At 58.9% G+C, this 55,934-nt stretch carries 59 protein-coding genes (2 of these 59 only partly in view); 27 read left to right on the top strand and 32 right to left on the bottom strand.

Going from position 1 to position 55,934, the window contains the following annotated elements:
- The 4 genes from ACR0NA_RS15945 to ACR0NA_RS15930 form a co-directional block, all read right to left on the bottom strand.
- Positions 1-115, bottom strand: the 5' end (the start) of a protein-coding gene (locus ACR0NA_RS15945; protein ID WP_170655834.1) for an alanine/glycine:cation symporter family protein. Its footprint begins 1,292 nt before the window's first position; only the first 115 of its 1,407 coding nucleotides appear in the window; the start codon lies at positions 113-115; the stop codon falls past the left edge of the window.
- A 25-nt stretch (positions 116-140) separates the two neighbouring features.
- Positions 141-1,085 carry a lipoyl synthase gene (gene lipA, locus ACR0NA_RS15940; RefSeq protein WP_480452438.1) on the bottom strand — a complete coding sequence of 315 codons (945 nt, stop codon included), beginning with the start codon at positions 1,083-1,085 and terminating at the stop codon, positions 141-143.
- Positions 1,086-1,100: 15 nt separating this feature from the next.
- Positions 1,101-2,483, bottom strand: a complete 1,383-nt coding sequence (gene lpdA, locus ACR0NA_RS15935) for a dihydrolipoyl dehydrogenase (RefSeq protein WP_480730511.1) — start codon at positions 2,481-2,483, stop codon at positions 1,101-1,103.
- 448 nt (positions 2,484-2,931) lie between these two features.
- Positions 2,932-4,116 carry a Zn-dependent hydrolase gene (locus ACR0NA_RS15930; protein ID WP_480730509.1) on the bottom strand — a complete coding sequence of 395 codons (1,185 nt, stop codon included), beginning with the start codon at positions 4,114-4,116 and terminating at the stop codon, positions 2,932-2,934.
- A gap of 158 nt (positions 4,117-4,274) precedes the next feature.
- On the opposite strand from ACR0NA_RS15930, the gene ACR0NA_RS15925 reads away from it, so the two are divergent.
- From ACR0NA_RS15925 to ACR0NA_RS15910, 4 genes are read left to right on the top strand one after another with little or no spacing between them, the layout of a single operon-like run.
- On the top strand, positions 4,275-4,925 hold the full coding sequence (locus ACR0NA_RS15925; protein ID WP_480452433.1) for a histidine phosphatase family protein: 651 nt from the start codon (positions 4,275-4,277) through the stop codon (positions 4,923-4,925).
- 11 nt (positions 4,926-4,936) lie between these two features.
- Positions 4,937-5,551 carry a glutathione S-transferase family protein gene (locus ACR0NA_RS15920; protein WP_480730507.1) on the top strand — a complete coding sequence of 205 codons (615 nt, stop codon included), beginning with the start codon at positions 4,937-4,939 and terminating at the stop codon, positions 5,549-5,551.
- A 14-nt stretch (positions 5,552-5,565) separates the two neighbouring features.
- Positions 5,566-6,627: a saccharopine dehydrogenase gene (locus ACR0NA_RS15915; RefSeq protein ID WP_480730505.1), complete on the top strand. Its 1,062-nt coding sequence runs from the start codon at positions 5,566-5,568 to the stop codon at positions 6,625-6,627.
- Positions 6,624-7,766 (top strand): saccharopine dehydrogenase family protein, encoded by a 1,143-nt coding sequence (locus ACR0NA_RS15910; protein ID WP_480730503.1) that lies wholly within the window; start codon positions 6,624-6,626, stop codon positions 7,764-7,766. Before ACR0NA_RS15915 ends, ACR0NA_RS15910 begins: the two co-directional genes overlap by 4 nt.
- Before the next feature lie 165 nt (positions 7,767-7,931).
- Here the strand turns inward: ACR0NA_RS15910 and ACR0NA_RS15905 are convergent, their stop codons facing one another.
- The 7 genes from ACR0NA_RS15905 to ACR0NA_RS15875 form a co-directional block, all read right to left on the bottom strand.
- A complete protein-coding gene (locus ACR0NA_RS15905) occupies positions 7,932-8,132 on the bottom strand; it encodes a DUF1127 domain-containing protein (protein ID WP_480730501.1) in 201 nt (66 codons plus the stop codon).
- Between the two features lie 30 nt (positions 8,133-8,162).
- Positions 8,163-8,402 carry a DUF1127 domain-containing protein gene (locus tag ACR0NA_RS15900; protein ID WP_480730499.1) on the bottom strand — a complete coding sequence of 80 codons (240 nt, stop codon included), beginning with the start codon at positions 8,400-8,402 and terminating at the stop codon, positions 8,163-8,165.
- A gap of 102 nt (positions 8,403-8,504) precedes the next feature.
- Positions 8,505-8,657, bottom strand: coding sequence for a hypothetical protein (locus ACR0NA_RS15895; RefSeq protein WP_480730497.1), 153 nt, complete (start codon positions 8,655-8,657; stop codon positions 8,505-8,507).
- A gap of 53 nt (positions 8,658-8,710) precedes the next feature.
- Positions 8,711-9,805 carry a tetratricopeptide repeat protein gene (locus tag ACR0NA_RS15890; RefSeq protein ID WP_480730495.1) on the bottom strand — a complete coding sequence of 365 codons (1,095 nt, stop codon included), beginning with the start codon at positions 9,803-9,805 and terminating at the stop codon, positions 8,711-8,713.
- A 94-nt stretch (positions 9,806-9,899) separates the two neighbouring features.
- Complete coding sequence (locus tag ACR0NA_RS15885; RefSeq protein WP_170655855.1) at positions 9,900-10,217, bottom strand: DUF3775 domain-containing protein; 318 nt, start codon at positions 10,215-10,217, stop codon at positions 9,900-9,902.
- Positions 10,218-10,351: 134 nt separating this feature from the next.
- On the bottom strand, positions 10,352-11,110 hold the full coding sequence (locus ACR0NA_RS15880) for a DUF1365 domain-containing protein (protein WP_480730492.1): 759 nt from the start codon (positions 11,108-11,110) through the stop codon (positions 10,352-10,354).
- Positions 11,107-12,405, bottom strand: a complete 1,299-nt coding sequence (locus ACR0NA_RS15875) for an NAD(P)/FAD-dependent oxidoreductase (RefSeq protein WP_480730490.1) — start codon at positions 12,403-12,405, stop codon at positions 11,107-11,109. Before ACR0NA_RS15875 ends, ACR0NA_RS15880 begins: the two co-directional genes overlap by 4 nt.
- A 108-nt stretch (positions 12,406-12,513) precedes the next feature.
- On the opposite strand from ACR0NA_RS15875, the gene ACR0NA_RS15870 reads away from it, so the two are divergent.
- Positions 12,514-13,173, top strand: coding sequence for a sigma-70 family RNA polymerase sigma factor (locus ACR0NA_RS15870; protein WP_480730547.1), 660 nt, complete (start codon positions 12,514-12,516; stop codon positions 13,171-13,173).
- A 10-nt stretch (positions 13,174-13,183) separates the two neighbouring features.
- The gene (locus ACR0NA_RS15865; RefSeq protein WP_480730545.1) at positions 13,184-13,834 is read left to right on the top strand and encodes a ChrR family anti-sigma-E factor; all 651 of its coding nucleotides are present in this window, start codon (positions 13,184-13,186) and stop codon (positions 13,832-13,834) included.
- A gap of 8 nt (positions 13,835-13,842) precedes the next feature.
- On the opposite strand, the gene ACR0NA_RS15860 is transcribed toward ACR0NA_RS15865, so the two are convergent.
- The 6 genes from ACR0NA_RS15860 to ACR0NA_RS15835 form a co-directional block, all read right to left on the bottom strand.
- Complete coding sequence (locus ACR0NA_RS15860) at positions 13,843-15,075, bottom strand: DNA recombination protein RmuC (protein ID WP_480730488.1); 1,233 nt, start codon at positions 15,073-15,075, stop codon at positions 13,843-13,845.
- Between the two features lie 57 nt (positions 15,076-15,132).
- Positions 15,133-16,998, bottom strand: a complete 1,866-nt coding sequence (mutL, locus tag ACR0NA_RS15855) for a DNA mismatch repair endonuclease MutL (RefSeq protein ID WP_480730486.1) — start codon at positions 16,996-16,998, stop codon at positions 15,133-15,135.
- Between the two features lie 295 nt (positions 16,999-17,293).
- On the bottom strand, positions 17,294-18,223 hold the full coding sequence (locus ACR0NA_RS15850; protein ID WP_170655868.1) for a metal ABC transporter permease: 930 nt from the start codon (positions 18,221-18,223) through the stop codon (positions 17,294-17,296).
- Positions 18,220-19,425 (bottom strand): metal ABC transporter permease, encoded by a 1,206-nt coding sequence (locus tag ACR0NA_RS15845; RefSeq protein ID WP_480730483.1) that lies wholly within the window; start codon positions 19,423-19,425, stop codon positions 18,220-18,222. The genes ACR0NA_RS15850 and ACR0NA_RS15845 overlap by 4 nt, the downstream gene beginning before the upstream one ends.
- 3 nt (positions 19,426-19,428) lie before the next feature.
- Positions 19,429-20,232: a metal ABC transporter ATP-binding protein gene (locus ACR0NA_RS15840; RefSeq protein ID WP_480730479.1), complete on the bottom strand. Its 804-nt coding sequence runs from the start codon at positions 20,230-20,232 to the stop codon at positions 19,429-19,431.
- Between the two features lie 3 nt (positions 20,233-20,235).
- Positions 20,236-21,189: a metal ABC transporter solute-binding protein, Zn/Mn family gene (locus ACR0NA_RS15835; RefSeq protein ID WP_480730475.1), complete on the bottom strand. Its 954-nt coding sequence runs from the start codon at positions 21,187-21,189 to the stop codon at positions 20,236-20,238.
- 197 nt (positions 21,190-21,386) lie between these two features.
- Here ACR0NA_RS15835 and deoC point away from each other — a divergent pair, with 197 nt between their 5' ends.
- From deoC to ACR0NA_RS15820, 3 genes are read left to right on the top strand one after another with little or no spacing between them, the layout of a single operon-like run.
- Complete coding sequence (gene deoC, locus ACR0NA_RS15830; RefSeq protein ID WP_170655876.1) at positions 21,387-22,376, top strand: deoxyribose-phosphate aldolase; 990 nt, start codon at positions 21,387-21,389, stop codon at positions 22,374-22,376.
- An 11-nt stretch (positions 22,377-22,387) separates the two neighbouring features.
- Positions 22,388-24,721 carry an aldehyde dehydrogenase family protein gene (locus ACR0NA_RS15825; RefSeq protein WP_480730472.1) on the top strand — a complete coding sequence of 778 codons (2,334 nt, stop codon included), beginning with the start codon at positions 22,388-22,390 and terminating at the stop codon, positions 24,719-24,721.
- 24 nt (positions 24,722-24,745) lie between these two features.
- Positions 24,746-25,573, top strand: a complete 828-nt coding sequence (locus ACR0NA_RS15820) for an SDR family oxidoreductase (RefSeq protein WP_480730470.1) — start codon at positions 24,746-24,748, stop codon at positions 25,571-25,573.
- Between the two features lie 21 nt (positions 25,574-25,594).
- Here the strand turns inward: ACR0NA_RS15820 and ACR0NA_RS15815 are convergent, their stop codons facing one another.
- The 7 genes from ACR0NA_RS15815 to ACR0NA_RS15785 all read right to left on the bottom strand — a co-directional run bounded on the left by ACR0NA_RS15815 (position 25,595) and on the right by ACR0NA_RS15785 (position 34,066).
- Complete coding sequence (locus ACR0NA_RS15815) at positions 25,595-26,905, bottom strand: M16 family metallopeptidase (RefSeq protein ID WP_480730467.1); 1,311 nt, start codon at positions 26,903-26,905, stop codon at positions 25,595-25,597.
- Entirely contained in the window at positions 26,902-28,242 is a 1,341-nt protein-coding gene (locus tag ACR0NA_RS15810; protein WP_480730464.1) for a M16 family metallopeptidase, read from the bottom strand. The genes ACR0NA_RS15815 and ACR0NA_RS15810 overlap by 4 nt, the downstream gene beginning before the upstream one ends.
- An 80-nt stretch (positions 28,243-28,322) precedes the next feature.
- On the bottom strand, positions 28,323-28,841 hold the full coding sequence (locus ACR0NA_RS15805) for a DUF3035 domain-containing protein (protein ID WP_480730461.1): 519 nt from the start codon (positions 28,839-28,841) through the stop codon (positions 28,323-28,325).
- 50 nt (positions 28,842-28,891) lie between these two features.
- Positions 28,892-29,368, bottom strand: a complete 477-nt coding sequence (gene lspA / locus ACR0NA_RS15800; RefSeq protein WP_480730459.1) for a signal peptidase II — start codon at positions 29,366-29,368, stop codon at positions 28,892-28,894.
- Positions 29,368-30,957: a bifunctional phosphoribosylaminoimidazolecarboxamide formyltransferase/IMP cyclohydrolase gene (purH, locus tag ACR0NA_RS15795; protein ID WP_480730457.1), complete on the bottom strand. Its 1,590-nt coding sequence runs from the start codon at positions 30,955-30,957 to the stop codon at positions 29,368-29,370. Before purH ends, lspA begins: the two co-directional genes overlap by 1 nt.
- Positions 30,958-30,979: 22 nt before the next feature.
- The gene (locus ACR0NA_RS15790; protein ID WP_480730454.1) at positions 30,980-32,719 is read right to left on the bottom strand and encodes a heparinase II/III family protein; all 1,740 of its coding nucleotides are present in this window, start codon (positions 32,717-32,719) and stop codon (positions 30,980-30,982) included.
- A gap of 87 nt (positions 32,720-32,806) precedes the next feature.
- Positions 32,807-34,066, bottom strand: coding sequence for an RsmB/NOP family class I SAM-dependent RNA methyltransferase (locus tag ACR0NA_RS15785; RefSeq protein ID WP_480730451.1), 1,260 nt, complete (start codon positions 34,064-34,066; stop codon positions 32,807-32,809).
- 92 nt (positions 34,067-34,158) lie between these two features.
- Between ACR0NA_RS15785 and ACR0NA_RS15780 the strand changes: the two genes are divergently transcribed.
- Positions 34,159-34,341, top strand: coding sequence for a DUF1674 domain-containing protein (locus ACR0NA_RS15780; RefSeq protein ID WP_170655896.1), 183 nt, complete (start codon positions 34,159-34,161; stop codon positions 34,339-34,341).
- Positions 34,342-34,357: 16 nt separating this feature from the next.
- On the opposite strand, the gene ACR0NA_RS15775 is transcribed toward ACR0NA_RS15780, so the two are convergent.
- Complete coding sequence (locus tag ACR0NA_RS15775) at positions 34,358-35,218, bottom strand: LysR family transcriptional regulator (protein ID WP_480730446.1); 861 nt, start codon at positions 35,216-35,218, stop codon at positions 34,358-34,360.
- Between the two features lie 99 nt (positions 35,219-35,317).
- Here ACR0NA_RS15775 and tmpA point away from each other — a divergent pair, with 99 nt between their 5' ends.
- The 3 genes from tmpA to ACR0NA_RS15760 are packed head-to-tail and all read left to right on the top strand — an operon-like array spanning position 35,318 to position 37,706.
- Positions 35,318-36,454: a 2-trimethylaminoethylphosphonate dioxygenase gene (tmpA, locus tag ACR0NA_RS15770; RefSeq protein ID WP_480730444.1), complete on the top strand. Its 1,137-nt coding sequence runs from the start codon at positions 35,318-35,320 to the stop codon at positions 36,452-36,454.
- Positions 36,451-37,041: a (R)-1-hydroxy-2-trimethylaminoethylphosphonate oxygenase gene (gene tmpB / locus ACR0NA_RS15765; RefSeq protein ID WP_480730442.1), complete on the top strand. Its 591-nt coding sequence runs from the start codon at positions 36,451-36,453 to the stop codon at positions 37,039-37,041. The genes tmpA and tmpB overlap by 4 nt, the downstream gene beginning before the upstream one ends.
- Positions 37,038-37,706: an ureidoglycolate lyase gene (locus ACR0NA_RS15760; RefSeq protein ID WP_480730440.1), complete on the top strand. Its 669-nt coding sequence runs from the start codon at positions 37,038-37,040 to the stop codon at positions 37,704-37,706. Before tmpB ends, ACR0NA_RS15760 begins: the two co-directional genes overlap by 4 nt.
- Here the strand turns inward: ACR0NA_RS15760 and ACR0NA_RS15755 are convergent.
- Both ACR0NA_RS15755 and dapB read right to left on the bottom strand, forming a co-directional pair.
- Positions 37,693-38,355, bottom strand: coding sequence for a DUF2306 domain-containing protein (locus ACR0NA_RS15755; protein ID WP_480730438.1), 663 nt, complete (start codon positions 38,353-38,355; stop codon positions 37,693-37,695). The genes ACR0NA_RS15760 and ACR0NA_RS15755 overlap by 14 nt on opposite strands.
- A 59-nt stretch (positions 38,356-38,414) precedes the next feature.
- On the bottom strand, positions 38,415-39,224 hold the full coding sequence (dapB, locus tag ACR0NA_RS15750; RefSeq protein WP_480730436.1) for a 4-hydroxy-tetrahydrodipicolinate reductase: 810 nt from the start codon (positions 39,222-39,224) through the stop codon (positions 38,415-38,417).
- 92 nt (positions 39,225-39,316) lie between these two features.
- Between dapB and rbfA the strand changes: the two genes are divergently transcribed.
- The 13 genes from rbfA (at position 39,317) to ACR0NA_RS15685 (ending at position 50,517) form a co-directional block, all read left to right on the top strand.
- The gene (gene rbfA, locus ACR0NA_RS15745) at positions 39,317-39,712 is read left to right on the top strand and encodes a 30S ribosome-binding factor RbfA (RefSeq protein ID WP_170655910.1); all 396 of its coding nucleotides are present in this window, start codon (positions 39,317-39,319) and stop codon (positions 39,710-39,712) included.
- A complete protein-coding gene (locus ACR0NA_RS15740; protein ID WP_480730433.1) occupies positions 39,709-40,449 on the top strand; it encodes a phosphodiester glycosidase family protein in 741 nt (246 codons plus the stop codon). Before rbfA ends, ACR0NA_RS15740 begins: the two co-directional genes overlap by 4 nt.
- A 91-nt stretch (positions 40,450-40,540) precedes the next feature.
- Positions 40,541-41,452 carry a tRNA pseudouridine(55) synthase TruB gene (gene truB, locus ACR0NA_RS15735; protein WP_480730431.1) on the top strand — a complete coding sequence of 304 codons (912 nt, stop codon included), beginning with the start codon at positions 40,541-40,543 and terminating at the stop codon, positions 41,450-41,452.
- Positions 41,453-41,574: 122 nt separating this feature from the next.
- On the top strand, positions 41,575-42,141 hold the full coding sequence (locus ACR0NA_RS15730; RefSeq protein WP_480730430.1) for a hypothetical protein: 567 nt from the start codon (positions 41,575-41,577) through the stop codon (positions 42,139-42,141).
- 109 nt (positions 42,142-42,250) lie between these two features.
- Positions 42,251-42,757, top strand: a complete 507-nt coding sequence (locus tag ACR0NA_RS15725) for a DUF1643 domain-containing protein (protein WP_480452387.1) — start codon at positions 42,251-42,253, stop codon at positions 42,755-42,757.
- A gap of 96 nt (positions 42,758-42,853) precedes the next feature.
- Positions 42,854-43,882, top strand: coding sequence for a calcium-binding protein (locus ACR0NA_RS15720; RefSeq protein WP_480730427.1), 1,029 nt, complete (start codon positions 42,854-42,856; stop codon positions 43,880-43,882).
- 143 nt (positions 43,883-44,025) lie between these two features.
- A complete protein-coding gene (gene rpsO / locus ACR0NA_RS15715) occupies positions 44,026-44,295 on the top strand; it encodes a 30S ribosomal protein S15 (protein WP_170655922.1) in 270 nt (89 codons plus the stop codon).
- A 303-nt stretch (positions 44,296-44,598) separates the two neighbouring features.
- Positions 44,599-45,453 carry a hypothetical protein gene (locus ACR0NA_RS15710; protein WP_480730424.1) on the top strand — a complete coding sequence of 285 codons (855 nt, stop codon included), beginning with the start codon at positions 44,599-44,601 and terminating at the stop codon, positions 45,451-45,453.
- A 226-nt stretch (positions 45,454-45,679) separates the two neighbouring features.
- Positions 45,680-47,830 carry a polyribonucleotide nucleotidyltransferase gene (gene pnp / locus ACR0NA_RS15705; RefSeq protein WP_480452381.1) on the top strand — a complete coding sequence of 717 codons (2,151 nt, stop codon included), beginning with the start codon at positions 45,680-45,682 and terminating at the stop codon, positions 47,828-47,830.
- 108 nt (positions 47,831-47,938) lie between these two features.
- The gene (locus ACR0NA_RS15700; protein ID WP_480730422.1) at positions 47,939-48,442 is read left to right on the top strand and encodes a hypothetical protein; all 504 of its coding nucleotides are present in this window, start codon (positions 47,939-47,941) and stop codon (positions 48,440-48,442) included.
- A gap of 12 nt (positions 48,443-48,454) precedes the next feature.
- Positions 48,455-48,814 (top strand): hypothetical protein, encoded by a 360-nt coding sequence (locus tag ACR0NA_RS15695; protein ID WP_480730421.1) that lies wholly within the window; start codon positions 48,455-48,457, stop codon positions 48,812-48,814.
- A gap of 211 nt (positions 48,815-49,025) precedes the next feature.
- The gene (locus ACR0NA_RS15690; protein ID WP_480730420.1) at positions 49,026-49,715 is read left to right on the top strand and encodes an outer membrane protein; all 690 of its coding nucleotides are present in this window, start codon (positions 49,026-49,028) and stop codon (positions 49,713-49,715) included.
- 70 nt (positions 49,716-49,785) lie between these two features.
- A complete protein-coding gene (locus ACR0NA_RS15685) occupies positions 49,786-50,517 on the top strand; it encodes a glycosyltransferase family 25 protein (RefSeq protein WP_480730418.1) in 732 nt (243 codons plus the stop codon).
- Positions 50,518-50,586: 69 nt separating this feature from the next.
- Here the strand turns inward: ACR0NA_RS15685 and ACR0NA_RS15680 are convergent, their stop codons facing one another.
- Positions 50,587-51,237 (bottom strand): peroxiredoxin, encoded by a 651-nt coding sequence (locus ACR0NA_RS15680; protein ID WP_170655935.1) that lies wholly within the window; start codon positions 51,235-51,237, stop codon positions 50,587-50,589.
- A gap of 253 nt (positions 51,238-51,490) precedes the next feature.
- Here ACR0NA_RS15680 and ACR0NA_RS15675 point away from each other — a divergent pair, with 253 nt between their 5' ends.
- A complete protein-coding gene (locus ACR0NA_RS15675) occupies positions 51,491-52,930 on the top strand; it encodes an aldehyde dehydrogenase family protein (protein WP_480730415.1) in 1,440 nt (479 codons plus the stop codon).
- Positions 52,931-53,058: 128 nt separating this feature from the next.
- On the opposite strand, the gene ACR0NA_RS15670 is transcribed toward ACR0NA_RS15675, so the two are convergent.
- The 4 genes in view from ACR0NA_RS15670 to ACR0NA_RS15655 are tightly spaced (at most 23 nt apart) and all read right to left on the bottom strand, a layout consistent with a single transcriptional unit that may run on beyond the window.
- Positions 53,059-53,847, bottom strand: a complete 789-nt coding sequence (locus ACR0NA_RS15670; protein WP_480730412.1) for a heme ABC transporter ATP-binding protein — start codon at positions 53,845-53,847, stop codon at positions 53,059-53,061.
- Between the two features lie 3 nt (positions 53,848-53,850).
- Complete coding sequence (locus ACR0NA_RS15665) at positions 53,851-54,900, bottom strand: FecCD family ABC transporter permease (RefSeq protein ID WP_480730543.1); 1,050 nt, start codon at positions 54,898-54,900, stop codon at positions 53,851-53,853.
- A gap of 23 nt (positions 54,901-54,923) precedes the next feature.
- On the bottom strand, positions 54,924-55,802 hold the full coding sequence (locus tag ACR0NA_RS15660; protein WP_480730410.1) for a heme/hemin ABC transporter substrate-binding protein: 879 nt from the start codon (positions 55,800-55,802) through the stop codon (positions 54,924-54,926).
- Positions 55,802-55,934: the final stretch of a hemin-degrading factor gene (locus tag ACR0NA_RS15655; protein WP_480730407.1), read on the bottom strand. The gene runs 923 nt beyond the window's last position; 133 of the gene's 1,056 nt are visible here — the last part of the coding sequence; its start codon lies off the right edge, out of view — the gene reads right to left on this strand; it ends in the stop codon at positions 55,802-55,804. Before ACR0NA_RS15655 ends, ACR0NA_RS15660 begins: the two co-directional genes overlap by 1 nt.

Genomic DNA, 55,934 nt, shown 5'->3' with positions numbered 1-55,934 from the left:
GCATGAATTTCAGGCCGACCTGCAGGAAGAAGCCGGCGCCAAGGATGAGCACCAGCATTGGCACCCCCCAGACGACGCCATTTATGGCCCCTACGATTGAATTTAACGCTTCCATGGTTTCCCTCCCATATGCGTCAGGTTTATGCCCCGTTGGCGACGACCCGCTGGCGGGCCTGCTTGAGGGCGGCAAAATCTTCGTCCGCGTGGAACGATGACCGGGTCAGCGGTGTCGCCGACACGTGTAGAAAGCCCTTGGACCGGGCGATCTGTTCCAGTTGCTCAAACTCTTCGGGCGACCAAAAGCGGTCGATCGGATGGTGTTTCGGTGTGGGCTGCAAATATTGGCCCACGGTCAGGAAATCGACATTGGCCGCACGCAGGTCGTCCATGACCTGTCGTACATCATTCAAACTTTCCCCTAACCCTACCATAAGTCCGGATTTTGTGAAAATTCCGGGGTTTGCGCGCTTTGCATCGTCCAGCAAACGCAGCGATGTGTAATAGCGCGCGCCGGGCCGGACAGTCGGATATAGGTGTGGAACCGTTTCCAGATTGTGGTTGAAAACATCCGGTGCGGCCTCGAAAACAGCACTCGACGCAGCACCCTTGCCCAGAAAGTCCGGCGTCAGCACCTCGACCGTGGTTTCAGGGTTCTGATGGCGCACAGCGCGGATTGTCTGCGCGATATGCTCAGCCCCGCCATCAGCCAGATCATCCCGGTCAACGGACGTGATGACCACGTGGCGCAGCCCAAGTTTTTTCACTGCAGCGGCAACCCGGCCTGGCTCGAACACATCCAGCGCGTCTGGCCGCCCGGTGGACACATTGCAGAAGGAGCAGCCACGGGTACAGACTTCACCCATGATCATCATGGTTGCGTGCCGTTTGGACCAGCATTCACCAATGTTCGGGCAAGCCGCCTCTTCGCATACGGTCGCCAGATCATGATCGCGCATCAAGCGGCGGGTTTCGTAATACTCGCTGCTTTCGATTTTTTTCTTGCGAATCCACTTTGGCTTGCGCGGGATCACGCTGTCGGCCTTTTTGGCCTTTTCCGGATGGCGCGGGCGGAGCTGGATGGTCATCTGGCAGGCCTCAGTTCATGCGTGAATTGCTCGGCCCATGGCGTCAAGGCAGGCCTCTTTGACCGCCTCACCCATCGCCGGATGCGCGTGGCAAGTGGCCGCAACCTCGGACACGGTCGCGCCTTTGGTCATCGCCAGAACCAGTTCGGCTATCAGGTCACCACCATGCGCGCCGCAGATATGTGCGCCCAGAATTTTCCCGTTGGCATCGGCCAGCACCTTGACCGCACCGTCGGTTTCACCTGTCGAGCGGGCGCGCGAATTGGCCATGAAAGCAAACTTGCCAACTGTATATTCGATGCCTGCCTCTTTAAGCGCCTCTTCGGTCTGACCGACGGACGCCACTTCGGGATCGGTGTAAACTACGCCGGGAACCGTGTTGTAATCGACGTGCCCCGCCTGCCCTGCCAGCATTTCCACACAGGCAACGCCGTCTTCTTCGGCCTTGTGGGCCAACATCGGGCCGGGAATGCAGTCGCCAATGGCATAGATGCCGGGAACCGAAGTCTGGAACGCGCCGTCCACCTCGATGACCCCGCGTGCGTTTACGGCGACACCCAGTTCTTCCAGCCCCAGACCGCGAGTCACAGGACGACGGCCAACGGCGATCAGAACCTTATCGGCTTCGATCACTTCTTCCTTGTCCTTACCAACACGATCCACGGTCAACGTCAGAACTTCGCCGGCTTTGTCTACCGCCTTCAGTGCGCGGCCAAGTTGGAATTTCAATCCGCGTTTGGACAGCGCTCGCTGCGCCAGTTTGGCAATCTCGCCGTCAATACCCGGCAGGATGCGGTCAAGGTATTCAACCACGGTCACCTTGGCGCCGAGACGCGCCCAGACCTGCCCCAGTTCCAGTCCGATCACCCCTGCGCCGATAACAACCAGATGCTCAGGCACGGTATCCAGAGCCAGCGCGCCAGTCGAACTGAGCACGTCCACCTCGTCAATCTCGATGCCCGGCAATGGGGTCGGCTCGGAACCGGTTGCGATCAGGATGTTCTTTGCCTCGTGGATATCGTCGCCCACCTTAACCTGACCAGCAGCGGGAATGCTGGCCCATCCTTCGATCAGTTCAACACCGTTCTTCTTGAAAAGGAAGCCGATCCCCTTGGTCAGATCGCCCACGATCTTGTCCTTGCGCCCCATCATTGCGCCCAGATCGATGCTGGCCCCCTCGACCGCAATGCCATGAGAGGAGAGATGGGAGAGTTCGGCATACTTGGCCGAGGAGGTCAGCAAGGCTTTGGAAGGAATGCAACCGACATTCAGGCAAGTGCCACCCAGAGCGCCGCGGCCTTCGACACAGGCCACCTTCATCCCAAGCTGCGCCGCACGGATAGCCGCTACATAGCCACCAGGTCCGCCGCCGATCACGATCAGGTCATATGCGCTCATCAATGTCCCTCCCAGTTCGTATCCCAGCATCGCGGCATAGGATGGCGCGCGAAGATTTCGTCTCCTATAGGAAACTTTTTCTCCTTAATCAACATTTGTGTTCAAAAGTACCCAGTATTCACCTTTGCGAATACTAAGACTGTATGGGAAAATTTTGAGAACTTTCTGGTCGCGCGAACATTCTGAAGGAAGAAGGTCAACGCCGTGAAATTCCGGCGGGAGCGGCCGAGGAATTCTTTTCGACAAAGATTCAACGAGTTAGGGAGATCACCAAAATTCAATCCACCCAACCATGGCTTGGCGAACATTCAAAAACGGTGAAAGTTACAGGGCGCTGCCTGGCCTGCGATTGCCGCGAGATGCAGCATCAGCCCTGTTTCCGAAACGACACAGACCGGTTTCCGCAAAGGGAATCAGCCTGCATTCTCTCGTTGGTAGAACTGTTTTTTCAGGTCAGTTTGGCTACCGCCTGTTCCAAAACCTTCAACCCGGCCACCAGATCCGACTCGGCCGTGTCTTCTGCAAAGTCGTGACTGATACCGTCAATCGATGGCACGAACAGCATTGCAACCGGCATCAGCCGCGAAACGTTGGTGGCGTCGTGCAAAGCCCCCGATGGCATCCGCCGCCACTTTTCGGGCGCCACTGCTTCGGCTCCGATCTCCAGCGCCTGCTGCAAACGTTTGTCCATGGCGACAGGCTCAAGCCCCAGCATTTGCCCGAAATGCAGATCAACGCCCCTGTTTGCGGAAACTTCCTGCGCGGTCTCGTGGATAATGTGTTCCATCCGGCCCAGGCGCTCGGCCTCACTGTCCCGCCACTGCATGGAAAACCGAACCTGCCCCGGCACGATAGACGAGGCGTTTGGATGAACAGACACATGCCCGATGGTCCAGACCGTGCGTGGCGTGACCACATTCCGGAAACGCTCATTGATAAGAGCGGTGAACTCGCCCAGCGCCTGAAAGGCATCCCGGCGCAGATGCATCGGGGTGGTCCCCGCATGGTTTTGCTGCCCGTCAAACCGGATCGTCATGTCCCGAATGCCAACGATATCTGTCACGACACCTATCTGATCACCTTCGGCATCCAGCGTGGGACCTTGTTCAATGTGCATTTCGACAAAGCCGGTAAAGCGGTCGGGTTCGACAAATCCGGACACGAGTTCGCCCATAGCTGCCCGGGCGGACCCAAGTGTGACACCAGTATGATCGGTTAACTCATCGGCACTGGCCAGAGGCAGCTGCCCGGACCAGATTGCAGACCCCGTTGTCACGCCAAAGCGCCCCTCTTCGTCCTGAAAGCTGACAACTGACACGGGTCGATCAGCCGAACGCGCCACTTCCAATGCGGCGATCACACCCAGCGCACCATCAAGCCAGCCACCCTCTGGCTGACTGTCGGAATGCGAACCCAACAGGAGTGACGGCCCATCTGCCAAGCCAAAGAGATTACCGACCGGATCGAAACGCGCGTTCAGCCCGGCCTCTTCCATGCGTCCTGCCAGCCACTTTCGGGCCGAAATATCCGCCTTGGAATAAGCGGGGCGAACGACGCCCTTGCCAACACCTGACGCGCCAAAGCTTCGCAACTGATGCAGGTCCGCAAGAAACCGTTCTTCATTCACTGCCATGGCTGCCTCCTGTCATCGGGTCATGCCCAAGATATAACCGTCAGCCTCATCAACAAGATGCCCGGGCGCAACGGCGCAGGTTTTCGCACGAATGGCGTCCGACACCTCTGGCCCCCAACCAAAACCTCCCCTAAGAGTTCCCGCAAGAGGAGCGGCCCATGTCCCACATCACACTAATCCGTCACGGCCAGGCCAACACCGAAGCGCGTGACGAGGAAAGCTATGACAAACTGAGCGAACTGGGTCATCAGCAGGCGCGCTGGCTTGGGGCGCATTTGCACGAAACCCGCGCTCATCATAACCGCGTGTACTGCGGAACGCTTGTCCGCCATGGTGAAACCGCCCAAAGCATGGGATTATCGCAGCCCGTGAAAGACCCACGACTGAACGAAGTGGAATATTTTGCGCTTGCCCAGTTGTTTCAGGAACAGCACGGTGTTCCGATCCCAGAAGACCGCGAAGGATTTGTCGAACACCTGCCGATGACATTCGAAGCCTGGGCAAGAGGTGAAATCGAAAATCCGCCGGAAACCTTTGCCGAATTCGAAGCGCGGGTTTCAGACGCCTTGCGCGAGATCGGCACCGAAGGTGGTCCCGCCATCGTCGTGACATCCGGCGGCCTGATCTCAATGGTGGTGCGTCAGGCGATGGGGCTGGACATACAGGCGATGGCACGCGTCGCCCTTGCCATCATGAACACGTCGATGCATCGTCTGTACCCGATTGGCACACATCTCAGCCCCGTGCTGTTCAACGCCGTCCCGCATCTGGAAGCACCAGAGCGGCAATACGCGCAGACCCATCTCTGACGGAGTTTTCGATGCAACTCTTCTATGCCCCGCGAACTATTTCAATCGCCGTAGCAATCGCGCTGGAAGAGGCTGGTCTGGACTATGAACCCGTTCGGGTCGATTTCGCCAGCGCCGAACAGACGAAACCAGCTTACAAACAGATCAACCCCAAAGGGCGCGTCCCGGCGCTGGTGGTTGACGGTGGCATCCTGACAGAAACCGGGGCTCTGCTGGATTTTGTTGCCTCCGCCGCGCCCGAGGCACGCCTGATCCCGGAAGACGCCGTAATGGCTGCTCGGATGCGCGAGGTGATGTATTATCTCGCCTCTACAATGCATGTGAATCACGCACATAAACTTCGCGGCGCACGCTGGGCCGATAAAAAGCCAAGCTGGAAAGACATGACGGCCAAGGTCCCGCAGACAATGACCGCCTCGTGCAAGTATATCGAGGCGAACGGGTTGCGCGGCCCCTTCGTGCTGGGTGAGAGGTTCAGCCTGGCCGATCCCTACCTTTATGTGGTCTGCAGCTGGCTGGAAGGCGACGGTGTGGACGTTTCGGCCTTTCCAAAAATCCTCGCGTTCCGTGCTGCGATGGAAACACGCCCCTCGGTACAGGCGGTCAAAGCCGCCGGTATGCTCTGACAAAAGGAAACACTATGACACATCTCTGGGTCCGGGCAGAGCAACGCCCGAACGAGGATCGGGTCGGCCTGACGCCTTTCGGGGCCGAACAACTTATCTCGGCCGGTATCCGCGTGACTGTCGAAGAAAGCTCATCCCGCGCCATTCCGATTGAAGGATATGCCAAAGCGGGTTGCGAAATTGCGGCCGAGAACAGCTGGCCACAGGCCCCGTTGAACGCCATTATATTCGGCCTCAAGGAATTGCCCGAGGATGGCACGCCGCTGCCGCACAGCCACATCATGTTCGGGCACGCCTTCAAGGGCCAGCACTCGGGCCGCGCCTTGCTCGAGCGGTTCAGAACCGGTGGCGGCACATTGTATGACCTTGAGTATCTGGTTGATACAACCGGCCGCCGCGTGGCCGCCTTTGGATATTGGGCCGGGTATGCAGGCGCTGCAGTTACACTCAAGACATGGGCGGCCCAGCAAAGGGGAGAGCAGTGCCCTCCAGTCGGCGTTTACCCCAGCAAGGATACGCTCAACGCTGAACTGTCGGCCGAGCTTGACGTCGCAGGATCGCGCCCCCGCGCCATCGTCATCGGTGCCCTTGGCCGTGTCGGAACAGGTGCGGCGGATCTGTGCGAGTTCATGGGCGTCGAGGTCACCAAATGGGACATGGACGAAACCGCAAATGGCGGACCCTTCCCCGAAATTCTTGAACACGATGTCTTCCTGAACTGCATCTTTGCCCGCCCGGGAACGCCCGTTTTCGTCCCGCGTGAGGCGCTGAACGCACCCCGGAAACTGACCGCGATCGGCGACGTGGCCTGCGATCCGGACAGCGATTACAACCCGATACCCGTCTATGACCGGGCTACCTCGTGGGAAAAACCTGCCCTGCGCGTCGCCACCGACCCGGTGCTCGACGTCATCGCCATCGACAACCTGCCGTCCATGCTGCCGGTCGAAAGCTCCGAGGATTATGCCGCACAGCTGCTGCCTTCACTGCTGCGACTGACCGAGATCGACAGTGGTGTCTGGGAGCGGGCCAAGGAGACATTCAAAACTCATATGGAAGAAGGAACTGACCGATGACCATTCACTGGTGCGGCACCGGCCTGTCGGCCATTCCCGGACTGCGCCGCCTTATCGAGGCCGGGCAGCCCGTCATCGTCTGGAACCGGACCGTCGAAAAAGCAAAGGACGAAGTTGGTGATCTGACGGATGATATTCGCGCTTTCGATATCGACGTTCTGGCCGGGGTTCTCCAAAAGGGCGACGTTATCGTGTCGATGCTGCCGGGCGATTGGCACGTTCCGCTGGCCGAGCTTGCGATCTCGAAAGGGGCGAATTTCGTTTCCTCATCCTATATCGCGCCGGAAATGCGGGCGCTGGATGACAAGGCGCGCGAAGCCGGGGTGGCGCTGGTCAACGAGGTCGGCCTAGACCCGGGCATCGACCACCTGATGGCCCACGCGCTGGTGGACGACTACCGTGCCTCGTCTGCGTTTGACGCCCAAAATCATTTGAGCTTCATCTCGTATTGCGGCGGCATTCCCAAAAACCCCAACCCGTTCCGGTACAAGTTCAGCTGGTCGCCGCTGGGCGTGTTGAAAGCGCTTCGGTCTCCGTCGCGGTCGATCCGCGACTACGCGCCTCTGGATGTAGCGCGGCCATGGGATGCGATCAGCAGCTATATCGCGCCCCTGCCGACACCGGAAAGTTTCGAAGTTTATCCGAACCGCGACTCGATCCCTTTTAAGGACCAGTACCATTTCGAAGACCATTGGCCGGTCAAAGAGTTTGTCCGCGGCACCCTGCGCCTGAACGGCTGGGCCGACGCGTGGTCGGATGTATTCGAGGAAATCGAAACACTCTCGGGGCCCGAAGGCGATGCGCGGCTCAAGGAAATGTCCGATCAGTTCTGGGCCGAGAACGCCTATGACGAGGGCGAGCCGGATCGCGTTGTTCTGTGCGTCGGGCTGAAGGCCGAGAAAGACGGGCAAGAGGTCTGGCACAAGACCTATGTCATGGATGCCTGGGGTGATGAACGCGGCACCGCGATGGCGCGTCTGGTGTCGATCCCGGTCTCACTGGCGGTTGAGGCGGTACTGAACCGCGCCATTCCGGCAGGTGTTCATGCGGCACCGAGCGATCCCAAATTGGTGTCAGGCTGGATGGGAGAGATCGACAAGCTGGCGCAGCATTTGCAGGTTGTGGACCATCTGGCGTAACAGGGTCAGTTGCCCGACCCTGAATGACCCGCCAGGGCAATTCGTTGACCAGACGCCTGAATGTGCAGAAGCCACTCCGCCGTTTTCGGAGTGGCTTCTGGGATCGCAACTTCAACAATCCGCTTTCCCCGGTCAGACCGGCATCGATTGCTTTCACTGCAGAGTTCAGATGTATCGTGCAATCGTAGCCTCGATATCGCTTCGATTGATACCAAGTTCTGAGAGCTCGCTATCCGACAGGCGATTCAGTTCGTGCGCCGCACAAACTACTTCACCTTTGATCGCCTGAATTTTCATTGCCTGATCAAACAGCAACAAAGCACTGGCGGTCGCCTTGGATTCTTTGAAACCGTCCACGTCAAACATCGTGTTCCTCCTTGAAACTGATACCTTGCATTACTGCCGAAGCGGCTGGTGATGATAAACACTGTCGTAGGCACGCCGTTTTATCTGGTCACGCGGCAGGCCTATGTCCTGCAATTGCTCATCGCTGAGATTTTCGAGTTCCCGCACGGTTCTTGAAAAAATCCGGCGGCGAAAGTGTTCGACATTGGCTTCGACATAGTTGGAATACAAACCTGCGAAAACACCGGTCTGATTTTGGATTGCTGATGCGTGTTGCATTTGAAACTCCATCCAATTTCTGAACGTTGTGTTGCTCTGATTTCAGATAAAGGGTCGGCGTGTTAACCTTGTTGGAACAGAAGATTAAAGTTTGTTTAGTAAAATAACCTGAAGTTATGACTGGTGCTTGACGGCGTTTGGGATCAGACGGCTCAACGCCTGCGCCGACGATCCCGGCGGAGGTTTTTGCAGCATTGAGCGGAAATTAGTGTCCGTTGGATGGGCGAAGTCGACAAGCTGGCGAAGCATTTGCAGATCGTGGATCATCTGTCGTAGCACCGCCTTTAACGCCCCTTCCGGACCGGAATGTGAGGGGGCCGCTAGTTCACATGCGTATAGGCCAGATCCACCAGATTTCGACGCAATTCAGGGCCGAACAGGTATTGTGTATAGAATTTACTTTCCTTGGTCTCAGATTGTCCGTCCAGAAACTGGAATTCACCACCGAAAGCACAATTGAGAATTCGGTCTTCCAATATCATGCTTCTCGCATAAGTCGCGGCCTCGCCTTGCTCAAATCCCGCTGCTGTACCTAAATACGTCGCTTGAAACAGCACTCGTGCAAGCGGATTTGCATCTTCAAAGTACTCAGCTAGCGAAGAATGTCCGATAGCTGAAAGTACGTTGTCGATAAATCTCGGATGCAACCTGCCCCATTCGTCGATTGCATCGCCGCAGCTTAGTTGCGGGTAGCTTGCGCGCTTTTCGGGAAACAGTGGTGGACATTCCGGTCCGGCATACCTGCATGCCAACAGGAACATCTCGCGAAGATACGTATCCTTTGGTTTTCGCTTGAGCAACTTGCGATATGTCAGTGCCGCCAAACGGTTCTCTTTGGATTGAATGTGGGCAAACCCCAAGTAGCTCAATACCCAAAGTTTCTCGGGGTGGATGGCTGCAAGATCGCTCATGTACACGGCCATCTCATCAAACCGTTTCATGATCCGAAGCAACTTTGCCTTTTGTTTCTGGGCGTAGTCATCTTCCGGCACCACTTCCAACGCGCGGTCCGTGGCTTTCAGAGCAGCGGGGTAGTCTTTCAGATTTGCCAGAACAAAACCCTTCAACGACCAGGATGCATGACCCGCGGGGTCAATCCGGGTGCCCGCTTCGGCGTCCCTCAATGCGTTCGGCCAGTCCTTGAGGGCAATATAGGCCCGGCTTCGGTTTCGATACATCAAAGCCAGATCTTCATCGCTGAGAGGCCATTGTGCGATGACATCATCGCAGGCCGCGATAGCCGCATGCGAGTCGGGGCCGGGGATTTTACAGATATCAAATACAGCGTAAAATTCTGCTGTGCGTTGCTGCTGTAGATACACCCAGCCCAACGAGGCAGCGGCCACAAGAACGGCCACCGCTCGGGTCAGAAATCTTATTTGGGTATCGTCACCTGAAAGTTGATTTGAGCTCATGAAAACAACCAGAAGCAAGAACTCTCGCAGAGTTCGCACTTTGGCTTAGAGCTGTCCATCGGAATAAACCGTACAATCTGTTTGGGTGATCTGATTACATCAGATCGTTTTCGACGTCCTCGGCCGATATACCCAACGCATCCAACCCGTTTTCCAAATGGTCCGACAGGTGTGGCGTTCCGATCAGGTAGTCGGCGCAGGGGGTCGAGGCCTCGGACCTCGCTGTGGCAATGGCCTCGGCCAGATCTTCGGCGAAAAAGCTTTCGCGACCGATCCACATGATCGCAACCAATTCAGCCTGCTCATCCTCGCTCATACGATCTACGAATGCGCGCAATTCGCCTTCGGCCCGGTCCAGTTCGCGCCCCATCATGGCGACCTGAGCAACCTTTCTTGCCGAGATTTCCAGCATTCTCCAAACTCCTCTGTCCGCTGTTCGAGCTTATCACAATCATCCGGGGCAGTGCCCGTCTTTGATCTTACGCAAACAAACGGTGATGGTGCGCAGAGTTACCGGCAAGTGGTGCAACACGACCCCGATCGGGGTCATCCCCGGCTCACATCCGGTTTGCGCGGGACTGGCGGCCGCCGGAAACCTGCACCCTTCAGCCACAGTCTGAACGCCTGCCAATGGATCAACCCCAAAACGCGGCGCGCGCCCAAGGGGCGTCTCAGCAGTGACCATAGGATCGTTTTGTTGGTCAGTGGACGACGACGCCCAGCGAGAGTGGCAATTAATCCGCCCTTTTCGCGCCCGTAGTCGATCCAAACGCCAACGCGATCCTCCCGGTAGTCAAAACGGAACGTATATCCACCTGTCCGCGGCTGAAACGGGGATACGTGCAACTGCTTTTGCGCTGTCAGTCGATCCGATGGCGCAATCCGGGACAGGTCAGGTTTGTGGCAGACATAGCTGTGGCGGGTACCGTACGTGTTCGTGACCTCAACCACCACCGCGTAAAACGTGCCTGCCTCATCAAAGCAGAACCAGAAGCTGACGGGATTGAAAACGTGGCCCAGAAAACGAGGCTGGGTCAGCAGCGAAAACCGCTTAGGCTGTGGCAACTGAAATTCTGCAAACCTGTCGCGTACCCACATGGCCCCACGGCCCATTCCGGGCGGGCCACCATGGTCACGATCGCGGACGCCGGTCAAATTTGCCCGGTTGCGCGAGAACAACATAGGCGCGCTTTGGTCAAGCTCGGGATCAAGCAATACGTAATCCACCGAATAGCGAAATCCGTTTTCAATCGTCCCCTTCCGCCCGTGATAGGTATGGGCGGCGATATGATCGACACTGCTCATTCCGCTGCCATCCGTACCGCATCGGAACGATTGATCCCTTCGGCAACATCAACCGCGCTGGCCAACCCGTCCTCGTGAAAACCGTGCCGCATCCACGCCCCGCAAAACCACGTTGAATTCGCCCCATTGAACTGCCTGATCTCCTCCTGCGCATTGAGGGCCGCAAGATCAAAAACGGGATGGCGGAACACGGCCTCGTCGTAAATCAGATCTTCCCGAATGCGGCGGCGCGAGTTGAGGGTTACGAACATCTGATCGTCATCCGGGATCGGTTGCAGCGAGTTCATCCAGTAGGTGATATCGACGCGTGTGGAATCGGGGTGGGCATCCTCGGTATGCACCCAACTGGCCCAACATCTGCGACGGCGCGGCATCACGGACGGATCCGCGTGCAAAACCACATCGTTGGGCTGATATCGGATTGCGCCAAGCGCCGCGCTTTCCTGTGGCGTCGGATCGGAAAGAAGCGAAAGCGTGTCATCGGAATGCGTGGCAAATACGATCAGGTCGAACCGCTCCCACTCGCCCCCTTGCGCCTTCACCTGAGGTCCGTCAGCCATCCTGCGGACGCCGTCGATTGGTGCCCCCAGCCGAAGATCGACCTGCTTTTCCCGCAGCACGGTTTCCATGCGCCTCACATACTCGATCGAACCGCCCTGCACCGTGTACCACTGATGATCCTGACGGGCGTCCAGCAAAAGATGATTGTCGAAAAACCTGATCATCGCATGTGCGGGGAAATCCAGGATCTTCTCCTTAGGGGTTGACCAGATCGCACCTGAAAACGGCTCAAGGTAATATGAGCGAAACCACTCTCCGGTTCCCAGATGCTCCAGCAGTTCGCGTACTGTTATTGATCGGTCGTCAATGAAATCGACGGCACGGCTGTTAAACAGAAACAAATCCCGCAACATACGTAAAAATCGTGGCTGGACCAGATTTCGACGCTGCGCAAACAGGGCATTCGCGCTGGACAATGAATATTCCACGGCCCCGCCCCGCGCGGAGACACCAAAGCTCATATTGCTTTCGACAATCGGAACGTCTAGGCGATCGAACAACCGAACAAGATTTGGGTAAGTCGCCTTGTTGAACACGATAAACCCGGTATCAACGGGCTGATCGCCCCTTTTTCCCGCCACTTTGGTTCGGGCATGGCCACCAAGTCTTGTCGCGGCTTCAAACAGGGTCACCTGATTGGTGTCCGCCAAGAGGTTTGCAGCACCCATCCCAGAAATACCGCCGCCAATGACTGCGATTCTTCGTGGCGCCCCGGACATCTGGTCAAATGTCATTCCGTTCTCCGACTATCTTTACCAACAATTACGCAGATGGATGAAATCCGGATGACTTTTTTTACCGAACTAACTGATCCGGTTTGGGGGATCGTGCGTAATAGGTTTATGTTTACCGAGATGGACCCCGCAGATCAGATCCAGCCGGCCGAAGTTGAGGCCGGGTGTTTTCGATGTGAACACAGACCGAAACAGACCGGCAAGGCTTTGGTGAACAAAAGAAGTAACAAGAAGGACGCGCAAGGCGAATGGGTGGCTCATGTTCTGCGCATTCGGGACGCGCAGGACAGGGCGGCTTTTGCAGAGCTGTTTCGCCATTTTGCCCCGCGGGTCAAAGCCTTTCTGATCCACTCGGGATCAGATGCGGCACTGGCCGAAGAGTGCGCGCAGGAGGTTATGGCAACCTTGTGGCACAAGGCCCATCTTTTTGATCCCGCCCGAGCGTCTGTGGCCACATGGGTCTTTACTATCGCGCGCAACAAACGAATTGACGCGTTGCGAAAACAACGCCGCCCCGAGCCCGAGGATTTGTACTGGGGGCCCGAGGCTGAACCGGAACAGGAAGCAGTGATATCGCTGCAACAGGAAACCGTGCAGTTGCGCAGCGCCATGAAGGGCCTGCCGGACGCACAAAGGGAGCTGATCGAAAAGGCCTATTTCGGCGATCTGAGTCATCGCGAAATTGCCGCCCAAACGGGTTTGCCGCTGGGCACGATCAAATCCCGGATCAGACTGGCGCTGGATCGCCTGCGCCACGCGATGAGTTGAGTACAAGATGATGAACGAAAATATCAGACACCACCTGACAGACGATTTACTGATGGCCTATGCAGCCGGCGCCTTGCCCGAAGCGTTCAACCTGATGGTGGCGACACATGTATCCCTGTGTGACCATTGCCGCGCCCGTGTTGAAAGCTTTGATGCCATCGGAGGCTGCGTACTGGAAGAACAGAACGCCACAGAAAGCCTGAGCAACGACGCGCTCGCCGCCACCCTGGCGCTAATTGATAAAGGTCCGCCACAGCCAAAGCCAACTCAGGCAACTTGTGACGTGTTGCCTGCCCCACTTCAGGATTACGTGGGCGGCAGAGTCGGCGATATCCGCTGGAAATCAATTGGCATGGGTGTAAAGCAATCCATTCTGCCAACGTCGAAAGATGCCTCGGCCCGGCTTTTGTTCATCCCTGCCGGGGCTGCGGTGCCGGATCATGGCCATCACGGCATCGAGTTGACGATGGTCCTGCAGGGCGCTTTTTCAGATGAGGTTGATCACTTCGCCCGTGGCGACGTGGAAATCGCCGATCAGGAATTGGAGCACACGCCGGTGGCCGACATTTCCGAAGATTGCATCTGCCTTGCAGTCACCGACGCGCCGTTGAAATTCAACAGCCTGATACCGCGGCTTGTTCAGCCTTTCCTTCGTATCTGAATGCGCTGCTAGGTTTTACTCAACGGGACCACATTTGCGGCCTCGTCCGGGGCCAGTTCCTCGAAGTCAAAATTGTCCAGCCGCTGCGCCCTGCGGCCTGCCTTTTCAGCGCTGATCTTGATCTCCGAGATATCCTTGGCTGCCTGGCCAAAGTGACGGTCCAGGTTGGCAACCCGATCCCCCAGACGCTCGACGTCCTTGTGCAGCAGGCCCAGTTCTTTTCGAATTGCCCCGGCCTGCTCGCGCATCCGCGCGTCTTTCAGGATCGCACGCATGGTGTTCAGCGTCGCCATGCAGGTGGTGGGGGATACGATCCATACGCGTTTGGTAAAACTCTCCTGCACCAGTTCGGGGAACTTCGCATGCAACTCGGCATAGACCGCTTCGGACGGCAGAAACAGCAACGCCCCATCAGCGGTTTCACCATCAAGGATGTATTTCTCGGAAATATCGGTGATGTGCTTGCGCACAGTACTGCGGAACATCTGGATCGCTGATTTCAGCTCCATGTCATTCGTGGCGCCAATCAGGGCCTCATACGCCTCCAGTGGAAACTTGCTGTCGATCACGATTGGCCCTGGCGGGTTTGGCAGGTGGATCAAACAATCCGCCCGCTTGCCGTTCGACAATGTCGCCTGCAGCGAATAGCTGTCCGATGGCAGCGCCTTGGACACGATGTCGTTCAACTGAATTTCGCCAAACGCGCCGCGCGTCTGCTTGTTCGACAGGATATCCTGCAGCGACAGAACATCACCCGACAATTTGGTTATGTTGTCCTGCGCCTTGTCGATGGTTGCCAGCCGCTCCTGCAGTTGCGTCAACGAAGTCGCGGTCTGTTTCGACGAACCGTGCAGGGTTTCCTTCATCCGTTCCTGCATCTCGGCCAGAGCGCGGGTGGATTTCATCGCATTGTCGGCAAGCCGGTCGTTCATCTGCTGCTGCACTGAGGACAAGCGCGCCTCGACCGTCTGAATTACCTGCACCTGCGCGTTGGCCTGAGTGTCCGAGACATGCTGCAAACCGCCGCGCAGCTGCTCCTGCCCGTGCCCCAATTGTTGAACATGCTGACCCAGATGAGCGAGTTGCTGCGATAGGGGCGCCGCCATCCGCGCGGACCGATTTGCCGCGCGCAGCGACAGAAACAGCAGGAACAACACCAAAATCATCAGTCCCGCCCCGACCAGACCAGCCAGAACGATCGGATCGCTCAGAGAATATTGTGTGCCTGCAATCTCAATCATCTCAATCCACGTGTTCTTGTTTTGTTTCTTTCCGTATACCCCTTGGGCACCGCGGGATCAACTGCGCCCGAACAGCCGCTCGATATCGCTCAGCTTCAGTTCCACATATGTCGGCCGCCCGTGGTTGCACTGTCCGGAGTGGGGCGTCGCCTCCATCTCGCGCAGCAAGGCGTTCATCTCTTCGGCGCGCATCCGGCGTCCTGATCTGACCGATCCATGGCAGGCCACCCGACTGAGGATCGCTTCGATGCGGGCCTGCACAGTCTGGCTTTCACCCTGATCAGACAATTCGTCCAGAATGTCGTGGATCATGGCACATGCATCAACTTCGCCCAGAATCGCCGGGGTTTCACGCACCGCTACCGCACCGCCCCCGAACGGCTCGATGGTCAGGCCGAGACCGGTCAGATCGCTGGCAACTTCCATCAGGCGCGCGCAGTCACCCTCGGACAGCTCCACAATCTCAGGGATCAGCAGCGCCTGTGCCGCGACACCGTTATCCGCCATCTGGCGTTTGAGCTTTTCATAGACCAGCCGTTCATGCGCCGCGTGCTGATCAACGATCACCATGCCATCTGCGGTTTGCGCAATGATGTAATTTTCATGCACTTGCCCACGGGCCGCGCCAAGCGGCAGATGCTCGGCAGGCTGCGGAGAATCTTGCGCTTCTGGCTCTTGCCGCACCTCGGGTTCAACAACACTGCCGCTATAGTCGCGCGCGATTTCGGCAAAACCCGGGGACTGCGCCTGAAACGCTACCTGACGCGCCGCCGGCGACGGGCGGTCCATCTGATATACACGCGCGGGTTCGGTTTTGTCCGGCTCTGGTCGCATCGCCCCCAATGTCGCCCCCGCAACCGTAGTAGACGCACGATGGCCCGCATCTGCCAAAGCGTGCCGCAAGGCAGAAACGATCAGACCTCGTGCGACACCCGGGTCGCGAAACCGCACTTCGGATTTTGCCGGGTGCACATTCACATCGACCAGCATGGGATCGCAGTCGATAAACAGGGCTGCCGCCGGGTGCCGGTCACGGCTGAGGAAATCGAAATACGCCGCCCGCAACGCCCCGGTCAACATCTTGTCCCGTACGGGCCGACCGTTGACAAATAGGTACTGCGCAACAGCCGCACCCCGCGAATAGGTCGGAAGCGCGGCATACCCGAAAAGCCGAACGTCTTCCCGCGTGGCATCGATCCTCAGGGCATTCTCGGCGAATTCTCGGCCAAGTATCCGCGCCAGTCGGGCGTGAAGTGCGTCAAACAGGTCTCCGTTTTCCCGATCAGCCCGGAAAACCACCCGTCCCTCACCCCCGCCCGAAACATCGCGCAGGGTGAACGTGATCGCCGGTTCCGACATCGCCAGTCTCTTGACGGTATCGGTTATGGCCTGTGACTCGGCCCGGTCCGTCCGCATGAACTTGAGCCGCGCCGGCGTGGCAAAGAACAGATCGCGCAGTTCAACAATCGTACCCGCCCGCAAAGCTGCAGGTTTTACCGGTTCGATTTTACCACCGGAGACGTGGATCATGGCCGCCTCACCTCCGGGGATGCGGCTTGTGATCGTCAAACGCCCCACTGCGCCAAGCGAGGGCAGCGCCTCACCCCGGAACCCGAACGTGTGGATGTTCAACAAATCCGACCCGTCGATTTTTGACGTCGCATGACGGGCCAACGCCAGCGGCAGGTCGTCAGGCGCGATGCCGCAGCCGTCGTCAGTGACACGAATTAGCGTCTTGCCACCGCCGGAAATGTCTATGGAAATTCGGGACGCCCCGGCATCGATGGCGTTTTCAACCAGCTCCTTGACGGCGGAAGCCGGGCGTTCAACCACTTCACCCGCTGCAATGCGGTTGATCGCAGTCTCGTCGAGTTGGCGAATGACCGGACGATCTTCGCGGATATTGGGGTTTGCCTGCGCCATACCTCAATACCTAGCATAGCCAGCTACGATTCTGCCACCGGTTTGATAGGTATAAACAGGTCACTCAGATGCTGTAGAATCGTTTCGTCCGGCTAATCCCGTGGGCCAACCTGATCGGTTGGTATCCGCGTGCTGGACTGGCCGGACGAACGTTGGTGAGTGGTGGTCATCCAATTGGTTATGCCGCAACACGTAGCATAGACGTGTTTCCAAATCAGCCAGAGCGCCAGCGATGTGTAATTTGAGCGATGTTCAGCCGATGTGCCGCAAAAGACACTGGCAGGAAAGCGCCAAGTCAAGACTGAATTGGCGCCCCTGCGCGGGTCCGGCATGGCCCGAAAATTGCCGCCAATGCGAGTATCAGGCCCGACATGGTGGCGATCATACCGGCTGCGCTGACGGCCTCGGCACCACCCAGCCAGATCGGGCCGTACCCGGCCAGCACGTATCCGGAAACGGCTGAGGCAACGGCGAAACCGATACTCCAGATTATCTGGGCCTCCAGACGATTGGTCATCATCCGGGCAGCTGCCGGTGGGCAAATGAACATCGCAATAACGATGATCGAACCTACGGCGTCAAAGGCGGCAACTGCCGCAACTGCTGCGGTCACGACCAGTGCCATACCCAGCAGATTGGTCCGGATGCCGATAGTGCGGGCGAACCCCTCGTCAAAGGTGGAAATCTTGAGCGGACGCCAGAACAGCCAGGTGAAAAGACTGACACCCACAAGCGCCAATGCCATCCTGGGTAACTCTGCTGGTAAACCGGCCAGTGCCTCGGGATCAAGCAGTGAAGACCAGCCGGTTGCATCCAACCAGATAAGGCTTTCAAGATTGCCGTAAAGCGCGTGTTCCACATCCAGATGCACGGTCGATGTGTCGGTCTGCTCCAACAGCAGAACGCCAGCAGCGAACATCGTGGTGAATACCACACCCATCGCGGCGCCCGGCTCGATCTGACCCAGACGGCGCACAGCCTCGATCAGGACGACCGCCAGAACGGCCGCCCCGGCAGCGCCCAGCATCATCGGCCAAGTTGAAATGGCACCCGTCAGCAGAAACGCGACCACGATGCCGGGCAGCACTACGTGGCTGATGGCGTCCCCGATCAGGGCCTGTTTGCGCAAGACCAGAAAATTCCCCGGCAAAGCGCAAGCGATGGCTGCGAAGACGCCGATCAGAAGCGGCGTCAGTGAAAGTGGTACAAATTCTTCACCGCTCATGGCCGAACCTCTTGTGGGCCACCGATCCGGCGGTCGATTTCATCGATCTGATCACGGGTCAGCACCGTTTCGATATCGCGAAGCCCGTCGTAAAGCGCCGCTGCGGCTTCGTGAGCCTGATCAGCGCGAACGATTTCCCAGCGATTTTCGTCGCGCAGAGCCTTGGCCGCGCGTGCCTTGCCCGCCTCGGTCACAACCCCATCGGCACGCACCAGACCGGCGCGGCGCAGCAGGCGAAGGGTCAGTGGCTCATAAATCTGCTGACCTTGCGCCAATGCCAAAAGCCCTTGCCTCATGTGGACGCGGCGCTGGAATCGCAGGTGGCGCAAGACTGCGGCCAATACCCCTCGCACCGGTGCAAAGAACAACGACAGAGCGAAAAAGGCAAAGCTGACAAGGACGATGATCGGGCCCGTTGGTAGATTCGGGGCCGAAGCTGACAGCGCCGCACCAAGATAGCCGGCCAGCCCACCGGCAAGACCACTAAGCAAGACCACGCGATCCGACCTCTCGGACCAGAACCGGGCCGTCACGGGTGCAATGATCAGCAAGGCGACGATCAGGATCAGCCCTACGATCTTGAGGCCGACGACAGTGACCGCCATGACAAGCCCCATCATCGCCAGATCGATGCGCCCGACCGGCAGCCCGCGGGCCGCTGCGTATTCCGGGTCGAACGCCACCAGCATCATCGGTCGGCGAATGATCATGACCAGCGCCAGAGTTGCCGCCCCGCCAAACGCGATGATCAGCGCATCCGCCCACAGCATCCCTGCGGTCGAACCCAGCAGGAAACCCTCCAACCCTGCCTGACGACCGGACCCCATGGTTTGGATGATCGTCAAAAGAACAACACCGAACCCGAAGAACACAGACAGAACCGCACCGATGGCGGCATCTTCGGCCAGCCGCGTGCGGTTGGTCAGCCAGTTCATGCACAACAGGCCTACCCAGGCCGAGATGGCCGACCCGGCGAGCAATCCGATCAGGTTGCGCCCGTCTGCGCCAAAAGCCACCATGGCCATGAAGGCGATGCAAACCCCCGGCAAGGTCGCATGGCTGATCGCATCGCTGACCAAAGCGCGCTTGCGCAGGAACAGAAATGTTCCCGTCACGCCAGCGGAAACACCCAGCAATGTCGCACCAATGGCGACCAGCGTGGCGTTATAGCCAAGCTGAAGAGTCAGAGCATCCCAAAGCATGAATTATCCCAGGGCGCGGGAAATCTGATCGATCTGCGCTGTCGCCAGTCGCCCTCCATAAGCGGCCTGCAAAGTTTCGGCTGTGAAGGCATCGGCGACCGCGCCTTCGGCAACCTTACGCGTGTTGATCAGAAATACGTGGTCGAAATAGTCGGTCACGGTGGCAAGGTCATGGTGAACCACCACTACGGTTTTGCCGGCCTGTTTCAACGATTTCAGAACAGCGATGATCGCCTTTTCCGTAGCCGCGTCCACACCCGCAAACGGCTCGTCCAGAAGATAGAGATCGGCGTCCTGCGCCAATGCCCGTGCTAGAAAGACCCGCTGTTGTTGTCCCCCCGACAATTGTCCGATCTGCCGATCAGCGAAATCGTGCATGCCGACCCGATTGAGGCAATCCATCGCCTTGGCCACGTGGCGCGCACGAACCCGCCCCAACAAGCCCAATTCATGATTGAGCCCCATAAGAACCACATCTAGAACCCGCGTCGGGAAATCCCAGTCAACGCTTGCACGCTGCGGTACATAGGCAATCTGACGTCGCTGTTTATCTAGCGGCTTGCCAAACACTGTGATCTGACCCGAAAGCGGTTTCACGATCCCCAGCGCCGCCTTGAGCATTGTGGATTTACCAGCCCCGTTAGGCCCGATGATCGCCGTCATCGCCCCCGGCTGCACGGTCATATCCACTGAGAACACGGCGGGCTTTTGGCCATATGACACCGTCAGCCCCCGAATGCACAGTGGGCTGTGTTCCGGTTCATCTTTGGAAAGGACAGTACCTTCGCTGGCCGCAAGCTCAATCATTCCTCAAAACCCCGCCGAAAGCTTGCTGTCCATGCCCCGCGCAGGAACATCGGCCCCCAGAGCGCCCGCGATCACGGTGAAATTGTGATCCAGCATGCCAAGATAGGTGCCTTCATAAGTGCCCGGCTCACCCATCGCGTCCGAGAATAGCTCGCCTCCGACACCGACCTTGTGTCCTCTGGAGGCTGCGCCTTCGATCAGGGCGCGCATCGAGCGGTCAGAGACCGAGCTTTCTACAAATACCGCGGTCAGCTTGCGATCAACCAAAGTGTCGACCAGAGCTCCGATGCGATTCAGCCCTGCCTCGGACTGTGTTGATATTCCCTGAATACCCAGCACCTCGAAGCCGAAATCCTGCCCGAAATACCCAAAGGCATCATGGGCCGTAACCAGAACGCGGTTTTCCTCGGGAACCTCGGACAATACGCTATTTGCATAATCCACCAGACGGTCGATGTCGGCCAGATGCCGTTCAGCATTGGCCGCGAAGGCATCCGCAGCCTCGGGCCGCGCCTCGGTCAGGGCCTTTTGCACTTCGACAACTACATCACGCCACATAACCGGGCTCATCCATACATGCGGATCGTATTTGTCTGCATAATCATCGTGGGCGCGCAGTTTGGATTTGTCGACGCCCTCGGCAACCGCGACAACATTCCGCTTGCGCCCCAGGTCATGAAAGAACTCTTCCATCTGCGCCTCAAGATAGAGGCCATGCCACAGAACCAGATCTGCGCGGGTCATCGCCACGATATCGGTACGGGTCTGGCGATAGGCATGCGGATCGACGCCCGGCCCCATCAGGCCCTTGACCTCGACCTGATCACCCCCGACCTGACGCGCAGCGTCGGCGATCATGCCCGTGGTCGCGACCACCTTCAGTGGTGCCTCGGCCCAGGCCGTCAGTGGCAATGCAGCCGCAAAAGCAAGCGCTGCAATAAAGCTGCGACGAATCATTTCCGACCCCTTTTCGGTATCTCTTGAGAATGAATATGCGAACCATTCGCAACTAAGTCAACGCTATTGCGAATTATTCGCAAAAAAACGCTCAATTTGTCCAAATGGTCAAAAATTTCCTGAATTGCGAACGGGTGCACCTTCCATTCCTGTGTCTCACGTGCGATTTTGACGCAAACCTCCCAAAGGAAGCGATGATGGAAACGCAGAGCCTTGAACGCACCGCGCATCTGCCGCAAGTGACCGAGCCCAGAAACCCCGGAATGGCCCTTGATCTGGACTGGGTGCGCGCCGTGCAGGCCAACACCTCGGCGATCGAGCGCCGCGCGGCGACCCTGCCCGGTCGGCGGTCAGTGAAAAAAGATTATCAGGCAGCATGGCTGCTAAAGGCGATCACCATGATCGACCTGACCACCCTGTCGGGTGATGACACGGTGGGACGCGTGCGCCGCCTGTGCGCCAAGGCGCGCCAACCGGTTGCGTCGTCGGTTCTGCAGGCGTTGGACATGCCACCGATCACCACCGGGGCCGTTTGCGTCTATCACGACATGATCGAAACAGCCGTCGAGGCGCTGAAGGGCACAGGTATTCCTGTCGCAGCAGTTTCCACTGGCTTCCCGGCGGGCCTGTCGCCGTTTCACCTGCGCGTGGCCGAGATTGAGGAAAGCGTAAAAGCCGGTGCCGAGGAAATCGACATCGTGATCTCGCGCCGCCATGTGCTGTCGGGCGACTGGCAGGCCCTGTACGATGAGATGAAGGCGTTCCGCGTCGCCTGCGGTGATGCACATGTCAAAGCCATCCTTGCCACCGGGGAACTGGGCAGCCTGCGCAATGTCGCGCGCGCCTCTCTGGTCTGCATGATGGCGGGCGCCGATTTCATCAAGACCTCGACCGGCAAGGAAAGCGTCAATGCCACTTTGCCTGTGTCACTGGTGATGATCAGGGCGATCCGCGACTTCTATGATCGCACCGGATATCGGGTTGGCTACAAGCCTGCGGGCGGGATCTCCAAGGCCAAGGACGCGCTTGTCTACCTGTCGCTGATCAAGGACGAACTGGGTGATCGCTGGCTGGAACCGGACCTGTTCCGCTTTGGCGCGTCGTCACTGCTGGGCGATATCGAACGGCAGTTGGAACACTATGTCACCGGGTCCTACTCGGCTGGCTACCGTCACTCCATGGGCTGAGGACAAGAACAATGACAGTCAAAGAGATTTTTGAGACCATGGATTACGGCCCCGCCCCCGAAAGCGCCGCCGAGGCGCTGGCCTGGTTGGTCGATCAGGGCGACAAGTTCGGCCAATACATCGACGGCAGCTTCACCAAGCCCGGCAAAGGGTTCGACAGCCGCAATCCGGCGACCGGAGAGGTGCTGGCTAAGCTGACACAGGCGAAACAAGCCGATGTGGATGCCGCCGTTGCAGCGGCTCGCAAGGCCCAGCCGAAGTGGGAAAAACTGGGCGGCACAGGTCGCGCACGGTATCTTTATGCAATCGCGCGCCTCTTGCAGAAGCACTCGCGGCTGTTTGCAGTGCTGGAAAGCCTCGACAACGGCAAACCGATCCGGGAATCGCGCGACATCGATATCCCTCTGGTGCAGCGGCATTTCTATTACCACGCAGGCATGGCCCAGCTTATGGAAAGCGAAATGCCCGATGCTGAGGCACTGGGTGTCTGTGGTCAGATCGTGCCATGGAATTTCCCCCTGCTGATGCTGGCGTGGAAAATCGCCCCGGCGATCGCGATGGGGAACACGGTGGTTCTGAAACCGGCCGAGTACACGTCGCTGACCGCGTTGCTGTTTGCCGATATCTGTTCGCAGGCCGGGTTGCCCAAGGGCGTGGTCAACATCGTAACTGGCGACGGTGCGGTGGGTGAGATGATCGTGGCCTCGGACGTGGACAAGATCGCCTTTACCGGCTCGACCATTGTGGGCCGCCGTATCCGCGAGGCAACCGCTGGCTCGGGCAAAGAACTGACGCTGGAGCTGGGTGGCAAGTCTGCCTACATCGTCTTTGACGACGCCGATATCGATTCAGCTATCGAAGGTCTGGTCGATGCGATCTGGTTTAATCAGGGTCAGGTCTGCTGTGCGGGCTCCCGCCTGCTAGTTCAGGAAGGCATTGCCGACAGGTTCCACGAAAAACTGCGCGCGCGGATGGACAAGCTGCGCGTGGGCGACCCGCTGGATAAATGCATCGACGTGGGCGCAGTTGTGGACCCGGTCCAGTTGCAGACCATCAAGGGTATGGTCGAAAGCAACACGGTTGGCCACGTGCATCAGGCGGCGTGCGAACTGCCCGCAAATGGCTGCTATTACCCGCCGACCCTGATCTCGGGACTCGAGACCTCGGACCCGTTGATGCAGGAAGAGATTTTTGGCCCGGTACTAGTATCGTCCACGTTCCGCACCCCTGAAGAGGCGGTGGAGTTGGCCAACAACACCCGTTACGGGCTGGCCGCGACGGTCTGGACCGAAAATGTGAATCTCGCGCTGGATATCGCACCCAAGCTGGTTGCGGGCGTGGTCTGGGTGAATGCCACCAACCTGTTCGACGCCGCTGCCGGATTCGGCGGCGTGCGCGAAAGCGGCTTTGGCCGTGAAGGCGGCTGGGAAGGGCTGACAGCCTACACCAAGCCCAAGGGCAAGGCTAAACCGCTGTCAAAGGTCGAAGCGACCACCGGCGAAGGTGCGCCGGTCGACGCGATTGACCGCACTGCCAAGATGTATGTCGGCGGCAAGCAGGCGCGACCCGATGGCGGTTACTCGAAACCCGTCTGGGGCAAATCCGGACTTCTGGGTCATGTGGGTCTTGCCAACCGCAAGGATGTCCGCAACGCGGTTGAGGCTGCGGCGGGGGCCAAGGGCTGGTCCAAGACCACCGGCCACCTGCGGGCGCAGATCCTTTATTACATCGGCGAAAACCTCTCGGCCCGCGCCGAAGAGTTCGCGGCACGCATCGACGCGATGACCGGCAAGAAAGACGGCGCGAAAGAGGTCGAAGCCTCGATCCAGCGCCTATTCACCGCCGCCGCCTGGGCCGACAAATATGACGGTCAGGTGCATGGTGTGCCGATCCGTGGTGTCGCCATCGCCATGAAGGAACCAGTGGGCGTGATCGGCGCGCTTTGCGCGGATGAGGCACCTCTGCTGGGTCTGGTCTCGGCCATGGCCCCGGCAATCGCGATGGGCAACCGGGTGGTTCTGGCAGCATCCGAGCCTTACCCACTGGCAGCGACGGATTTCTACCAGATTCTCGAAACCTCGGACGTTCCTGCTGGCGTGGTCAACATCCTGACTGGCAGCCATGCGGAACTGGCGAAACCGCTGGCTTCGCACCTGAACGTTGATGCGGTCTGGTCGTTCTCCTCTACCGACCTATCGCAGGAGATCGAAGTCGTGTCGGCCGGGAACCTGAAGCGCACCTGGGTCAATAACGCAACGTCCTTTGACTGGGGCGTGGACCACAGCAAACGCTTCCTTCAGGCTGCGACCGAAATCAAGAACATCTGGGTGCCCTACGGCGAGTAGGGCTCCCGCTTCAGGGAGGCCTACATGAATTTTTCAGACGAGTTTGCGGGCAAGGCCGTCATCGTGATCGGCGGCACCAGTGGCATCAACCGCGGCATTGCCGAGGCCTATGCGGCCTCGGGTGCCAGAGTGGCCGTCGCCAGCCGATCTCAGGAGAAGGTCGACGACACTGTCGCGGCACTCAGCGCTGCAGGCGCAGCCGAAGCAATCGGTGCGGCATTCGACGTGCGCGACCCCGATGCTGTGGCGGAAGGTCTGAAGCAGTTTCACGATGCATTCGGTGATATCGACATCCTTGTTTCGGGCGCCGCGGGTAACTTTCCGGCTTTGGCCGCGGACATGTCCGTCAATGCGTTCAAAACCGTAATCGACATTGACCTGATGGGAACCATCCACGTGATGAAGGGGGCTTATCCCTACCTCAAGCGTCCGGGCGCCAGCATCATCAACATTTCGGCCCCGCAATCCTATCTGCCTTACGAGGGGCAGGCCCATGTCTGCGCCGCCAAGGCAGGTGTCGATCAGATCACCCGCACGCTGTCGATGGAGTGGGGCATCGAAGGCATACGTGTGAACTCGGTCGTTCCCGGTTTCATCGAAGGAACCGAAGGGGCTAAACGGCTGGCCCCCACCGAACAGGCCGAACAGATGTTCCGCGCGGACGTGCCCCTTGGGCGCTGGGGTACCACGTATGATGTCGCGAATGCCTGCCTGTTCCTTGGGTCGGATATGGCCAGCTATATCAGTGGCACGGTACTGGCTGTTGACGGGGCGCTTTATCAGCGCGGGTCCGGCCGGTTCGGTCAGATGATGGGACAGATGTTGCGCGGCATGAAAGGCAAAAGGGGTTGAGCAACGCTCAACCCCCTCTAATCAGTTCGTTGTTTCCAGCCCCTCTGGCTTGCCCACAACTGTGAAATGCAGTCCCTCCGGGTCCAGCAATTCCTTTGCGACCCGGTTTGCATCTTCCAGCGTCACCGCGTTCACCTTGTCGTTCCGGGTCGCGATATAGTCGATGGGCAGACCCTGCATCTGCATCCCCACCATAATCCCTGCAATCTGGCCATTGCCGTCAAACCGCAAGGGATAGGCACCGGTCAGATAGGTCTTGGCGTCCTGCAGTTCCTTTTCTGTCACGCCCTCGCTGGCGGCGCGTTCCCATTCGCTGCGGATGACATCGATTGCCTCTGCAATCCGTCCATTGGCTGACGACACCGAACCAAGATAGACCGAGGCGAGATCCTTGGGCACGAGATAGGAATAGACCCCATAGGTCAGCCCGCGCTTTTCCCGAACCTCCTGCATCAGACGGCTTTCAAACCCGCCTCCACCCAAGATGTGATTCAGCAGATATGCCGCAAAGAAATCTGGATCGTCGCGGTCGATACCTTGTTGAGAAAACAGGGCGACCGACTGTGGGGTGTCAAATTCGACCACGCTGACGCCACCCGGAATATTGACCTCGGCCTTACCGGGGATCGGCTTGCCGGTCGCGGGCAGGTCCGCCAAGAGCTTATCCAGCAACGCGCCGAGTTCTTCCGGAGTAATGTCGCCAACCGCGCCGACATATAGACGGTCTTTGGCAAAGACACTGTCATACGCCTCTACAATGTCATCGCGGGTCAGTGCGGAAACGCTTTCTATCGTGCCCTTCCCGTCCGACGCATAGGGATGGTCACCATAAGCCATTCGGGCAAAATTCAGCCCGGCAATGTCATTGGGATCAGTCTCATCGGATTTCAGCCCCGACAGGACCTGAGCGCGCACCCGGTCGACCGCATCCTGATCAAAGCGCGGTTCATGGATCGTCGTGCGCAGCAGATTGACCACTTCATCGCGGTTCTCGGTCAGGAACTGCGCCGAAATCGCCAGTGAATCGTCCGTTGCCTTGTACTGGAACGAGGCAGCTAATGACTCAAGCTTGCGCGTGTAGGCCCGGGCATCCATGTCGCCTGCGCCTTCCTCGATCAGTCCGCTCATCAGATAGACAGCACCCCGCTTGTCCGGATTATCCAGAGAGGTACCGCCGCGAAAGCGAATTTCCAGCGCGGTGAAAGGGATCGAGTGTTCTTCAACCAGCCAGGCCTTGATACCACCGGGGGATGTCACTTCCTGAATCTCGACCTCAGCCCAGGCAGGCAGCGCTAGAAAAAACGCGATCAGGGTTGTGAAGAAGGTTTTCATTGGGTCACCTCGTCATCACGCATCAGCCAACCTGTAACCGATCCTTCGGGCTGCAACACCTCGCGGGCGGCGGCAATAATTTCCTCTCCGGTCACGGCCTGCAGGATTTCGGGCCATGCCTGAACGTCCTCAACCGTCAACCCACTGGTCAGGGCCTGACCGTACCGATTTCCGATGCCGTCCACGTTGTCGCGCGCGTAGACCTGGGCCGCGCGCAGCTGCATCTTGATCCGGTCAAGGTCTTCCTGCCTTACGCCTTCGGCTATGAAATCAGCTACAGCCTGATCCATGGCCTCCTCGGCCTCTTGCAGGGAAACGCCCTCGGCCGGAACGATAATCAGATCAAAGGTCGTGTCATCCAGCGAAACACCGCGATAGAACGCCCCGGTATAGACCGCTGTCTGATTATCGAATTGCAGCTTTTCATTCAGATACGACGTCGTCCCGCCGCCTAGCAGTTCCGCAAGAAGAAACAAGGCGGCAGCCTTCTCCTGCTCGCCGGCGTCCCGTTCCGGCGCCAGATAGCTGCGCTGAACATAAGGCTGCGCGACGCGCGGGTCCTTATAGGTCAGGCGCCGTTCCGCCGTCTGAGGTGGCTCTTGTGAGCGCACACGCTCTGGCAGATCAGGGTTTGCAGGGATAACGCCATAATATTCCTCGGCCAGCTCCTTTACCTCTTGCGGGTCGACATCACCGGTAACGACGAGAATTGCATTATTGGGGGAATAGTAGGTCTGGTAGAAGGATAACGCATCCTCCATATCCAGCTCTTCCATCTCGTGTTTCCAGCCGATGATCGGCACGCCATAGCGGTGGTTGAGATATTGCGCGGCGTTCATCTGCTCGCCAAACAGGGCGCGGGGATTGTTTTCTGTACGCTGGTTGCGTTCTTCCAGAATCACATCGCGTTCAGTTGCGATATCGCCTTCGGTCAGGCGGATGTTGCGCATCCTGTCCGACTCCATCCGCATCATCAGCGCCAGACGGTCAGCAGCAACACGTTGATAATACGCGGTGTAGTCATAAGACGTGAACGCGTTGTCATTGCCCCCATTGGCCGCAACGGTGGCCGAAAACTCGCCCGGTGCCAGCGTGTCGGTCCCTTTGAACAGCAGATGTTCAAGGAAATGTGCCACACCCGACGAACCTACGGGTTCATCCGCCGAGCCCGCCCGGTACCAGACCATATGCTGCACCACCGGTGCGCGGTGATCTTCGACCACCACGACGTCCATACCGTTGTCCAGCGTAAAGGTTGTCACCGCTTCCTGCCCGTCCAGAGCAAAAAGCGGAGTAGCGGTAAGCAGGGCGGCTGACAATGCCAAAGCCCGGACCATGCGGCGTCCTCCGTTTCGTTTCAACAGTCAACCTACGGCGCGGACGCGCGGGATCAAGAGTGATGACGAAAAGTTAAGGATTATTCACCAAATGGCGGGGCTGACGGTGTGCCAAGCCCCTGCTTGCGCAATGCGTCCGTCTGTTTGTAGGGGTCCAGCGACTGCTTGCGATAAGCCTGTTCGTACCGGTCCACCGGGAACAGGCGGATACGCGTGAATCGCGACTGACGCTTGCGGAACTCGGCATCTTCCTGTGCCAGTTCCTGACGGGTGTTTGGCGGAACGCCATAGCGACTGGATGCCGTCACCAGGGCCTGATCCGTTGACGGTACGGCCCGCGCCGGATTCAGCGCCGCAGCGTTTCCGCCCAGGGCAACAACAGCGTCTTCGGTCGGATTGGGATCTGTCAGATTCGCCCCACCCGGCGTCGGTGCCGGAAGAAAGGAATAATCCTTGGGTTCGGTCAACGGCTTCACCGGCAGAACCGCAAATTCATCCGGACCCGCACCCTGAGGCCGGATATCCTTGAGTCCTTTGCTGGAACAGCCCGCAACCGCAACGGCAGCGGTCAGTATGATTGTCGCCAGCGGCATCCGCATGGTCATCTCCTGCCTGTTTCAGGCGCTTTTATCGCATTTCATCCGGCGCGTCACGAGGCCTTTTTGCCGTCAAACAAAACCAGACCGATTGCCCCGGCAAAAATAAAAACATCCGCCAGATTGAAGACAAAAGGATTGTTGATACCGCAGCAGGACATGTTCAGAAAATCCAGAACATATCCGTACAACAAACGGTCAATCACATTGCCCAGCGCACCGCCAATCAAAAGGCCCCCGCACAACAGCATGACCGTCGAACGCGCGCCCCGCCCGAGCCAGACGAGTACGGCCACACAGACCACGACCGAAATTCCGATCAGAATCCAACGCGCAGCGTCACCGTTGCCCTGAAACAGGCCGAAGTTGATGCCGCGGTTTTCGCCGTACAAAAACACCAGATACGGCGACAGTACGTCGATTCCGTTGGGCTTGTCGGCGACGCGCATGACATGCACGACCAGATATTTGCTGATCTGGTCGATCAGAAACGCCGCCATCCCGGCCCAGAAGAGAATCCCGTAACGCATCAGTGCCGGAAGTGCCGCATGCCGGTAAAGACCATCGCAAGACCAGCCTCATCCGCCGCCGCTATCACTTCGTCGTCACGCATCGAACCGCCCGGCTGGATCACGCAGGTCGCGCCTGCCTCGGCGGCTTCCATCAGACCGTCAGGAAAGGGGAAGAACGCATCCGAGGCGACGGCCGAGCCGATGGTCAGTGGCTGCGGCAAGCCCAGCGTGTCCGCCATGCGTTCTGCCTTTTTGGCCGCGATCAGGGCCGAATCGACACGACTCATCTGACCCGCTCCGACGCCGACAGTCGCGCCGTCCTTGACATAGACGATGGCGTTGGACTTGACGTGTTTTGCCACTTTCCACGCGAACAGCAGATCGCGCATCTGCTCGTCGGTTGGTGCCTTTTTGGTGACGACCTTCAGATCATCCATGCCAACAAAGCCGTTATCCTTGTCCTGTACCAGCAGGCCACCCGCCACCTGGCGCACGGTCTTGCCGCCTGCGGTCACGTCAGGCAGGCCCTCGGTCGTCAGCAGGCGCAGGTTTTTCTTGGCCGCAAAGATCGCCTTAGCCTCATCAGACGCACCAGGTGCGATCACCACCTCGGTGAAGATGCCGGTGATCTCCTGCGCGGTTTCCGCGTCCAGAGGCTGGTTCAGCGCAACGATGCCACCAAAAGCCGACGTGCGGTCACAGTCGAACGCGGCTTTGTATGCCTCAAGCAGAGTCGCGCCTTTGGCCACGCCACAGGGGTTGGCGTGTTTGATGATTGCACAGGCAGCACCGTCGGCGGGGTCGAACTCGGCCACGAGTTCAAACGCCGCGTCGGTGTCGTTGATGTTGTTGTAGCTCAGTTCCTTGCCCTGATGCTGAATGGCAGTCGCAACGCCGGGGCGACCCGTGCCATCGGTGTAGAACGCCGCCGACTGGTGGCTATTCTCGCCATAGCGCAGGGTTTGCTTCAGCTCACCCGCAAAGGCACGACGGCGCGGAGACTCGGCGGCCAGCGCATCGGCCATCCAGCTCGAAACAGCCGTGTCGTAAGCAGCAGTGCGGGCATAGGCCGTCTGCGCCAGAGTTTGACGGAACGCATAAGAGGTCTGGCCATCATTGGCCGCCAGTTCAGCCAGCAGCGCGTCGTAGTCCTGAACATCGACCACCACATTTACAAAGGCATGGTTCTTCGAAGCCGCGCGGATCATCGCAGGTCCGCCGATATCAATGTTCTCAACGCAGGTGTCGTAATCGGCCCCTTTGGCCACGGTCGCCTCGAACGGATAGAGGTTTACCACCAGCAGATCGATCGCACCGATGCCGTGTTCATTCATCGCCTCCACGTGGCTGTCGTTGTCCCGCAGCGCCAGCAGGCCACCATGCACCATCGGGTGCAGCGTCTTGACCCGGCCATCCATCATTTCAGGAAAGCCGGTGACCTCGCTTACGTCCTTCACGGCAAGCCCGGCATCGCGCAGCGCCTTGGCCGTGCCGCCAGTCGACAGAAGTTCGACCCCGCGCTCGGCCAGAGCCTTGCCCAGCTCGATCAGCCCGGTCTTGTCGGAAACGGAAAGCAACGCGCGGCGCACGGGGTGAAGATCGGTCATGGGTCCAAAGGTCCTTTTGGCGTCAGTCAAACTCGGGCTCGTCCCGGTGCAGGTCGCGCACGGCATAGGCTGTATCCTGTGCCTTGCTCAGCGTCCACCGGATGCGCGTCGCATACTCCATTGCGCGACCAGATAGAACGATCTGTTTTGTCGCGCGTGGCTTTAATCGCCCGTTTTCGAGATAAACACTTGGCGCCAGAGATAATTTACCGCCGTTTTCATGCCGGAAAACCCAGATTTCTCCGCTTTTGAGCGCCATGGAAACGGCTGCACCGCCCAGATCCACCGCCGCGTCGACATCCGGATGAAGGTGCAATCTGATGTCGAAACCAATTCCATTGAGTCCCGAACTGTCCATGGCCTGATCAAACCGGCGCCTTGCCTTGTCGCTTAGCGCCAGCAGGATATCCTCGCCCGCCAGTTCGCGCCCGTCAAAGCGCAATTGCAGAACACGCGCATGTGTCAGGCCAAAAACCTTGACATAGCCATCGTGGCCGCCCTGCAGTTGCACCCCTTCAAAACCCTCTTCAACTTCAACCGGAACGTCGTGCGGCGCGTCAATCAGCGCCTCATGGGCAGTCCCCCTCAGCGGCTCTGACAGCCGCGCGCTGGAGTAACCGTCGAGACACAGGGTGGAATGCGAGGGTGTCGCCCGTCCAGCCCGACGCCAATCCAGACCAAAACTGGACCCCGATCCGCAACTGACGATCAAAGGGCGCCGCCCGGATGTCAGTTCGAACGCCAGTGTGGACGCGTGCCCGTTATACGACGCGGCACCGTTGGGCGGCGCGCTGGCATCGACAATGACGCTGGTGCGCCCGGCGGCCAACCGCGCATAGCCCATCGACAGCCCGACAGGATGCTGTGGCTTTACACCGCTCTGCGCGAGGGCCTGATCCAGCCGCCCGTCAACCCCCCGGCCGCCACCATGAAACCGCGCCAGCGCCCCATCAGCATGGCGCAGGCTGCGCAAGGTGGGCGCAATCCGCTTGATTGCTTGCGTCTGCGCCGCCGGTGTACCCCGCCCCACCTCATGCAGGGCCGCAGCCGTCCAAGTGAGCAGGGTGAAAACCTCCAGCAGTTCCTCGGGGTTGCGGGTTGGAATGCCGCCCTGTTCGTCGATCTGGCGATCACATTCACCGGCCAGCGCCCGCAGGGCCGGGTCGGCCATGTGTTCCAATCCTTCCAATGCCAAACCGGCGTAGATCAGACCGGCCAGAGCCTCGAAGCGCGGCAACCCCGGTGTGGTCGCCTGCCAGCGTTTGGACAGAAACCAGGTTTGCTGTGAAAGCGAGCGAAAGAACAAGCGGCTCTGATCCTCGCTGGCCCCGCGCAACAGAAAGACCGCGTGATTGATCCAGCGGATGACCCGGCGTCCCGTCAGATTTGGAACCCAGCCCGGACCTTGTCCGCGGCCGTGCTCTTCGATCCAGCCCCAGACCCAGCGTTGCGCCTTTTCCCGCGCGCGTGCATCTCCTACTGCGGCCAGATCATCGAGCCATGCGAAACCATGCCGTTCCTCATCAAAGGCAGCTGTAGGGGCCGCAACGTCCCACAACCCGGTGTCCTGAGCTTCGACGAGATACCCGGCAAAAAGCAAATTGCCCGCCACCAGCTGCCGCCCCCGCGCAAACGATCCGACAGTGCGCGGCTCGGGCTGGCCGACAAAGCCCTTAACCCCTTTTTGCCTTTGGCTGAGGCGCGCATAGAGACGGTTCTGAAACCGCATCCATCGTCTGACCATGGTTTCCGGATTCGACATGGTTCCCGTTACTCTGCCTCACACGCTCTGGGGCGTTTGAGGCAACGATAGCCGGGGAATTTCGTCGAGTCACCGAAAAGCGTCAACTCAGACCGATTTGCGCAGGCAGGCGACATAAAACCCGTCCATCCCACCGGCTTCGGGCCAATAGTCAGGGCGCAGACGCAGTCCGCCTTCCTCAGTGATCCAGCTGCCCTCGATGCCCGGCAGGTGCAGCGCCGCGCGGTCGATGGTCATATCCGGGTGTTCGGCCAACGCTTCCTCTACCTGCACTTCACCCTCATCGGGCAATAGCGAACAGGTGCAATAAACCATACGGCCTCCCGGTTTCAGCAAGGTCCAGGCATGCCGCAGCATGTGCGCCTGCAGCTCGATCAGACCACCGAACTCGGACCCGTCCTTGGCATGGGGCAAATCCGGATGCCTGCGGATCGTACCCGTGGCGGAACAGGGCGCATCCAGAAGGATGGCGTCATACTGGCCGGAATGTTCCAGCGCATCCTCGACAAGTATACTGGCCTGCAGGCCAGTGCGCGCCAGATTTTCGCGCACTCTTTTCATCCGGGCCTCGGAAACGTCCAGCGCTGTCACTTCTGCCCCGGCGGCGGCAAGCTGCATCGTTTTTCCACCAGGCGCGGCGCACAGATCCAGCACCGTTTCCCCGGACTGCGGGGCCAGTACCCGCACCGGCAACGCCGCCGCTGCATCCTGCACCCACCATTCACCCGCAGCGAAGCCCGGTAGGGCAGACACCTGCCCGGCATCCCGCAGCCGTACTGAACCGGTCGGCAATTCCTCACCACCCGGGCCTGCAACACCGGATTTGAGCGTCACGTCCAGTGGCGCGCCGTCGAAATGCGCCCGTTCCATTCCCTTCACCGCGTCCTGACCCCAGGCTTCGATCAAAGGCTCACGCAGCCAGTCCGGCAAGCGGGGCACACGCATCTTGGGCCACGCATCCGGCCCATCCGCTGCCACTTTACGCAATACCGCGTTCACCAACCCCTTTAGGCGCCCATGCTTGCGCGACCGCCCGACGATCTCGACCATGGAGTTGACCACACCGTGCGCCGCTTCTCCCTGACACAGTTCGACCGTACCCAGCCTAAGAGTATTGAGAACCGTCAGATCGGGGGTTTTCCGCAGATGCCCTTCAAGCAGGCGGTCAGCGCGTTCCAGCCCTCGCAAGGTTTCCAGCGTCAACCGCTGCGCCCGCGCGCGGTCTTCGTGGCCCAGACGATCCAGCGCGCCCGCTGCAAGGCATTCGGACAACAATCGCCCCTCGCCCAGAATCTGATCCAAAAGATAAATTGCGCTGCGCCGTGCCGTTGTTGCGCCGTCCGACATGTTCCCGCCTTTTTGACTGTGACCTGCGCCCGCATTGCCTTGGGCCGACGCGGGCGTATATCAAGGGCGTGCACGGAAAGGAACCCAACGCCATGAGCGACAAGCAACAAGACCTGCCCCCTGCCGCACAGCGCGCGCTTGCCGAAGCAGAGGAGCGTCGCAAGAAAGCCGATGCAGCGGCCAAGACGGCACCCAAAGAACTTGGCGGTCGCGACGGACCGGACCCTGCCCGGTATGGCGATTGGGAAAAGAAGGGGATCGCGATCGATTTCTGATCCCCGCTTCGGGGGCTCAGCCTTTGGCCCGAAGGGTTTCGGCAAAGTCCCGGATCAACGCGTTTTGCTTTTTCGACCGGGCGCGCTCTTCCGGCCATGTCAGCCAGTACCCGTCCTTGGTTTCCAGCTCGGGCAGGTCCAGCCGCAACAGCACACCCGACGCCAAATGGCTGCGCGCCAACGGGGCCGACCCCAGCACCGCACCCAATCCCTGCTGCGCCGCCGTCAGTGCATGTTCCATCGAATCCACACTCAACCGCGCAATGGGAGGTTCGGATAACCCGGCATTCCGGGACCAGTCGCGCCAACCCGGTCTTTCGCCGCGCAACTCGATGACACCATCATCCAAGCTCACACCCGGAGCGACCATGGGCACCAGCACTTCGGGCGCAATCAGGGTGGCCTCGCGTCCCGGCCAGTTGCCACGCCCATACCGGATCTGCAGCCATGTACGCTCTTCATCCAGTGTTGAACGGCGCGCCACCGAGTCGGTCACCAGCCTGACCTTGGGCCGCTTTTCGTGGAAGGCCGTGACACATGGCAAAACCAATGCGTGAACATGCGAACTTAGTGCAGCAACCCTTAGTTCGCGTGGCGATTTGCCAAACAAGTCTTCTGTGTTTTGTTCCAGCGCGGACAGGCTGTCTTGTACCATCGGCAAATAGCTTTCGCCTTCAACCGTCAGCGTCACGCCGCGCGCCTCGCGCACGAACAGGGATCGGCCAAGCCATGCCTCAAGGTTGCCGATCCGCTGGCTGACTGCAGCCTGCGTCAGCCCGAACTCGCGCGCCGCAGCGGAAAAGCCGCCCAGTCGGCCAGCGGCCTCGAACACCCGCAGCCAGTCAAGCGGCGGCAATCCAACCTTTTTCTTAGCCATTAGAATTTCCAACTCTCAGGCGAAATAAGGATTAATTGTCGTAATGCCATGTCGGTTATATTTCCACAAGCACAGCCCGCGCCGAACAGGAGACTCCCAATGCTGCGCTCTGCCAACCACGACGGTTCTGTCGTCACTGTTGAATTCACCGACAACACCCGCGCCCGTTTTCACGCCATCTGGCTGCGCGACAATGCGCTTGACCCCGAAACCCGCGCAGCGGGTAATGGCCAGCGCCTGATCACGATTGGCGACATTCCTGCCGATATCTCGGTCGCTGCGGCCGAGGTCGTGAACGACGATCTGTCCGTTACCTTCGCGCCCGAAGGCAAAACCGTCACCTTCCCTGCCGCTTGGCTGTCGGATCACAACTACGACCGCAATCAATCTGAAGAATTCGGGCGGATAGCGCCCGGCATTACCACCTGGTCGCAAGGCATCGAAGCGCCCAGCGCCGACTGGACCGAGGTTCACCAGAACCCCTCAGCCAAACGCGGCTGGCTGGCGGCGGTGGCCGAGTACGGCTTTGCCAAACTGACAAATGGTCCGACCGAGCCGGAATCTCTGCTGAAAGTGGCCGATCTGTTCGGCTATGTGCGCGAGACCAATTATGGCCCCTATTTTGAGGTCCGGACCGAGGTGAATCCGACCAACCTTGCCTATACCGGCCTTGGCCTGCAGGCGCATACCGACAATCCCTACCGCGATCCGGTGCCAACGCTACAGATCCTCTACTGCCTTGAAAACAGTGCCGAAGGCGGCGATTCAATTGTTGTCGACGGCTTCCGCGCCGCGGAAAAGCTGCGTGATCAAAACCCCGAAGGGTTTGCCCTGCTGGCAGGCTATCCGGCCCGCTTCGAATACAAAGGCTCGGACGGGGTCTGCCTGCGCTCGCGCCGCCCGATGATCGAGCTGTCGCCGGATGGTGAACTGGTCGGCATCCGCTTTAACAATCGCTCGTCGGCCCCATTCGTGGACATCCCCTTTGATCAGATGGAGGCCTACTACACCGCCTATCGGCAACTGGGCGAGATCATCGACGATCCGGCCATGGGCGTGTCGTTCAAGCTGGAACCGGGAGAAAGCTTTATCGTCGACAATACCCGCGTGCTGCACGCGCGCTTGGGCTATTCCGGCGCAGGCTCGCGCTGGCTGCAGGGCTGCTACGCCGACAAGGACGGGTTGCTGTCGACGCTGGCCGCGATGGAGATGGCACAGCCGGAGGCAGCGGAATGAAACCGGATTTCTCGACCCTGAACCGGGACAATATCGTGGCCTTCATCGGTGACATTTTCGACCGCCGCGGTGGTGAGGAATATCTGGGCGAACCTGTCACCATGGCCGAACACATGCTGCAAGGCGCCACGATCGCCGAACAGAACGGCCAGCCCGAGGAAATCATCGTCGGCGCGTTGCTGCATGATATCGGCCATTTTACCTCCGAGTTCGGCACCTATCACCCCGACGACACCGAAGACCGTCACCACGAGGACGCGGGCGCCGAAGTGTTGGAACAGTTCTTCCCTTCGGTCATCACCGACTGCTGCCGCTATCACGTGGCCGCCAAGCGTTATCTCTGCGCCACCAAGCCCGAATACTTCAATCGTCTTTCTACGGCTTCGGTCCATACACTGGAACTGCAAGGCGGTCCGATGAATGCCGCGGAGGTCGCCGAATTCGAGGCCAATCCGAACCTGAAAGAGATCATTCAGGTGCGCTATCTGGACGAGGCTGGCAAACGTGCGGATATGGAAACACCTGATTTCGCCCATTTCGCACCGATGGTGCAACGCATGGTCGACAGACATCTGGGTGCCGCATGAACGCACCGGAATACATCTTCGAGGCCAGCTCGAAACCCTCGCTGCCCTGGCATGAGGTTCCGCTGATCCGGGCAACGGACACGTCGGTCAAAGGCTATGGCTGTCTGGTCGATGATCCCGAGGGGTTCGAGATCGAAATCGCCCGCTGGCCGCAACAGGGCTGGCGGCCAATCGACGAGGGCACCGGCGACGAAGGCGGCTGGGTTGAAGGCACGTTCAAATGCGACTGGCAGGGTGATGTGCTCTATGGCGAGAACGAAGCGGTCAAAGGCCATTACGTCCTCGGCTGGTCTGCTGATCCTCAGCAAGCGCAAACGGATCGGCAAACCGCGCCGCGCGATCAGGTTCTTTTGTGGCACATGAACTATCACCCGGATGGCGGGCAGATGTTCTGGCCGCTGGACAACAAACCCTTCATCGTGCCTGCCGCCCTGCCCGGCGACAACCTGACCCCTGAAAAGGTGGTGGCGTTCTGGTGCGACGGATCACGTGGCCTATATATCCATCCCGGCATCTGGCACGAGGGGATTTTCCCGGTCGAGGACAACCAGCGTTTTCTGGATCGGCAGGGTCGGGTCCACGCGCGGGTCAGCGCCGATATCGGTAAAGAGTTCGGCGTCTATCTGTCCTGCCCTCTGCGGGCGGATAAGGTCAGGGATTTGTGATCAAAGCCCCCTGATGGTCCGACCGCCTGCGCGCAATCCAGATCTGCACGGCCAGCAGATAAGGAACAAAAAACGCGAAATTCTGCACCAGATCAAAAGGGCCCGAGAAATCGGGCTCTGACCCCAGCCCTCCGGTCAGCAGATACCAAAGCGTATAATGGACACGGTAAAGCCACGACCCCAGCGCCAGCCAGAACAGCCGCAATCCCCAAGCCCAATGGCCTGCGCGGTCGCCAGTCAAAGCCATCCACGCCAGCATCAGTGCCGCAGTAAACAGGCACAGCCCGTAAATGAAAAAGCCCACGGACATCACCGGTCCGCCAATCGTTCCACGCAGGGGTATATAAGTCATCCCGGCCAGACCGGTGACCAGCGCCAGTGTGATCAGTACCGCACCCAGCGCGCGGTGAAAGCGGTTGTAACTCTGCCGAAGCCCTCTGATCAGTTGCAGCGGCACCAATGCCACCAGAACCGTTCCGGTCAGGATATGCAGCAGCATGGCGGCGTTACCGACTCTTTGACCATCCACAAACAAATAACTTTGTTTGGCCGCATCATCAGACAGCCCAATGCCGATCATACCAAATCCATGCGCAACAAAAGGCAGCAGTGTCAGATAAAACACTGCCAGCAATACTCCGGTTGCCACGCGAGATTTCAGGATCCGCATACCCGAACTGTAGCGTCGACTGGCGGGCCGTCTATGGCTTATAGGCCCAGCACATCCACCATGTCATACTGGCCGGGGGCCTTGCCCTGCCCCCACAGCGCCGCCTTCAGCGCGCCCCGGGCAAAGATGGCACGGTCCGAGGCCAGATGGCGCAGTACGATGCGTTCTCCGGGGGCGGCGAACAGCACGTCATGTTCGCCGACGATGTCGCCTCCGCGAATGGCGTGGAACCCGATGTCCCCCCGCTTGCGCGCGCCAGTAATGCCGTCACGGCCCCGATCAGACACATCATCCAGCTTGACGCCTCGGCCTTCGGCAGCAGCCTCGCCCAGCATCAGCGCGGTGCCCGAGGGCGCATCGACCTTGTGGTGGTGGTGCCCCTCGATGATCTCGATGTCGAAATCCTCGTCCAATGCGGCCGCGACCTTTTTGGTCAGTTGCACCAGCAGGTTTACGCCAAGGCTCATGTTGCCCGCCCGCACAATGACGGCATGGCGTGATGCCGGTTCCAAAGCCGCTATCTGCTCATCCGTCATACCTGTGGTGCCGATCACATGCACACAGCGCGCCTGCGCAGCCAGCGCCGCGAATTCCAGCGTTGCCTCGGGCGCGGTGAAATCAATGACAGCCTGCGCCTGAGCGAACGCCTCCAGCGGATCGTCGGTCACGGTCACACCCAATGCTTGACCACCCATCGCTTCGCCTACGTCCTGTCCGATCCAGTCATGACCCTTGCGTTCGACCACGCCAACCAGACGCGCCTGATCGCTGTCCGTGACGGTCTTGATCAGCATCTGCCCCATACGGCCCGAAGCCCCTGTGATGACGATCCCCGGAATATGGGTCATTGCGCTGGTCCTTTTGTTGAATTTGGCTCAAAGCCTCCTACCCCGTTCGCGCCCGCTTGGCAAAGCCCTGCTTTGCGCTTAGATCGGGGGTTATGGCTAAGAACAAATTCCACGATGGCCCCGGCCCTTCCCAAAGACAACTCCGCGTCGGCGAACTGATCCGCCGCACCTTGTCCGAGGTTCTGGCGCGCGGCGATGTGCACGACCCCGACCTGAACCGTATGTCGATCACCGTGGGAGAGGTACGTACCTCTCCCGACCTCAAGATCGCCACTGCCTATGTGCTGCCGCTTGGCGGCAAAGGGCAGGAAAACGTTATCGAACTGCTCGCCCGTAACAAAAGCGAGTTGCGGCGCATGGTGGGCAAGAAGGTCGGCCTGAAATTCTCGCCCGATCTGCGGTTCCGTCTGGATGACACGTTTGACCGGCTGGACGACACCCGCCGCATGTTCGAACAGGACGCGGTGCGCCGCGATCTGGACGAGTGAACCGTACGGCTCTGACGCTGTGCGCGGTCCTGTGGGCGGCGCAAGCCTCTGCGGTCACCTGTGAAAAACTAACCCATGAGGACAAGCGGTATACCATCTGCGAGGTGGATGCCGCCAATGAAGACCTGCGTCTGTTTCTGAACGACGACGATGGCAAGGTTCTGGGTTACTTCTCTTCCGTAAACAACGCGCTGAACCCGGATGGCGAACAGCTGGCCTTTGCCATGAACGCCGGGATGTATCACGACGACCGCTCGCCCGTTGGACATTATGTCGAAGACGGGCAAGAGATTATGCGCGTGATCCCCAATGCAGGGCCGGGCAATTTTGGTCTGCTGCCCAATGGGGTGTTCTGCATCCGCGACGGACGCGCAGATGTGTTTGAAACGCTGACATTCGTCGAAGATGCCCCTGAATGCCGCTTTGCCACGCAGTCAGGCCCGATGCTGGTGATCAATGGCGAATTGCACCCGCGCTTTCTGGTCGATTCGACCTCGCGCTATGTGCGCAACGGGGTGGGCACCAGCAAGGACGGCGCTAGGGCGGTCTTTGCGATATCCGATGACTACGTGACATTTCATGAATTCGGCAGCCTGTTCCGGGACGTTCTGAAAACACCGAATGCCCTGTTTTTCGACGGCAATATCTCGCGTCTTTACGCCCCGTCTCTGAACCGGTCTGACGTTGGTTTTACCTCTCTGGGTCCCATTGTTGGCGTCGTCGAAAGCCTGGAATAAGCCGCGCTGCTCTGCATTCGGCATTCTGTTAGTTTGACAGCGCCCGACCGATCCGTTAGGTCGCGCGCCTCGATAAAATTCAAGGTGAAAAATGGGACGCAAACGCAAGGGTCGCGACATTTCCGGCTGGCTGGTTGTGGACAAGCCCGCAGGCCTGACCTCGACCGCTGTTGTGAACAAGGTCCGCTGGGCCATGGACGCCAAAAAGGCCGGGCATGCAGGCACGCTGGACCCTGAGGCGACCGGCGTACTGGCCGTCGCCCTTGGCGAGGCAACCAAGACCGTTCCCTACATCACCGATGCGCTCAAGGCGTATACCTTCACCGTGCGCCTTGGTCAGGCCACCAACACCGACGACGCCGAAGGCGAGGTGATCGCCAGCAGTGACGCACGCCCAACCGACGATCAAATCAAAGAGGCCTTGCTGCCTTTCGTGGGTGAGATCATGCAGGTCCCTCCGAAATTCTCGGCCGTCAAGATCGACGGTCAGCGCGCCTATAAGCTGGCCCGCGATGGTGAGGATGTCGAGATCGCCGCGCGCCCGCTCTGGGTCGAGGAACTAGTTCTGGTCGACCGGCCCGATCCGGATCATGTCATGCTTGAGATGACGTGCGGCAAGGGTGGATATGTCCGTTCGATCGCGCGCGATCTGGGCGCGGCGCTGGGATGTCATGGTCATGTAAAGGAACTCCGCCGCATCTGGTCCGGACCTTTCGAGGCCGAAAACGGCCTGAGCATCGAACAGATCGACGAAATGGCCAAGACCACAGCGCTGGATGAATACCTGCACCCGCTGGAGGCCGGTCTGGCCGATCTGCCTGAGGTGAAATGCACGCCCGAAGGCGCCACCCGCCTGCGCAATGGCAATCCGGGCATGGTTCTGACTTCGGATGTGGAATATGGCGACGAAGCTTGGGCCTCGCTGGATGGCCAGGCTGTGGCCGTGGGCGTCTATAAATCCGGCGAATTGCATCCCAGTCGGGTGTTCGTGCAAGGCACTTGACCGACGACGAGCCCGCAATTCAAACCCAGTGTATCAACAGGATGTTGCTGGGGTGAAATTGGACGGACCGCCCGATTTTTGCTATAATAGCATCATTGGTTTAGTTGTCTGGAGGGTCGGTTATGTTTAATTCCTTACGCAGCAAAGCGTTCAAAGCGCTGGCCCTCTCAATCACCGCAGCTATCCTTTCGGCACCAATGGCGAATGCCATAACCGTTAGCTACAATATCACAGTTGGTACCTCGGTTGGCACATTTGAGGCGCCGAATACCGGAGGTCTTCTGACCAGTTTCAACATCACCATAGACGGCGTTACCTTCGACACACTTGGGACTGGCGTTGGCGCGCCTGTTTACGATGCGGTGAGCAATGACATTCGCGGCAACCCCTCCACAGAAGGGTTCATCACGAACTCCGCAGCTGGGTCAGGTTGTCTGGCGATGGAATGCATCCTGTCCTTGGAGGATTCCGTTAACCCCGGCGTGCAGCCGCCCCTTTACGCGATTTTTCCGTTGGTCGGCGGATTTCCGGGCGGTGTAACCAACTCTGGCGAATATTCGATTACTCTGGCCCCACCGATGAGTCCCATCCCACTCCCAGCGCCACTTGCGATGCTGGCCAGTGCGCTCGTACTCATAATAATACTAGGTTGGCAGAGGCAAAGGCGCCCGGTCACGCAACCGATTTGATTCCGTCAGAACCGGCTCACTTCGCCTAATAAAACGCACGGCGTGCGCCTGTCACAAACTCCTGTCAGTCGTTATGGCCCCATCCGGTGAAGCATGGTAAGTCAGCGGCATGATTACCCGTTCCCACACCAAGGGCGATGCGCCCTCGACCGCCGTTTATTCGGATTGCGAATGCTATCGCTATAGCCTGACTCGGGTCTGGGATCCGGCCGGGCGCAAGGCGCTGTTTGTAATGCTGAATCCCTCGACCGCAACCGAGGTTCAGAACGATCCCACCGTTGAACGCTGTGAACGGCGCGCGAGGACGCTGGGTTTTGGCGCATTTCAGGTCACCAATATCTTTGCCTGGCGCGATACCGACCCGCGTAAGATGCGCGCAGCCGCCGATCCCATTGGCCCCGAAAACGATGATGCCATTCTGGCCGGGGTTGATTGGGCCGACCAGATCGTTGCCGCATGGGGCACCCACGGCACCCATCTGGAACGCGGCCCCGCGGTCGAGCAGTTATTGCGCGGAACAAAACAGCCCCTGTTCCATCTGGGATTAACCAAGGACGGGCATCCAAAACACCCGCTTTACATTGCTTATTCCCAACAGCCTCAGCATTGGGGCTAAAGTCCTATCGTTAACCAACAAAGCGGTTCGGCTTTGACCAACCCCTTGATTCACAGGATATTCTGACCTCACGCACTACTTTGGCAGAGGTGTCCCATGTTTCTGATCGGGTTGCTCAGCATGGCAGCAGTCGGCGGCGCAGCGTACGCGTTGGGCGACGTGTTTTCCGATGAGGAAGACGATCCAGACGCAGTTGATGACGGCATCACCGAAGGCAACTACTCCGAAGGAACTTTCATTGAGATCGGGGAGGACGTCGATGAACCGTCCGAGGCATCCGCAGATCAGCCTGCTGACGGATTGATAAGTGACTACGACGGCAATCTGGTCATTGCCGGTGAGAGTGGCGATGACACACTTGCCGGGCAGGATGGCAACGATCAGATCAACGGATATGGCGGCGACGACACGATTGTTGGCAACGACGGGAATGACGTTCTGCTGGGCGGGACAGGTGATGACATCCTGAAGGGCGGGGACGGCAAAGATATCCTGCATGGTGAGGACGGCGAAGACCAGCTTTTCGGTGATGGCGAAGACGACAGGTTGTTCGGTCATTTCGGTGACGACCAGTTGAACGGCGGCGATGGCGATGATGAACTGGTGGGCGGTCAAGGCGACGACATTCTGGTTGGAGAACACGGTCAGGATTCACTTCTAGGCGGGGATGGCGACGACATACTGGATGGCGATGCGGGAATTGACACCCTGTTCGGCGGCAGCGGCGATGATGTTCTGTCCGGTCAGGACGCTGACGAGGAAGGACTTGTCACGGATTTCCTCAACGGCGGTGAGGGGAATGACGTGATCATCGCCGGAGGGGGCGATGTCGTGACCGGGGGGTCCGGCGCAGACGAAATTATCCTGGGCGAAAATGCTGTTGAAAGTGAGGTCACCGTGATGGACTTCACCCCGGGCGAGGACAAGCTGCTCGTGACCTGGGAAGACGCAGAGAACCCCGATCCGGACATCGAAATCCAGACCGACGCACAGAACAGCGACCTAATGCGCGTGCTGGTCGACGGGCAGGAAGTGGCGCATCTGTTTGGCGCGGATGGCCTGTCGGCGGACGACATCGAACTGGTGCGCGAAACCGAACTGCCAACTTTGGGTTTAAGCGGATAAATCCGCAGATTCCCTTTGCAACCTAACAAAATTGCGCCTATACGCGCCCATCCGTGCCGGATTCGGTGCGGTTATCTCCATGGGCCTGTGCTGGACGACATCCCGGCCTGCGCCATTCACTCTAACCCTTAAAGGAGACCCCGATGTCGATTACTGCTGACGAAAAAGCACGCGTGATGAAAGAATTCGCAACCAAAGACGGCGACACCGGTTCGCCCGAAGTTCAGGTTGCGATCCTGACCTCGCGCATCAACACCCTGACCGAGCACTTCAAAACCCACAAAAAAGACAACCACGGTCGTCGTGGTCTGTTGAAGATGGTTGCTCAGCGCCGCAAGCTGCTGGACTATCTCAAGGGCAAGGAAGAGGCCCGTTATCAGGACCTGATCAAAAAGCTGGGTATCCGTCGCTAAGCGCTTTTTGCACGGGTTTCCAGGCCCGGGACTCAGATTTGAACGCCCGCCACTTTGGCGGGCGTTTTTTTTCGTTCATCCACAGGCAACGTAACAGCGTGCCCGCCTTGTTTCAATTTTTAAGAGAGCTTACCATTGACAACTCTCGCACCCGCGCCAATATTGAACCCAAGGCGCGCAGCCGAGGCACTCGCAGGCCTAAAACGCGATCACTGAACTCAGAATATTCGAGACTGCCTTCTAACTGAAAGGCTCCCGTCCAACTTGCGAGCATGTGGAGTCGTTTTCAATCAGGAGAAGAGCATGATCCTCGATATGCACTCATACCGACAACTGAAAGACTCATTGCGGCCGATCAGAGGCCCCATAAAGTCATCCCATCTGGATCAGGGTCTGGCGCGTGGGTTCGGATTTCCGGATTACCACGCTTTGAAAACCACGCTGGAAAAACAGGCCCCTAACGCATCCGGACAGTTGATGAAACTGAATTTCGACGTCACCGGTTTTCTGAACCGGATGGGTCAGCTTGGCTATATGCCCGGGCCCGACGTAAACGATCCGCACGCGTCGCTTCGCCATGTGGCGGTGACGGCGCTCTCCATCGCTGAACCCGGCACCTTTCTGGAAATCATGAAAGAAACCGGCGTGAGCGGCCCGGTGATACGGCTGGATGTGACCGACGACAATTGGAAACGGCAGGTGGCGGGCTATCGCGCGGCACTGACCCGTCATTGGGGCCCGGGAACATCCGGCTATGTCGAAACCGGTTCCGGAAATCCGTGGGTGTGTTGGACAATCACCCCGCCAATGCGCTGGAAACGCGGCGCGCGAATCGAGATCACGAACACGATGATCAAGGTTCAGCAAGGCCGGGAGTTCGGGCACATTCTTGATGAAAGGGATGCCGGCAGGATCAGGGCGATTCAGGCCGAAACCGGTGAAAGCCCGGATGCGTTCTTCAGCCGGATTCTGACAGAGCTGCGCCCCTGTTTTCCGGGTTTCAACGACACCGATATCGACCCGGTGGACGACATCCTGTTCACGGATGAAGGGCTGATGGTCCGGTGTTCATTCGACAACCGCCGCGCGGTCGATGGGCTGGGATGTTCTGTTTTCTTTGAAAAAATCCCGTTTCAGCGGCAGAAAACCGCCGCCTGAGGAAAAACAGTTGCTGCCCCGCCCACCAGGTGGGGTAGCACGGCGTTGGGATCGGCGTTCGGTTTCCCTTCCCTTCTGCCGCATTCTCATGTATGCGCGCGGTATCTGAGACGTTGTGCCAAGACCCCGGCACTCGAACGGAAGATAAATGGGGTCGGCGGCAATGGGGCCGCCATGCAAACGGGAGACCCGCAGGGGCGGGAGTGCTCTCATCTAGGATACGCAAATGTTTGATGTAACTAAGAAATCTATGCAGTGGGGCGAAGAGACGCTGACACTGGAAACCGGCAAGGTTGCCCGTCAGGCCGACGGCAGCGTGATTGCCACGCTGGGTGAAACCAGCGTCATGGCGAACGTGACCTTTGCCCGTGCGCAAAAACCCGGTCAGGATTTTTTCCCGCTGACCGTCCACTATCAGGAAAAATACTATGCCGCCGGTAAGGTTCCGGGCGGCTTCTTCAAGCGCGAGGCGCGCCCGACTGAGAAAGAGACGCTGACCGCGCGTCTGATCGACCGTCCGATCCGCCCGCTGTTCGTTGACGGCTTCAAGAACGAAGTTCTGGTGATGTGCACCGTGCTGAGCCACGATCTGGTCAACGACCCCGACATCGTCGCGATGATCGCTGCTTCTGCTGCGCTGACCATCTCGGGCGCGCCGTTCCGTGGCCCGATCGCCGGTGCCCGCGTTGGGTTTGAGGATGGCGAATACGTTCTGAACCCGACCGTCGACGACATGCAGGACCTGCGCCTGAACCCCGAACAGCGTCTGGATCTGGTTGTTGCCGGCACCAAAGACGCCGTGATGATGGTTGAATCCGAAGCATACGAGCTGTCCGAGGCGGAAATGCTGGGCGCGGTAAACTTCGCGCATGAGCAGATTCAACCGGTCATCGACCTGATCATCTCGCTGGCCGAAGAAGCCGCGAAAGAGCCGTTCGACTTCGAAGCGCCTGATTACTCGGAGCTGTCCGCCGCTGTTAAGGCCGCCGGTGAAGAGCAGATGCGCGCCGCCTTCGCGATCACCGACAAGCAGGAGCGCACTGCCGCTGTTGCCGCTGCCCGTGAAGCGATCAAGGAAGCGCTGACCGAAGAGCAGCTGGAGGACGGCAACCTCGGTTCCGCGATGAAAAAGCTGGAAGCAGGCATTCTGCGCGGCGACGTCGTTAAAGGCGGCAAGCGGATCGACGGTCGTTCGACCACCGATATCCGTTCGATCGTTGCGGAAACCTCGATGCTGCCGCGGACTCATGGTTCGGCCCTGTTCACCCGTGGTGAAACGCAGGCGCTGGCCGTGACCACGCTGGGCACCGGCGATGATGAGCAGTTCATCGACGCGCTGCACGGAAACTTCAAATCGAACTTCCTGCTGCACTACAACTTCCCTCCGTATTCGGTTGGTGAAGTTGGCCGCGTTGGTGGCCCTGGCCGTCGTGAGATTGGCCACGGCAAGCTGGCATGGCGCGCCCTGCAGGCGGTTCTGCCTGCGGCGACCGACTTCCCCTACACGATCCGCATCGTGTCGGAGATCACTGAATCCAACGGCTCCAGCTCGATGGCGTCGGTCTGCGGCGGTTCGCTGTCGATGATGGATGCGGGTGTTCCGCTGAAAGCACCGGTTGCCGGTGTGGCCATGGGTCTGATCCTGGAAGATGACGGCGAATACGCCATCCTGTCGGACATTCTGGGTGACGAAGACCACCTGGGCGACATGGACTTCAAGGTTGCGGGTACCGAAAACGGCATCACCTCGCTGCAGATGGACATCAAGGTTGCGGGCATCACACCCGAGATCATGGAGAAAGCCCTGGCACAAGCCAAGGACGGCCGGATGCACATTCTGGGCGAGATGGGCAAAGCCCTGTCCGAGACCAACGAATTCTCGGTCCACGCACCGCGCATCGAGACCATGAACATCCCGACCGACAAGATCCGCGAAGTGATCGGCTCGGGCGGTAAGGTCATCCGCGAGATCGTGGAAACCTCGGGTGCCAAGGTCGACATCAACGACGACGGCGTGATCAAGATCGCCTCGCCCGATGGTGAATCGATCAAGAAGGCCTATGACATGATCTATTCGATCGTGGCCGAGCCGGAAGAAGGTCAGGTTTACACCGGCAAAGTCGTGAAGATCGTTGATTTCGGCGCCTTCGTGAACTTCTTTGGCAAGCGCGACGGTCTGGTCCACGTGTCCCAGATCGAAAACCGCCGCCTGAACCACCCGTCGGATGTTCTGAAAGAAGGTCAGGAAGTAAAGGTCAAGCTGCTGGGCTTTGACGACCGCGGCAAGGTTCGCCTGTCGATGAAAGTGGTCGATCAGGAAACCGGCGAAGAGATCGTTCCCGAGAAAAAAGAAAAGAAAGAGGAAAGCGCGGACTAATCCGCCACCCCTCATGATCACGAAGGCCCCGGTTTCCGACCGGGGCCTTTTTTCTTGCCTGAAAATCAATCGGGATCGTATTCTAGTTGATATTTTCTGGAGAGTATTATGCCAAATCCCATTTATCGAACCAGGTCGGTCCTGATTGGTTTCCTACTTGTGACAACCGCTTGCACGATACAGGCGGTGCCATCGTATGACGCGGAGCTGGAGGAAAAACTGAATGCTACACACGAAAGGACACTTGCCGTATTCAGCGGATTGAGCAGTTGTCCAAACTCTTGCAGCTTCAGCACATACTCGGAAAAATACGATGCGATAATTGGTGCGTTCGGCGCAACGCGGGACAAGGCCAAAGCCCGCCCGACACCTCCGCTGGGTGTTCGGTTCGCGCAGTCACCACTGCTTGAGGAAGTCTGCCGGGACAGCACACCGCAAAAGTGTCTCAATACCACGCCGGAAAAACTCCAACTGGTTGTCGAAAGTCTTTCCGATCTGCGAGACACCCACCGTCTCGGCACGTTACAACCCGGAACCGTTGAGCTTTTTTTAAAGGATTACACCGCAGCGATCGAACCTACGCTGATCGTTGAAGCAGCATTGAAGCGATAAGGAATTGACCTCATGAAAGTATCTGAAATCGTATCCAACATCTTGGGTGAACTCAGCAACGAACTTGGTAACGGGTTTGCCAGTGTCCGTACATTTGCAAAGAACCAGTCGGAAAACATCGCGGAACTGGCTGTCGTGATTTCGCGCGAACGGGTTTCTGGAATCCTCAAAACCAACAACCAGATGTTCAATCGTTTCATCGAAAGGCTCAAAAAACATGTCGAGCTTTTCGCCCGCGATCTGGCACTGTTGACGGTGCTTACCATCGAAAAGGCCTGGAATCTGATTGTGGGCGAAGTATGGGGGGCGATCAATTCGGCAATCAGCAGTGTCGGAGTACCGCTAAAATTGCCGCTGCCGCCGCAGCAATAGCTTTCCGGCAACTGAACAACCGGTCAGACGGCGGCAAACCGTCGGGAAAGTTTTAATGATGGCCACTCACGGTGTCTGAACCGCCGCGCCGGACCAGTCCCCTCACACCACCCAAAAAACCTGTGAATCGAAGTGAAGCCTTAGTGGCTTTCTTTCGCGCGTGCGTCGCCCACATGTGCGTCATGTATTCTGCGGAACAAAGGACATGACCATGCAAACCCGTCTCATTCTCGCCTCTGCGGCCCTGACCCTCAGCGCCTCTACATTGGCCGCCCAAACCCTTCCCGACGGCGTGTATATTCAGGGATTCGCAGGCTACAGCCAGTTACAGGACAGCGACTTTTCCGGCTCGATCGGGGGCGGAACCCAATCAGTGGATACCGAATTTGACGGCGGCTTTGGACTGGGTGTGGCCGTCGGCACCGAAATCCCCGCATGGTCGAATGACAGCATCGGCACCCGGATCGAGCTGGAGTTGTCCTATCGCGACAATGACGTGGACGCGGTGAATTTCACCGGCAACGGACCGGGGGCTGAAGGGAATGTATCGGGCGATGTCAGCCAGACCTCGCTGTTCGCCAACCTTCTGTTTGATTTCAAACAAGGCGGCGCGATCACACCCTTTGTCGGGTTCGGTGTGGGTGCGACCTATTCCGATCTGGATTTCGTCTACGGGCCGGGTGTGGCGCTGGACGACAGCGACACCAATTTCGCGGCCCAGCTGATTGCCGGTGTCGCCTATGACATCAGCGACTCGACCGCGTTCACGGTCGACGCCCGCTATTCCCGCGCCTTCGACGTCTCCTCCCAACGCCTTGCGCCGAATGGTACGTCAACCGGTACGTTTGAAGACGATCTGGATACGTTCAGCCTCAACTTTGGCCTTCGCTACAGCTTCTGAACACAAACGGGGAAGCGTTTCGATCCGGTTTCTCTTCCCCAGCATGTCCCCGTGTTCTATGCACGGGGGCATGCGCTCATTCATCATCCATATGTCGTCCAGCACCAAACGCCGCCCCAACGCCGAGCAGCTGTGCGCGGATCTGCCAAATGCCGAGTTGTTCGAGGCCGTGAACGGGCGTGATCCCGACCAGATCGCAGGCGTTGAACTCCACCCTGGCAATCTGCATCGGCCCCGCTATCCGTTTCCGCTGCGCCCGGCCGAGATCGGCATCTTTGAAAGCCATCGGCGCATCTGGCGCAAGCTGGTCGAGGACAAGATCGATCTGGCGATCATCACCGAGGACGATCTGCGGGTTGATCCGGCTAAAATCACCCGGGCGCTGGAACTGCTGCGCCCCCTCGCAACACCGGATCACTATATCCGCCTGCCGGTAAAACAACGCGAAACACCGGCCCAGACGATTGCCGGTCAGGACGACATGCGTCTGATCCTGCCGCGCGTGATCGGCCTGCAATGCGTCTGTCAGGTCGTGGGCCGCCACGCCGCCAAACGCCTGCTGGACGCGACCGACCGGATCGACCGCCCTGTGGACACGTTTCTGCAAATGCACTGGATCACCGGCCAGCCCATCCACGCCCTTTTGGGCACAGGTAATCAGGAAGTGGCCGGAGAGATCGGCGGATCAACCATTCAGACTAAACCGCCACTCAGCGACAAGCTGACCCGCGAATTCAAACGCGCAGCTTACAGAGCGCAGCTGCACCTGCATCCGCAGCGTCCACCTGCTTCATTTGGCTGAAAATACTCTAGGGGGGAATCGCGCCTATGCGCGATGGGGGGCAAACAGCCCCCCTGCCCCGGTCCCGCCTTACGACGGTGCCTTGGTCTTGCGCAGATACGGGAAGATCGTCTCGAACTCACCGAATTTCTCTTTGGCTTCCTCGTTGGACACGGCAGGCGGAATGATCACATCCTCGCCCGGCACCCAGTTCGCAGGTGTCGCTACGCCCTTGGCTGTCATCTGCAGCCCGTCCAGCGCGCGCAGAATTTCGGCAAAGTTACGGCCGACGGTCATCGGGTAGGTCATCGACAGCTTCAACTGCTTGTCCGGCCCGATGATAAAGACCGAACGCACGGTCGCACTGTCCGCCGGGGTGCGGCCATCGGGCAGATAGGCCTCGGCAGGCAGCATGTCGAAGGCTTTGGAAACGGCCAGACCATCATCGGCGATGATCGGGAAACCGGGGTTGGCATTACCATATGCCTCGATATCCTTTTTCCATTTCTTGTGATCCTCAACCCCATCGACCGAGACACCAATAACCTTGGTGTTGCGCTTGGCCCATTCGTCGTTCAACTGGGCCACAGCCGAAAACTCGGTGGTGCAGACGGGGGTGAAATCCTTGGGGTGCGAGAACAGGATCGCCCAGCTGTCGCCGATCCAGTCATGGAACTGAACGGTGCCCTGATCCGTTTCTGCGGTGAAATTCGGGACAGTATCGTTAATACGCAAACCCATGGTTCATCTCCTTTCGCGTGAAATATCCGAGTCGGTTGGTGACAACCTAATCACTCAGACGCCACGTTAAAGCATCCGCACCCGTCTGCGATGAAAAATCGTACTCATTGGCCTTGGAAAAGCCCGGTACTCGGTCGAACTTAATTTTTGATCATATTTCCAACCCCCACTTGCCCCCTTGTTTCGGGGATGACAGAGTGGCCCCGTAAAACCGACCGCGCGGTCGAAAGGATTCTGATCGGGAGGGAGAGCCATGATCGACAAACGCAACTTCTACATCAACGGCAAGTGGGTCGCACCCGCCACACCCAACGACTTTGAGGTCATCAACCCGTCGACCGAGGAACCCTGTGCGGTGATCTCACTGGGTTCGGAAGCAGACACCAATGCCGCCGTTGCTGCCGCAAAAGCCGCCCTGCCCGGCTGGATGGCAACCCCGCCGGAAGAACGTATCGCGCTGGTCGAAAAGCTGGTCGATATCTACAAGACCCGGGGCGAGGATCTGGCCGGTGCCATGTCGCTTGAGATGGGCGCGCCCATCGACATGTCGCGCACACAGCAGGTCGGCGCGGGTATCTGGCACCTTAAGAACTTTATCAGGGCCGCCAAAGAATTTCAGTTCGAGCGCCCGCTTGGCGATCACGCGCCGAATGACCGGATCATCCATGAAGCTGTGGGTGTGGCCGCGCTGATCACACCATGGAACTGGCCGATGAATCAGGTCACGCTCAAGGTCGGTGCCGCCGCGATTGCGGGCTGTACGATGGTTCTGAAACCGTCCGAGCAAAGCCCACTGAACGCGATGATCTTTGCCGAGATGATGGATGAGGCAGGGTTCCCACCGGGTGTCTTCAACCTTGTGAACGGCGACGGTGTGGGCGTCGGTTCGCAACTGTCGGGCCACAGGGATGTGGATATGGTCAGCTTTACCGGCTCGACTCGCGCCGGCACGGCAATTTCCAAAAACGCCGCCGATACGCTGAAGAAGGTGCATCTGGAACTGGGCGGCAAAGGCGCCAACGTGGTCTTTGCTGATGCGGATGAAAAGGCCGTCAAGCGCGGCGTCCTGCATATGATGAACAACACCGGCCAAAGCTGTAACGCCCCCAGCCGGATGCTGGTACAGCGCCCGATCTATGATCAGGCGGTCGAGATGGCGGCAGAAGTGGCCGACAAGGTTTCGGTCGGCAACGCGCTGGACGAAGGCCGCCATATCGGACCGGTGGTCAACGAGGTCCAGTGGGGCAAGATTCAGGACCTGATCCAGAAGGGCATCGACGAAGGCGCGCGACTGGTTGCCGGGGGCACCGGGCGGCCCGAGGGCCTGAACAAGGGCTATTACGTGCGCCCCACCGTCTTTGCCGATGCCAACAACCAGATGACCATCGCGCGCGAGGAAATCTTTGGCCCGGTCCTGACCATGATCCCCTTTGATACCGAGGAAGAGGCTGTCGAGATCGCCAATGACACGCCTTATGGCCTGACCAATTACGTGCAGACGCAGGACACCGCGCGGGCCAACCGCATGGCGCGGCAACTGCGGTCAGGCATGGTCGAGATGAACGGCCAGTCCCGCGCTGCGGGTTCTCCCTTTGGTGGCATGAAGCAATCCGGCAACGGCCGCGAAGGCGGTCTCTGGGGGCTTGAGGATTTTCTGGAGGTCAAGGCGGTTGGTGGCTGGGCCGCCGAATAGGCTGAGGGAATTGCATGAATAATTGCAAGGCGTTGTTATACGCCTTGCAAACCTCGTCACCTATGGCGGCAAATCACTGACTATGTCGCATTCTGATCCTTGCGGAAGTTCGGCGTTCGCGACCGAACTCAGGTGGCACAAACTGCTTTCACCGTTTGCGGCAGCACGAATGGCACATGGGTCGGCGGCAGTTTGTTGATTTTCGCGTTGATCCGATAAACATCTGTCATCATCTCATCGGTCAGAACATCCGCAGGCGTTCCGAACCCCCAAACCTTACCCTGCGACAGAACGCAGATCATGTCTGCGAACAATGCGGTCAGGTTCAGGTCGTGCATCACCACAATCACGCCGCCGCCCCGGGCGGCAAAATCCTTGGCGATGTCCAGAACCGTAAACTGATGGGCGATGTCCAGACTGGCAACCGGTTCGTCCAACAGCAGCCATCTGGGCTGATCATGACGCTGGGCGTCCCAGATTTGCGCCAGTACCCGCGCCATTTGCACGCGCTGCTGTTCACCTCCGGACAGATCCTGATACGAACGGTGTTCGAACCCTCTGAGGTCAACGTGAGCGAGGGCCCGGGACGGTAGATGGTCGTTTGTCGCGGCCAATCCGTCTGCCAGCCCAAGCCGGACAACTTCGAGAACGTTGAATGGAAAGGCAACAGTCGAGGATTGGGGTAAGACGCCGCGCATTGCCGACAATTGCCAAGGCTTCAGCGCCGAAATGTCCCGCCCGTTGAGAAGGACCCTGCCCGATGTGGCGATTTCACCCGACAACACCTTGAGGAAGGTAGATTTCCCCGACCCGTTCGGACCAATGATCGCGGTCACCTGTCCGGGCTGCGCGTTAAATTCAATATCGCGCAGGATTTCCTTGCCGCCCAGCCGGACGTGAATGTTTTCGGCCTTCATTGCTTACGCTCCCATCATCCCGTGGCGTCGCAGCAGAATCCACAGAAATACCGGCGCCCCGAGTACGGCCGTCACGATACCGATCGGCAACTCGGCGGGTGCGACGACGATGCGGCTGGTCATGTCGGCGCATAGCAGCAGGCTGGCGCCCAGAAGTGCGGAATTCAGCAGCAGTCTGTGGTGATCGGGGCCCGTTGCGATGCGAAGCAGATGCGGCACGATAATCCCTACGAACCCGATACCACCCGACACCGCCACGGCGGCACCTGTCGCGGCGGCCACCGCCAGAATGGCAAGGCTTTTGCTGCGTTGGACCGGGATGCCGATATGATGTGCAACGGCCTCTCCCATGGCCATGCCGTTCAGCGCGCGGGCCAGAAATTGCGCGGAGACGATGGCGATCAGGATAATCGGCGCGACGGTCACAACCTTGGTCCATGTTGCGCCTGCCAGCGACCCCATTCCCCAAAAGGTCAGATCACGCAGCTGCTGATCATCGGCCATGTAGACCAAAACGCCCGAAACTGCGCCGGACAACGCGCCCAGCGCGATACCAGCCAGCAGCATGGTCGCCACTGATGTCTGACCGCGCCGGGTCGAGACCCGGTAAAGAACAAGGACTGAGGCCCAGCCGCCGAAAAACGCCGCGAATGCGACAAGCCCATTTCCGACCCAGCCCAGTATTGCTGCGGGCAAATAGGCACCAAGTATGATCGCCGAAATTGCCCCCAGACTTGCCCCGGCACTCACGCCCACGATCCCGGGATCGGCCAGCGGGTTTCTGAACAGGCCTTGCATCACCACACCGGACACAGCCAGGGCTGCACCGACAAGTATACCCATCGCCAGACGTGGCAGGCGGATATCCCACAATACGATCCTGTTCAGATCCGACACATCCCGACCCGTTATCAGGTCCGTTACTGCGTCTCCCAGCGATGCGGATGACGCACCAACGGAAATACTTGCTACACTGACAAGTATGAGCAGCATCAAAAGAAACACCGACATCATTCGTGCAGCCGCTCGACGGTCCGCCGAGGGGATGGTCATACCATCATGCCCGGAAACAAGGGTCACAGGCCTTGCCCGTTTCGTTGCAACGCAGCAGACAGTTCAGTGATCGCGGACGCGGTCCGGGGGCCGAAACCCAGAAGATACAGCCCCTTCATGCGCACCAGTCTTTTGTTCCGACCGGCCGGGGTCAACGCAAGCGCCGGCAGTTCGAAAAGCTCGGTCTCGCTGGTTGCATGATCATCGCCCCTGTCCATCATCAAAATGATATCCGGAGCGGCAACGGCCAGAGCCTCGGGGGTGATCGGTTTGAACCCCGAAACATTCGGGACAGCGTTTACGCCACCGGCCAGCCGTATGATGCTGTCCGCCTGTGTCTCGGTACCGCCAACCAGAATCCGGTCATCTCGTGCAAACAGGATAAAAAGAACGCGCATCGGGTTGGACCCGGTCGCAGCCACAGCCGCTGCGTTGGCCGCGTCAATTTCCGCCCCGACCTGATCTGCCAGTGCATTGGCCGCAGACTCCTCATTCAGGGCTGCACCAACGGCCCTGATCTTGGCCACCACGCCGTCCCGGCTGAATTCATCAGCAATTTCCACGAATTCCACACCCGCGTCCTTGAGAACGGTAATCGCCTCGGGCGGACCGGCGCCTTCAATTGATAGGATCATGTCCGGGGCGACGGACAAAACGCCTTCGGGTGTCAACGCGCGCATGTAGCCGATGTCCGGCAGGTCTTGTGCCTCGGGGGGGAAGCTTGACGTCCGGTCGCGTCCGACCAGCCTATCCTGTTGACCCAATGCATACACGATCTCGGTCACGGAGCCGCCAATCGCAATAATGCGATTGGCCTCTGTTTCCTGTGCAGATGCCGCGTGTGGTGCAGCCCATCCGGCAACAACAAAGCCGACGCTCAGGACGGTGGGCCACATACCCATCAGGCAACCTCCGGCGTTTGAAGCGGCTCAAGACCCGACACGAGCTTGTCCCAGGCAGGGCGGTGGTCCGTCTCACCCGAGCGGCGTCCGAAAATCTGAAAGATCAGGCCTCCATCGGCATCGAAAGCTTCG

This window comes from Ruegeria sp. C11, assembly GCF_056537725.1.
Note: the sequence above shows the minus strand (reverse complement) of the source record. Positions and strands in the feature narration are given on the sequence as shown.

Coding starts and splice junctions, on each gene's coding strand:
- lipA (WP_480452438.1), bottom strand. CDS start 1,085: ATGACCATCCAGCTCCGCCCGCGCCATCCGGAAAAGGCCAAAAAGGCC.
- lpdA (WP_480730511.1), bottom strand. CDS start 2,483: ATGAGCGCATATGACCTGATCGTGATCGGCGGCGGACCTGGTGGCTAT.
- ACR0NA_RS15930 (WP_480730509.1), bottom strand. CDS start 4,116: ATGGCAGTGAATGAAGAACGGTTTCTTGCGGACCTGCATCAGTTGCGA.
- ACR0NA_RS15925 (WP_480452433.1), top strand. CDS start 4,275: ATGTCCCACATCACACTAATCCGTCACGGCCAGGCCAACACCGAAGCG.
- ACR0NA_RS15920 (WP_480730507.1), top strand. CDS start 4,937: ATGCAACTCTTCTATGCCCCGCGAACTATTTCAATCGCCGTAGCAATC.
- ACR0NA_RS15915 (WP_480730505.1), top strand. CDS start 5,566: ATGACACATCTCTGGGTCCGGGCAGAGCAACGCCCGAACGAGGATCGG.
- ACR0NA_RS15910 (WP_480730503.1), top strand. CDS start 6,624: ATGACCATTCACTGGTGCGGCACCGGCCTGTCGGCCATTCCCGGACTG.
- ACR0NA_RS15905 (WP_480730501.1), bottom strand. CDS start 8,132: ATGTTTGACGTGGACGGTTTCAAAGAATCCAAGGCGACCGCCAGTGCT.
- ACR0NA_RS15900 (WP_480730499.1), bottom strand. CDS start 8,402: ATGGAGTTTCAAATGCAACACGCATCAGCAATCCAAAATCAGACCGGT.
- ACR0NA_RS15895 (WP_480730497.1), bottom strand. CDS start 8,657: ATGATCCACGATCTGCAAATGCTTCGCCAGCTTGTCGACTTCGCCCAT.
- ACR0NA_RS15890 (WP_480730495.1), bottom strand. CDS start 9,805: ATGAGCTCAAATCAACTTTCAGGTGACGATACCCAAATAAGATTTCTG.
- ACR0NA_RS15885 (WP_170655855.1), bottom strand. CDS start 10,217: ATGCTGGAAATCTCGGCAAGAAAGGTTGCTCAGGTCGCCATGATGGGG.
- ACR0NA_RS15880 (WP_480730492.1), bottom strand. CDS start 11,110: ATGAGCAGTGTCGATCATATCGCCGCCCATACCTATCACGGGCGGAAG.
- ACR0NA_RS15875 (WP_480730490.1), bottom strand. CDS start 12,405: ATGACATTTGACCAGATGTCCGGGGCGCCACGAAGAATCGCAGTCATT.
- ACR0NA_RS15870 (WP_480730547.1), top strand. CDS start 12,514: ATGTTTACCGAGATGGACCCCGCAGATCAGATCCAGCCGGCCGAAGTT.
- ACR0NA_RS15865 (WP_480730545.1), top strand. CDS start 13,184: ATGAACGAAAATATCAGACACCACCTGACAGACGATTTACTGATGGCC.
- ACR0NA_RS15860 (WP_480730488.1), bottom strand. CDS start 15,075: ATGATTGAGATTGCAGGCACACAATATTCTCTGAGCGATCCGATCGTT.
- mutL (WP_480730486.1), bottom strand. CDS start 16,998: ATGGCGCAGGCAAACCCCAATATCCGCGAAGATCGTCCGGTCATTCGC.
- ACR0NA_RS15850 (WP_170655868.1), bottom strand. CDS start 18,223: ATGAGCGGTGAAGAATTTGTACCACTTTCACTGACGCCGCTTCTGATC.
- ACR0NA_RS15845 (WP_480730483.1), bottom strand. CDS start 19,425: ATGCTTTGGGATGCTCTGACTCTTCAGCTTGGCTATAACGCCACGCTG.
- ACR0NA_RS15840 (WP_480730479.1), bottom strand. CDS start 20,232: ATGATTGAGCTTGCGGCCAGCGAAGGTACTGTCCTTTCCAAAGATGAA.
- ACR0NA_RS15835 (WP_480730475.1), bottom strand. CDS start 21,189: ATGATTCGTCGCAGCTTTATTGCAGCGCTTGCTTTTGCGGCTGCATTG.
- deoC (WP_170655876.1), top strand. CDS start 21,387: ATGGAAACGCAGAGCCTTGAACGCACCGCGCATCTGCCGCAAGTGACC.
- ACR0NA_RS15825 (WP_480730472.1), top strand. CDS start 22,388: ATGACAGTCAAAGAGATTTTTGAGACCATGGATTACGGCCCCGCCCCC.
- ACR0NA_RS15820 (WP_480730470.1), top strand. CDS start 24,746: ATGAATTTTTCAGACGAGTTTGCGGGCAAGGCCGTCATCGTGATCGGC.
- ACR0NA_RS15815 (WP_480730467.1), bottom strand. CDS start 26,905: ATGAAAACCTTCTTCACAACCCTGATCGCGTTTTTTCTAGCGCTGCCT.
- ACR0NA_RS15810 (WP_480730464.1), bottom strand. CDS start 28,242: ATGGTCCGGGCTTTGGCATTGTCAGCCGCCCTGCTTACCGCTACTCCG.
- ACR0NA_RS15805 (WP_480730461.1), bottom strand. CDS start 28,841: ATGCGGATGCCGCTGGCGACAATCATACTGACCGCTGCCGTTGCGGTT.
- lspA (WP_480730459.1), bottom strand. CDS start 29,368: ATGCGTTACGGGATTCTCTTCTGGGCCGGGATGGCGGCGTTTCTGATC.
- purH (WP_480730457.1), bottom strand. CDS start 30,957: ATGACCGATCTTCACCCCGTGCGCCGCGCGTTGCTTTCCGTTTCCGAC.
- ACR0NA_RS15790 (WP_480730454.1), bottom strand. CDS start 32,719: ATGTCGAATCCGGAAACCATGGTCAGACGATGGATGCGGTTTCAGAAC.
- ACR0NA_RS15785 (WP_480730451.1), bottom strand. CDS start 34,066: ATGTCGGACGGCGCAACAACGGCACGGCGCAGCGCAATTTATCTTTTG.
- ACR0NA_RS15780 (WP_170655896.1), top strand. CDS start 34,159: ATGAGCGACAAGCAACAAGACCTGCCCCCTGCCGCACAGCGCGCGCTT.
- ACR0NA_RS15775 (WP_480730446.1), bottom strand. CDS start 35,218: ATGGCTAAGAAAAAGGTTGGATTGCCGCCGCTTGACTGGCTGCGGGTG.
- tmpA (WP_480730444.1), top strand. CDS start 35,318: ATGCTGCGCTCTGCCAACCACGACGGTTCTGTCGTCACTGTTGAATTC.
- tmpB (WP_480730442.1), top strand. CDS start 36,451: ATGAAACCGGATTTCTCGACCCTGAACCGGGACAATATCGTGGCCTTC.
- ACR0NA_RS15760 (WP_480730440.1), top strand. CDS start 37,038: ATGAACGCACCGGAATACATCTTCGAGGCCAGCTCGAAACCCTCGCTG.
- dapB (WP_480730436.1), bottom strand. CDS start 39,224: ATGACCCATATTCCGGGGATCGTCATCACAGGGGCTTCGGGCCGTATG.
- rbfA (WP_170655910.1), top strand. CDS start 39,317: ATGGCTAAGAACAAATTCCACGATGGCCCCGGCCCTTCCCAAAGACAA.
- truB (WP_480730431.1), top strand. CDS start 40,541: ATGGGACGCAAACGCAAGGGTCGCGACATTTCCGGCTGGCTGGTTGTG.
- ACR0NA_RS15730 (WP_480730430.1), top strand. CDS start 41,575: ATGTTTAATTCCTTACGCAGCAAAGCGTTCAAAGCGCTGGCCCTCTCA.
- ACR0NA_RS15725 (WP_480452387.1), top strand. CDS start 42,251: ATGATTACCCGTTCCCACACCAAGGGCGATGCGCCCTCGACCGCCGTT.
- ACR0NA_RS15720 (WP_480730427.1), top strand. CDS start 42,854: ATGTTTCTGATCGGGTTGCTCAGCATGGCAGCAGTCGGCGGCGCAGCG.
- rpsO (WP_170655922.1), top strand. CDS start 44,026: ATGTCGATTACTGCTGACGAAAAAGCACGCGTGATGAAAGAATTCGCA.
- ACR0NA_RS15710 (WP_480730424.1), top strand. CDS start 44,599: ATGATCCTCGATATGCACTCATACCGACAACTGAAAGACTCATTGCGG.
- pnp (WP_480452381.1), top strand. CDS start 45,680: ATGTTTGATGTAACTAAGAAATCTATGCAGTGGGGCGAAGAGACGCTG.
- ACR0NA_RS15700 (WP_480730422.1), top strand. CDS start 47,939: ATGCCAAATCCCATTTATCGAACCAGGTCGGTCCTGATTGGTTTCCTA.
- ACR0NA_RS15695 (WP_480730421.1), top strand. CDS start 48,455: ATGAAAGTATCTGAAATCGTATCCAACATCTTGGGTGAACTCAGCAAC.
- ACR0NA_RS15690 (WP_480730420.1), top strand. CDS start 49,026: ATGCAAACCCGTCTCATTCTCGCCTCTGCGGCCCTGACCCTCAGCGCC.
- ACR0NA_RS15685 (WP_480730418.1), top strand. CDS start 49,786: ATGCGCTCATTCATCATCCATATGTCGTCCAGCACCAAACGCCGCCCC.
- ACR0NA_RS15680 (WP_170655935.1), bottom strand. CDS start 51,237: ATGGGTTTGCGTATTAACGATACTGTCCCGAATTTCACCGCAGAAACG.
- ACR0NA_RS15675 (WP_480730415.1), top strand. CDS start 51,491: ATGATCGACAAACGCAACTTCTACATCAACGGCAAGTGGGTCGCACCC.
- ACR0NA_RS15670 (WP_480730412.1), bottom strand. CDS start 53,847: ATGAAGGCCGAAAACATTCACGTCCGGCTGGGCGGCAAGGAAATCCTG.
- ACR0NA_RS15665 (WP_480730543.1), bottom strand. CDS start 54,900: ATGACCATCCCCTCGGCGGACCGTCGAGCGGCTGCACGAATGATGTCG.
- ACR0NA_RS15660 (WP_480730410.1), bottom strand. CDS start 55,802: ATGGGTATGTGGCCCACCGTCCTGAGCGTCGGCTTTGTTGTTGCCGGA.